The organism is Streptomyces sp. CWNU-52B (assembly GCF_047444975.1).
Classification (GTDB): Bacteria; Actinomycetota; Actinomycetes; order Streptomycetales; family Streptomycetaceae; genus Streptomyces.
Genome location: NZ_JBLFJV010000019.1, coordinates 513,195 through 560,334 on the forward strand (window position 1 = coordinate 513,195; position 47,140 = coordinate 560,334).

Annotated in this window: 43 protein-coding genes and 1 pseudogene (1 of these 44 running past the window's edge); 32 read left to right on the top strand and 12 right to left on the bottom strand. The window is 70.6% G+C overall.

Going from position 1 to position 47,140, the window contains the following annotated elements; all coding sequences use genetic code 11:
- A protein-coding gene (locus ACLVWQ_RS20120; protein ID WP_414110298.1) for a thioredoxin domain-containing protein crosses the window boundary here: on the top strand, window positions 1-1,342 show its 3' portion. Its footprint begins 692 nt before the window's first position; 1,342 of the gene's 2,034 nt are visible here — the last part of the coding sequence; its start codon lies beyond the left edge, outside the window; its stop codon occupies window positions 1,340-1,342.
- Window positions 1,343-1,387: 45 nt separating this feature from the next.
- On the opposite strand, the gene ACLVWQ_RS20125 is transcribed toward ACLVWQ_RS20120, so the two are convergent.
- Window positions 1,388-2,014 (bottom strand): TetR/AcrR family transcriptional regulator, encoded by a 627-nt coding sequence (locus ACLVWQ_RS20125; RefSeq protein ID WP_414110300.1) that lies wholly within the window; start codon window positions 2,012-2,014, stop codon window positions 1,388-1,390.
- Between the two features lie 199 nt (window positions 2,015-2,213).
- Complete coding sequence (gene trhA, locus ACLVWQ_RS20130; protein ID WP_414110301.1) at window positions 2,214-2,927, bottom strand: PAQR family membrane homeostasis protein TrhA; 714 nt, start codon at window positions 2,925-2,927, stop codon at window positions 2,214-2,216.
- 279 nt (window positions 2,928-3,206) lie between these two features.
- Here trhA and ACLVWQ_RS20135 point away from each other — a divergent pair, with 279 nt between their 5' ends.
- Window positions 3,207-5,078 carry a phosphoenolpyruvate carboxykinase (GTP) gene (locus ACLVWQ_RS20135; protein ID WP_414110302.1) on the top strand — a complete coding sequence of 624 codons (1,872 nt, stop codon included), beginning with the start codon at window positions 3,207-3,209 and terminating at the stop codon, window positions 5,076-5,078.
- A gap of 58 nt (window positions 5,079-5,136) precedes the next feature.
- Here the strand turns inward: ACLVWQ_RS20135 and ACLVWQ_RS20140 are convergent.
- The 3 genes and pseudogenes from ACLVWQ_RS20140 to ACLVWQ_RS20150 all read right to left on the bottom strand — a co-directional run.
- Window positions 5,137-5,627: pseudogene (locus ACLVWQ_RS20140) on the bottom strand (vWA domain-containing protein); the annotation flags it as partial.
- 144 nt (window positions 5,628-5,771) lie between these two features.
- Entirely contained in the window at window positions 5,772-6,188 is a 417-nt protein-coding gene (locus ACLVWQ_RS20145) for a hypothetical protein (protein ID WP_414110303.1), read from the bottom strand.
- Window positions 6,189-6,326: 138 nt separating this feature from the next.
- A complete protein-coding gene (locus ACLVWQ_RS20150; RefSeq protein WP_414110304.1) occupies window positions 6,327-7,538 on the bottom strand; it encodes a pyridoxal phosphate-dependent aminotransferase in 1,212 nt (403 codons plus the stop codon).
- A gap of 247 nt (window positions 7,539-7,785) precedes the next feature.
- Here ACLVWQ_RS20150 and ACLVWQ_RS20155 point away from each other — a divergent pair, with 247 nt between their 5' ends.
- Complete coding sequence (locus ACLVWQ_RS20155; RefSeq protein WP_414110306.1) at window positions 7,786-8,637, top strand: S1 family peptidase; 852 nt, start codon at window positions 7,786-7,788, stop codon at window positions 8,635-8,637.
- 18 nt (window positions 8,638-8,655) lie between these two features.
- Here the strand turns inward: ACLVWQ_RS20155 and ACLVWQ_RS20160 are convergent, their stop codons facing one another.
- Window positions 8,656-10,284, bottom strand: coding sequence for an N-acyl-D-amino-acid deacylase family protein (locus ACLVWQ_RS20160; protein WP_414110307.1), 1,629 nt, complete (start codon window positions 10,282-10,284; stop codon window positions 8,656-8,658).
- Between the two features lie 9 nt (window positions 10,285-10,293).
- Window positions 10,294-11,574 (bottom strand): amino acid deaminase, encoded by a 1,281-nt coding sequence (locus ACLVWQ_RS20165; RefSeq protein WP_414110308.1) that lies wholly within the window; start codon window positions 11,572-11,574, stop codon window positions 10,294-10,296.
- Between the two features lie 135 nt (window positions 11,575-11,709).
- Between ACLVWQ_RS20165 and ACLVWQ_RS20170 the strand changes: the two genes are divergently transcribed.
- From ACLVWQ_RS20170 to ACLVWQ_RS20195, 6 genes are all read left to right on the top strand, one after another.
- Window positions 11,710-12,993, top strand: coding sequence for a sugar kinase (locus ACLVWQ_RS20170; RefSeq protein WP_414110310.1), 1,284 nt, complete (start codon window positions 11,710-11,712; stop codon window positions 12,991-12,993).
- Window positions 12,990-13,754: an IclR family transcriptional regulator gene (locus ACLVWQ_RS20175; protein WP_414110312.1), complete on the top strand. Its 765-nt coding sequence runs from the start codon at window positions 12,990-12,992 to the stop codon at window positions 13,752-13,754. The genes ACLVWQ_RS20170 and ACLVWQ_RS20175 overlap by 4 nt, the downstream gene beginning before the upstream one ends.
- A complete protein-coding gene (locus ACLVWQ_RS20180) occupies window positions 13,751-14,161 on the top strand; it encodes a RidA family protein (protein WP_414110313.1) in 411 nt (136 codons plus the stop codon). Before ACLVWQ_RS20175 ends, ACLVWQ_RS20180 begins: the two co-directional genes overlap by 4 nt.
- A gap of 157 nt (window positions 14,162-14,318) precedes the next feature.
- Window positions 14,319-15,911, top strand: a complete 1,593-nt coding sequence (locus ACLVWQ_RS20185; RefSeq protein WP_414110314.1) for a GntP family permease — start codon at window positions 14,319-14,321, stop codon at window positions 15,909-15,911.
- A gap of 69 nt (window positions 15,912-15,980) precedes the next feature.
- Entirely contained in the window at window positions 15,981-16,691 is a 711-nt protein-coding gene (locus tag ACLVWQ_RS20190; RefSeq protein ID WP_414110315.1) for a hypothetical protein, read from the top strand.
- 215 nt (window positions 16,692-16,906) lie between these two features.
- Window positions 16,907-18,274, top strand: coding sequence for an Nramp family divalent metal transporter (locus ACLVWQ_RS20195; RefSeq protein WP_414110317.1), 1,368 nt, complete (start codon window positions 16,907-16,909; stop codon window positions 18,272-18,274).
- A gap of 101 nt (window positions 18,275-18,375) precedes the next feature.
- Here ACLVWQ_RS20195 and ACLVWQ_RS20200 read toward each other — a convergent pair whose 3' ends face one another.
- Window positions 18,376-20,064 (bottom strand): chitinase, encoded by a 1,689-nt coding sequence (locus ACLVWQ_RS20200; protein ID WP_414110318.1) that lies wholly within the window; start codon window positions 20,062-20,064, stop codon window positions 18,376-18,378.
- A 364-nt stretch (window positions 20,065-20,428) separates the two neighbouring features.
- Between ACLVWQ_RS20200 and ACLVWQ_RS20205 the strand changes: the two genes are divergently transcribed.
- The 14 genes from ACLVWQ_RS20205 to ACLVWQ_RS20270 all read left to right on the top strand — a co-directional run bounded on the left by ACLVWQ_RS20205 (window position 20,429) and on the right by ACLVWQ_RS20270 (window position 32,939).
- Window positions 20,429-21,322 carry a hypothetical protein gene (locus ACLVWQ_RS20205; RefSeq protein WP_414110411.1) on the top strand — a complete coding sequence of 298 codons (894 nt, stop codon included), beginning with the start codon at window positions 20,429-20,431 and terminating at the stop codon, window positions 21,320-21,322.
- A gap of 158 nt (window positions 21,323-21,480) precedes the next feature.
- Complete coding sequence (gene cpaB, locus ACLVWQ_RS20210; protein ID WP_414110320.1) at window positions 21,481-22,194, top strand: Flp pilus assembly protein CpaB; 714 nt, start codon at window positions 21,481-21,483, stop codon at window positions 22,192-22,194.
- A 71-nt stretch (window positions 22,195-22,265) separates the two neighbouring features.
- The gene (locus ACLVWQ_RS20215; RefSeq protein ID WP_414110322.1) at window positions 22,266-23,888 is read left to right on the top strand and encodes an AAA family ATPase; all 1,623 of its coding nucleotides are present in this window, start codon (window positions 22,266-22,268) and stop codon (window positions 23,886-23,888) included.
- An 83-nt stretch (window positions 23,889-23,971) separates the two neighbouring features.
- A complete protein-coding gene (locus ACLVWQ_RS20220) occupies window positions 23,972-24,286 on the top strand; it encodes a TadE/TadG family type IV pilus assembly protein (RefSeq protein WP_414110324.1) in 315 nt (104 codons plus the stop codon).
- A 38-nt stretch (window positions 24,287-24,324) separates the two neighbouring features.
- Window positions 24,325-25,665 (top strand): CpaF family protein, encoded by a 1,341-nt coding sequence (locus tag ACLVWQ_RS20225; RefSeq protein WP_414110326.1) that lies wholly within the window; start codon window positions 24,325-24,327, stop codon window positions 25,663-25,665.
- A 52-nt stretch (window positions 25,666-25,717) separates the two neighbouring features.
- The gene (locus tag ACLVWQ_RS20230) at window positions 25,718-26,659 is read left to right on the top strand and encodes a type II secretion system F family protein (protein WP_414110328.1); all 942 of its coding nucleotides are present in this window, start codon (window positions 25,718-25,720) and stop codon (window positions 26,657-26,659) included.
- A 76-nt stretch (window positions 26,660-26,735) separates the two neighbouring features.
- Window positions 26,736-27,626: a DUF5936 domain-containing protein gene (locus tag ACLVWQ_RS20235; RefSeq protein ID WP_414110329.1), complete on the top strand. Its 891-nt coding sequence runs from the start codon at window positions 26,736-26,738 to the stop codon at window positions 27,624-27,626.
- A 1-nt stretch (window position 27,627) separates the two neighbouring features.
- Complete coding sequence (locus tag ACLVWQ_RS20240; protein ID WP_414110330.1) at window positions 27,628-29,082, top strand: sensor histidine kinase; 1,455 nt, start codon at window positions 27,628-27,630, stop codon at window positions 29,080-29,082.
- Window positions 29,075-29,827, top strand: a complete 753-nt coding sequence (locus tag ACLVWQ_RS20245; RefSeq protein WP_414110331.1) for a response regulator — start codon at window positions 29,075-29,077, stop codon at window positions 29,825-29,827. The genes ACLVWQ_RS20240 and ACLVWQ_RS20245 overlap by 8 nt, the downstream gene beginning before the upstream one ends.
- Before the next feature lie 102 nt (window positions 29,828-29,929).
- The gene (locus ACLVWQ_RS20250; RefSeq protein WP_414110332.1) at window positions 29,930-30,172 is read left to right on the top strand and encodes a hypothetical protein; all 243 of its coding nucleotides are present in this window, start codon (window positions 29,930-29,932) and stop codon (window positions 30,170-30,172) included.
- Entirely contained in the window at window positions 30,169-30,786 is a 618-nt protein-coding gene (locus tag ACLVWQ_RS20255) for a pilus assembly protein TadG-related protein (RefSeq protein WP_414110412.1), read from the top strand. Before ACLVWQ_RS20250 ends, ACLVWQ_RS20255 begins: the two co-directional genes overlap by 4 nt.
- 15 nt (window positions 30,787-30,801) lie before the next feature.
- Window positions 30,802-31,395 carry a hypothetical protein gene (locus ACLVWQ_RS20260; RefSeq protein ID WP_414110333.1) on the top strand — a complete coding sequence of 198 codons (594 nt, stop codon included), beginning with the start codon at window positions 30,802-30,804 and terminating at the stop codon, window positions 31,393-31,395.
- Window positions 31,396-31,397: 2 nt separating this feature from the next.
- Window positions 31,398-32,045 (top strand): OmpA family protein, encoded by a 648-nt coding sequence (locus ACLVWQ_RS20265; RefSeq protein ID WP_414110334.1) that lies wholly within the window; start codon window positions 31,398-31,400, stop codon window positions 32,043-32,045.
- Window positions 32,046-32,237: 192 nt separating this feature from the next.
- The gene (locus ACLVWQ_RS20270; RefSeq protein WP_414110335.1) at window positions 32,238-32,939 is read left to right on the top strand and encodes a hypothetical protein; all 702 of its coding nucleotides are present in this window, start codon (window positions 32,238-32,240) and stop codon (window positions 32,937-32,939) included.
- Window positions 32,940-33,138: 199 nt separating this feature from the next.
- Here ACLVWQ_RS20270 and ACLVWQ_RS20275 read toward each other — a convergent pair whose 3' ends face one another.
- A complete protein-coding gene (locus ACLVWQ_RS20275) occupies window positions 33,139-33,423 on the bottom strand; it encodes a hypothetical protein (RefSeq protein ID WP_414110336.1) in 285 nt (94 codons plus the stop codon).
- Window positions 33,424-33,781: 358 nt separating this feature from the next.
- Between ACLVWQ_RS20275 and ACLVWQ_RS20280 the strand changes: the two genes are divergently transcribed.
- The 4 genes from ACLVWQ_RS20280 to ACLVWQ_RS20295 all read left to right on the top strand — a co-directional run bounded on the left by ACLVWQ_RS20280 (window position 33,782) and on the right by ACLVWQ_RS20295 (window position 36,465).
- Window positions 33,782-34,066 carry a GntR family transcriptional regulator gene (locus tag ACLVWQ_RS20280; protein WP_414110337.1) on the top strand — a complete coding sequence of 95 codons (285 nt, stop codon included), beginning with the start codon at window positions 33,782-33,784 and terminating at the stop codon, window positions 34,064-34,066.
- 59 nt (window positions 34,067-34,125) lie between these two features.
- On the top strand, window positions 34,126-35,001 hold the full coding sequence (locus ACLVWQ_RS20285; RefSeq protein WP_414110338.1) for an LLM class flavin-dependent oxidoreductase: 876 nt from the start codon (window positions 34,126-34,128) through the stop codon (window positions 34,999-35,001).
- Between the two features lie 76 nt (window positions 35,002-35,077).
- Entirely contained in the window at window positions 35,078-35,662 is a 585-nt protein-coding gene (locus ACLVWQ_RS20290; RefSeq protein ID WP_414110339.1) for a GNAT family N-acetyltransferase, read from the top strand.
- A 23-nt stretch (window positions 35,663-35,685) separates the two neighbouring features.
- On the top strand, window positions 35,686-36,465 hold the full coding sequence (locus tag ACLVWQ_RS20295) for a class I SAM-dependent methyltransferase (RefSeq protein ID WP_414110341.1): 780 nt from the start codon (window positions 35,686-35,688) through the stop codon (window positions 36,463-36,465).
- A gap of 63 nt (window positions 36,466-36,528) precedes the next feature.
- On the opposite strand, the gene ACLVWQ_RS20300 is transcribed toward ACLVWQ_RS20295, so the two are convergent.
- Window positions 36,529-36,879 carry an ArsR/SmtB family transcription factor gene (locus ACLVWQ_RS20300; RefSeq protein ID WP_414110342.1) on the bottom strand — a complete coding sequence of 117 codons (351 nt, stop codon included), beginning with the start codon at window positions 36,877-36,879 and terminating at the stop codon, window positions 36,529-36,531.
- An 80-nt stretch (window positions 36,880-36,959) separates the two neighbouring features.
- Between ACLVWQ_RS20300 and ACLVWQ_RS20305 the strand changes: the two genes are divergently transcribed.
- Window positions 36,960-38,939 (top strand): heavy metal translocating P-type ATPase, encoded by a 1,980-nt coding sequence (locus tag ACLVWQ_RS20305; RefSeq protein ID WP_414110343.1) that lies wholly within the window; start codon window positions 36,960-36,962, stop codon window positions 38,937-38,939.
- 100 nt (window positions 38,940-39,039) lie between these two features.
- Here ACLVWQ_RS20305 and ACLVWQ_RS20310 read toward each other — a convergent pair whose 3' ends face one another.
- Entirely contained in the window at window positions 39,040-40,188 is a 1,149-nt protein-coding gene (locus ACLVWQ_RS20310; RefSeq protein WP_414110345.1) for a winged helix DNA-binding domain-containing protein, read from the bottom strand.
- An 836-nt stretch (window positions 40,189-41,024) separates the two neighbouring features.
- On the opposite strand from ACLVWQ_RS20310, the gene ACLVWQ_RS20315 reads away from it, so the two are divergent.
- The 4 genes from ACLVWQ_RS20315 (at window position 41,025) to ACLVWQ_RS20330 (ending at window position 46,176) form a co-directional block, all read left to right on the top strand.
- Entirely contained in the window at window positions 41,025-41,798 is a 774-nt protein-coding gene (locus ACLVWQ_RS20315; protein ID WP_414110346.1) for an isoprenyl transferase, read from the top strand.
- Window positions 41,799-42,176: 378 nt separating this feature from the next.
- On the top strand, window positions 42,177-43,502 hold the full coding sequence (locus ACLVWQ_RS20320; RefSeq protein WP_414110347.1) for a PhoH family protein: 1,326 nt from the start codon (window positions 42,177-42,179) through the stop codon (window positions 43,500-43,502).
- Between the two features lie 455 nt (window positions 43,503-43,957).
- Entirely contained in the window at window positions 43,958-44,683 is a 726-nt protein-coding gene (locus ACLVWQ_RS20325) for a transglycosylase SLT domain-containing protein (protein ID WP_414110348.1), read from the top strand.
- 134 nt (window positions 44,684-44,817) lie between these two features.
- Window positions 44,818-46,176 (top strand): AI-2E family transporter, encoded by a 1,359-nt coding sequence (locus ACLVWQ_RS20330; protein WP_414110349.1) that lies wholly within the window; start codon window positions 44,818-44,820, stop codon window positions 46,174-46,176.
- Window positions 46,177-46,574: 398 nt separating this feature from the next.
- On the opposite strand, the gene ACLVWQ_RS20335 is transcribed toward ACLVWQ_RS20330, so the two are convergent.
- Window positions 46,575-47,108, bottom strand: coding sequence for an alkyl hydroperoxide reductase (locus ACLVWQ_RS20335; protein WP_414110413.1), 534 nt, complete (start codon window positions 47,106-47,108; stop codon window positions 46,575-46,577).
- Window positions 47,109-47,140 lie beyond the last annotated feature (32 nt).

Consider the following 47,140-nt stretch of genomic DNA (forward strand, 5'->3'; position numbering starts at 1 on the left):
CGACACCTGTGAGCGGATGGCCCGCGGCGGTATCTACGACCAGCTCGGCGGCGGTTTCGCCCGCTACTCCGTCGACCGCGAGTGGGTCGTGCCGCACTTCGAGAAGATGCTCTACGACAACGCGCTGCTGTGCCGGGTGTACGCGCACCTGTGGCGCTCCACCGGCTCCGATCTGGCCCGCCGGGTCGCCCTGGAGACCGCCGACTTCATGGTCCGCGAACTGCGCACGAACGAGGGCGGGTTCGCCTCCGCGCTCGACGCGGACAGCGACGACGGTACGGGCAAGCACGTCGAGGGCGCCTACTACGTGTGGACGCCGCAGGAGCTGCGCGAGGTGCTCGGCGAGCAGGACGCCGAACTCGCCGCCGACTACTTCGGTGTGACCGAGGAGGGCACGTTCGAGGAGGGCGCCTCCGTGCTGCAACTGCCGCAGCGCGAGGGCGTGTTCGACGCCGCGCGGATCGAGTCCGTGAAGGCCCGGCTGAAGGAGGCCCGCGACGGGCGCCCCGCCCCGGGCCGCGACGACAAGATCGTCGCCGCCTGGAACGGGCTGGCCGTCGCCGCGCTGGCCGAGACCGGCGCGTACTTCGACCGGCCCGACCTGATCGACGCGGCGCTCGGCGCGGCCGACCTCCTCGTCCGGCTCCATCTGGACGAGCACGCGCGGCTGGCCCGTACGAGCATGGACGGCCGGGCCGGCGCCCACGCGGGGGTGCTGGAGGACTACGCGGACGTCGCCGAGGGGTTCCTCGCGCTCGCCTCGGTCACCGGTGAAGGAGTCTGGCTGGAGTTCGCCGGCTTCCTGCTCGACCACGTCCTCGTGCAGTTCACCGACGAGGAGTCAGGGGGGCTGTACGACACGGCCGCCGACGCCGAGAAGCTCATCAGGCGCCCGCAGGACCCGACCGACAACGCCACGCCCTCGGGCTGGAGCGCCGCCGCCGGAGCCCTGCTGAGCTACGCCGCCCAGACCGGCTCGGAGCCCCATCGCCGTACCGCGGAACGGGCGCTGGGCGTGGTGAAGGCGCTCGGCCCGCGCGCCCCGCGCTTCATCGGCTGGGGCCTGGCCACCGCCGAGGCCCTGCTCGACGGGCCGCGCGAGGTGGCCGTGGTCGGACCGCTCGACGCCCCGGCCACCAAGGACCTCCACCGCGTCGCGCTCCTCGCCACCGCACCCGGCGCGGTCGTCGCCGTGGGGACTCCGGACAGTGACGAACTGCCCCTGCTCGCACACCGGTCACTCATCGACGGCGAACCGACCGCGTATGTCTGCCGCAACTTCACCTGTGACGCCCCGACGACCGACCTCGACCGCCTCCGCACGGCACTGGAGCACGGCTGAGCGAACGGCGGTCGGGCAGCCGGTGTGCGACGACGACGGGGTCGGTCACGCTCCGAGGCCGTGGCCCAGGACGTCCAGGGCCCGGTCGACCAGGGTGGCGAGGTCGTCCTCGTGCTGGTGCTCGGCCCAGTACAGGGACACCTCGATCAGTCCGCCGACGAGGGACATCGCGAAGACACGCACCTCGAAGCTGTCGGGTGCCCGGCCGGTGCGCTCGGCGAGGACCCGGCAGAGCAGACGGCCGGTGACGGACATGCTCTCCAGCATCCGGGAGCGCACGGCCGGCACCTCGACCATGAGCCGGGTCCGTAGCCGGGTCACCTCGGGGTCCTCGGCGGCCTCGACGCCGACGGCCCGCCGCAGCACGTACCGCAGGGACTCCAGCCACGGCTCGTCCGCCGGGCGGGCGCGCAGCTCCGCCGCCAGGAGCGCCTCGTACTCGTCCGTGAGGACGATGTCCTCCTTGGCCGGGAAGTAGCGGAAGACCGTGGACGGCGACACCTCGGCGAGTTCGGCGATCTGCTCGATCGTCGTCGCGTCGTAGCCCTGCTCCTGGATCAGCCGGTACGTCGCGTCGCGGATCGCCGTCCGTGTCTTGGTCTTCTTCCGCTCGCGGAGCCCCGGCCGGGGGCGGTCGGGGGCGGTGGCGGGTGAGGTACGTGCGGCCGTCATGCGGTCATTGTCGGCCATCGGCCGGGGCGGGGGCCATCGCCGGGTCGGTGACGCCTTGCTCGCCGGTGCTCGCGCCGATCTTCGGAGGCGGGTACGCGAAAGGGCCCCACCGTGCGATGCGGTGGGGCCCTTTCGTCGAAGGGCTGTTGCCGGGTTGTCGGGTTGCTGGTTCCTGGCGTCGGTGCCGGTGCCGGTGGGGCTATCCGTACTGGTAGGCCACCATCGAGATGCCGATGTAGTGCGCGATGAACGCCGCGAGGGTGAACGAGTGGAAGACCTCGTGGAAGCCGAACCAGCGTGGTGACGGGTTGGGGCGCTTGAGCGCGTAGATCACGCCGCCGGCGCTGTAGAGGAGTCCGCCCACGATCACCAGGACCAGTACGGCGATGCCGCCGGCCCGCATGAAGTCGGGGAGGAAGAAGACGGCCGCCCAGCCCATCGCGATGTAGCAGGGGGTGTACAGCCAGCGCGGGGCGCCGATCCAGAAGACCCGGAAGGCGATGCCCGCGATCGCCGCTCCCCAGATGCCCCACAGGAGCCACTGACCCTTGCTCTCCGGGAGCAGCAGCATCGTCAGCGGGGTGTAGGAGCCCGCGATGATCAGGAAGATGTTCGCGTGGTCGAGGCGGCGCAGCACGCCGTCCATGCGCGGGCTCCAGGTGCCGCGGTGGTAGATCGCACTGACCCCGAACAGCAGGCAGGCCGTGAGGACGAAGATCGCGCAGGCCGCACGCGCGCGGGTCGAACCGGCGAGCGCGGTCAGCGCCAGACCGGAGACGAGGACCGCGGGGAACATCCCGGCGTGCAGCCAGCCACGCAGTCTCGGTTTGACGGGGTGCGGCAGGGAGAGCGCTTCGGCGACGCGGTCGACGACCGGGGTGTCCGCTGAGGCGTCGGGGCGGGGCGCAGTCATGGGATCCATCGTACCTACGGAACCGTAGGTTACGTGTCAGTCCATCCGTAAGAAGGAGCGGAGCGGCCGGCGAGTGGCGATGCTCACGCTGCTCACGTGTGAGGCCCTCTGGACATATGGGCGGACGCATCGGATGATCAAATGAGTGCGGTCGGCACCGGATGAGCGCCAGGAAGATCGATTTGGGCCGGAAAGATCGGTAAGGGTCGGTTCCATGAAGCATCCGGGTCGCAGCCCCCACGGGGCACAACAACAAAAACCCCTCATCTAGGAGCGATCGTGGCGCGCGACATCGCGGCTCCCTCTTCCCTCACCGTCCCCAGCACAGCCGTCCCCACCACCGCAGTCCCCGGCACAGCCCCCACCGACCACCGGGGACTGATCGCGTGGGTCGACGAGATCGCCGAACTCACCCAGCCGGACCGTGTGGTCTGGTGCGACGGCTCGGAAGCCGAGTACGAGCGACTGAGCGAAGAGCTCGTCGCCAAGGGCACCTTCAGGAAGCTCGACCCGATCAAGCGCCCCAACTCCTACTACGCGGCCTCCGACCCGACCGATGTCGCGCGGGTCGAGGACCGTACGTTCATCTGCTCCGAGAAGGAGCAGGACGCGGGCCCCACCAACCACTGGAAGGCCCCCGCCGAGATGCGGGAGATCTTCAGCGGAGAGCAGGGCGTCTTCCGCGGCTCGATGAAGGGCCGGACGATGTACGTCGTCCCGTTCTGCATGGGCCCGCTCGGCTCCGACCTCTCCGCGATCGGCGTGGAGATCACCGACTCCGCGTACGTCGCCGTGTCCATGCGCACCATGACCCGCATGGGCCGCGCGGTCCTGGACGAGCTCGGCTCCGACGGCTTCTTCGTGCGTGCCGTGCACACGCTCGGGGCGCCGCTGGCCGCCGGCGAGGCGGACGTGCCGTGGCCCTGCAACTCCACGAAGTACATCTCCCACTTCCCCGAGACGCGCGAGATCTGGTCGTACGGCTCCGGCTACGGCGGCAACGCGCTGCTCGGCAAGAAGTGCTACGCCCTGCGCATCGCCTCCGTGATGGCCCGCGACGAGGGCTGGCTGGCCGAGCACATGCTGATCCTCAAACTCACACCCCCGCAGGGTGAGTCGAAGTACGTGGCGGCGGCCTTCCCCTCGGCCTGCGGCAAGACGAACCTCGCGATGCTGGAGCCGACGGTCCGCGGCTGGACCGTCGAGACCATCGGCGACGACATCGCCTGGATGCGCTTCGGCGAGGACGGTCGGCTGTACGCCATCAACCCCGAGGCCGGTTTCTTCGGCGTCGCGCCCGGCACCGGCGAACACACCAACGCCAACGCCATGAAGACGCTGTGGGGCAACTCCGTCTTCACCAACGTCGCCCTGACCGACGACAACGACGTCTGGTGGGAGGGCATGACGGAGGAGACCCCGGCCCACCTCACGGACTGGAAGGGCAACGACTGGACCCCGGAGTCCACCACGCCCGCCGCGCACCCCAACGCCCGCTTCACCGTGCCCGCCTCGCAGTGCCCGATCATCGCGCCCGAGTGGGAGGACCCCCGGGGCGTGCCGATCTCGGCGATCCTCTTCGGCGGCCGGCGCGCCACGGCCGTACCGCTGGTGACGGAGTCCTTCGACTGGAACCACGGCGTGTTCCTCGGCGCGAACGTCGCCTCCGAGAAGACCGCCGCCGCCGAGGGCAAGGTCGGTGAGCTGCGCCGCGACCCGTTCGCCATGCTGCCGTTCTGCGGCTACAACATGGGCGACTACATGGGTCACTGGGTCGACGTCGCCAAGGGCAAGGACCAGTCCAAGCTCCCGAAGATCTACTACGTCAACTGGTTCCGCAAGAACGACGCGGGCAAGTTCGTCTGGCCCGGCTTCGGTGAGAACAGCCGCGTCCTGAAGTGGATCGTGGACCGGCTGGACGGCAGGGCGGAGGGCGTGGAGACGCCGATCGGCGTGCTGCCGGCGAAGGGCGCGCTCGACACGGAGGGTCTGGGACTCTCCGAGTCCGACCTCGACTTCCTCCTCACGGTCGACCCGGAGGTGTGGCGGGAGGAGGCGGCGCTGGTCCCGGACCACCTGAACACGTTCGGCGACCACACACCGGTGGAACTGTGGGACGAGTACCGGGCCCTGGTGAAGCGCCTGGGCTAGAAAAGACTGCGCAGTTCCCCGCGCCCCCACATGGGGGCGCGGGGAACTGCGCAGTCTTTCAGCGGGGTCCGGGGCGGCAGCCCCAGGGACGGGACGGGAAGATCTCCTTGAAGGCGCCGTCCAGCGAGCCCTGCCGGGCGTCGAACAGACGGCCGCCGGTCAGGTCGGCGATGTGGGCCGGCTCGTCGCGGTCGGAGTCGCCGAAGAGGATCGGGAAGACGGGGATCCGCCGTTCGTCTCGGGCAGCCGCCCGTAGAAGCCGTCGAACCGCGCGGGGCTCTCACCCGCGGTGTTCTCGCCGTCCGTCATCAGCACGATCGACGTGAACGTGTCGTCGTCGGCGCCCAGCCGCTCGTACGCCTTCCCCAGCGACGTGTAGATCGCCGTGTCGCCGTCGGCGGTGAGCGCCCCGGTGTCACGGCGGATCTCGGCGAGCCCCGAGGACGGATCCTCGGGCCGCACCACATGCGTGCGCACGCTCTTGACCGCTGAGCCGAACGGCATCAGCGTCACCTCCTCGCGTTCGCGGAAGTCGCCGGTGAGGTCGGAACGGGTGCGTCCCGCATCGGCGTACGCGCACGCACGAAGGCAGGAAGGGCCGCACCCGTACGGGTGCGGCCCTTCCTGCCTTCGGGGCACCCGGCCCGCGTGTCGCTGCGGATGTGCGCGGACCGGGGCCGATCGGGGTGGGACTCAGCGGGCGGTGAGCGCGGGCGCCTCGGCGGACGCCACATGCGCGTCCATCCGCTCGGCGGCCAGGATCGCCGCCGCCGTGTCCGCACGGGACGCCGCGACGACGAGGGCCCGGCCGGCGAGGGCGTGCGCCCGCTGGTGGAGCCCGGCGGGCAGTACTTCACGGCCGGCGGCGGAGCCCGCCGCGCGGACCGGCAGACGGCCCCCGCGCAGGCGGGTCACCTGCGTGGCCAGCCGTTCCGCGGCGACATCGAGCGCGGCCGACGGTTCGAGCTCGCGGAGCTCGTCCGTGACCGCGAGCAGGGCCGCCAGATGACCGGCGAGCTGGATGTCCAGCTCCTCCTCGCGCGACCGGTGGGGAAAGTCGGCGGTGCCGGCCATCGTGTGGACCGACTTGGTGCGGATCGGTTCGTACATGGGAGATGGCCTCCTGTGCTCTGACAGGAAACCATCCTAGCTTGGATTTCGTCTAAAGTTGAGCAGGTTCAGAAAGCGGAGGCGTCCGGCCACTCCCTGTGACCGAGCCCGGACGCGGGCGGGAAAGGCGGCCGGACGTCAGCTCTGGCCGTACCCGTCCAGGAAGTTCCCGATCCGGGTCACCGCGTCCGTCAGATCCTGGGTGTTGGGCAGGGTGACGACCCGGAAATGGTCTGGTTCCGGCCAGTTGAAGCCCGTTCCCTGCACCACCATGATCTTCTCGGACCGCAGCAGGTCCAGCACCATCCGCCGGTCGTCCTTGATCTTGAAGACCTTCGGATCGAGGCGCGGGAAGAGATAGAGCGCCCCCTTCGGCTTCACGCACGTCACGCCCGGGATCTGCGTCAGCAGCCCGTGCGCCACGTCCCGCTGCTCCACCAGCCGCCCGCCGGGGAGGACCAGCTCGTTGATGGTCTGGCGGCCGCTGAGGGCGGCGACCACACCGTGCTGGCCCGGCATGTTCGCGCACAGCCGCATGTTCGCGAGGATCGTCAGCCCCTCGATGTACGAGTCGGCGTGCGCCCGCGGCCCGGAGATCGCCATCCAGCCGACCCGGTAGCCGGCCACGCGGTACGCCTTCGACATCCCGTTGAAGGTGAGCGTCAGCAGGTCGGGGGCGATCTTGGCGGTCGGGGTGTGCACGGCGTCGTCGTAGAGGATCTTGTCGTAGATCTCGTCCGAGCAGACCAGCAGGTTGTGGCGGCGGGCGATGTCGGTGAGGCCGCGCACCATGGCCTCGTCGTAGACCGCGCCCGTCGGGTTGTTCGGGTTGATGATCACGAGCGCCTTGGTGCGGTCGGTGACCTTCCGCTCCACGTCGGCGAGGTCGGGCATCCAGTCGGACTGCTCGTCGCAGCGGTAGTGCACGGCCGTGCCGCCGGACAGGGAGACGGCCGCGGTCCACAGCGGGTAGTCCGGCGCGGGTACGAGCACCTCGTCGCCGTCGTCCAGCAGGCCCTGCATGGCCATCACGATCAGCTCGGACACGCCGTTGCCGATGAAGACGTGCTCGACGTCTGTCTCTATGCCCAGCGTCTGGTTGTGCATGACCACGGCGCGGCGGGCGGCGAGGAGGCCCTTCGCGTCGCCGTAGCCGTGCGCCGAGGACACGTTGCGGAGGATGTCCTCCAGGATCTCCGGCGGGCACTCGAAGCCGAACGCGGCGGGGTTTCCGGTGTTGAGCTTGAGGATCCGATGGCCGGCTGCTTCCAGCCGCATCGCCTCCTCGAGGACCGGGCCGCGGATCTCGTAACAGACGTTGGCGAGCTTGGTCGACTGGATCACCTGCATGTCGGTGAGCTTACGACCGAGTAACGCTTCTCGCGTCGTGTTTTCCACCACGTGAGACGGCGTGGCGCTGTGGAGCCTTGTCCGTTGCGGCTGACGCCACCCGGAGGCGGCGGGTCTGTCTGCGTCCGGGCCGGTGGCTGGAATTCGCTCCTTGTTCGGTGGGGGTCCTCGCTTAAGGATGTGCATGACAAAAACGGGAAGCGGTCGGAAGATCTTCGGCCGCTCACGTCACACGAGGGGACCCCACATGAAGAAGCCTCTCCTTGCCGCGCTCGGCGCCCTGATGATCGCGGGGGCGGGCCTGGCGGCACCGGCGGCAGCCGCCACGGAGACGTCGGACGGGACCAGGGCGCCCGCCGCCGTACAGGCCGTCACCTTCGCCGGCACCGTGTCGCTCAGCAACTGTTCCGGCTCCGTCGTGCGCTTCCCCGACTCGCAGGACGACGACCCGGCGCTGGTCATGTCGAACGGCCACTGCCTGGAGACCGGCTTCCCCGCGGCCGGCGAGGTCATCGTCGACCAGGCCTCCAGCCGCACCTTCGGCCTGCTGAACTCCGCCGGCACCCGCGTCGCCACCCTGCGGGCCAGCAAGATCGCGTACGCCACGATGACCGACACGGACGTCTCGCTCTACCAGCTCACCACCACGTACGGGCAGATCGTGAGCTCGTACGGGATCAGCCCGCTGACGCTCGACGACACCCACCCGGTGGCCGGCACCGCCATCACGGTCGTCTCCGGCTACTGGAAGCGGACGTACGCCTGCGACGTCGACGGCTTCGCCTACCGCCTCAAGGAAGGCGCCTGGACCTGGAAGGACTCGGTCCGCTACACCTCCGCCTGCCAGACCATCGGCGGCACGTCGGGCTCACCCGTCGTCGACAACGCCACCGGCCACGTCGTCGCCGTCAACAACACCGGCAACGAGGACGGCGGGCGCTGCACCGACAACAACCCCTGCGAGGTCGACGAGGCCGGCAACGTCACCGTCCGCGAGGGCATCAACTACGGCCAGGAGACCTACCAGATACCGGCCTGCTTCGGGCTCGACAGCAAGCTGGACCTGGACGCGAGCGGCTGCGTCCTGCCCAAGCCGTGATCCGGTGGGGCGCGGTGGTCAGCCGGTGGCGCTCCGGCGAACCGCCCGCCCCGCCAGCACATCGGTCCGGCGGCCGTCCTCGATGACGAGACGGCCGTCGACGACGACGTACGGGATGCCGGTCGGGAGCCTACGCGGCGCGTCGAAGGTCGACCCCGCGGCGACGGTCTCCGGGTCGAAGAGGACCAGGTCGGCCCGGTACCCCTCACGCACCAGACCGCGATCCGGCAGCCGCAGCCGCGCCGCGGGCCGTGACGTCAGATGGGCGACACACTCCTCAAGACCGAGAACGCCCAACTCCCGCACATACCGCCCGAGATACTGCGGGAAGGTGCCGTAGGCGCGCGGATGAGGCTTGTCACCGCGCAGGATGCCGTCGGATCCACCCGTATGGATACGGTGCCGCATGATCTCCTGCACGTTCTCCTCGTGCCCCACGTGCTGCAGGATCGTGGACCCGAGCCCGTCGTCGAGCAGCAGCCGGCGAGCGGTGACCCAGGGCGCCTCGCCCCGGTCCTCGGCGGACTGCTGAACCGTCCGCCCCACATGGGACGCGAGCGCGGGGTCGTTCACCCCCGAGATCTCGATGGTGTCCCACTCGATGGGCACACCGTGGCACCCGTCCGCGCCCACCACCTCCATGTGATGGCGGATCCGCTCGGCGATCTCGTCGTCCTTCAGCCGGGCGAGGATCGACTCGGGCCCGCCCTCGCTCGCCCAACTCGGCAGCATCGCCACCAGAGTCGTACAGCCCGGGGTGTAGGGGTACGTGTCCAGGCTGATGTCCGCCCCGCCGGCGAGGGCCTCGTCGAGGAGGGCCAGCAGATCGGGCCCCTTCCCCTTGTTCACCCCGAAGTTCATGGTGGCGTGGGCCAGATGGAGCGGGCACCCCGCCTCCCGCGTCAGATCCACCATCTCCCGGTACGCGTCCAGGGCACCGGCTCCGTACGAACGGTGGTGCGGACAGTAGTAACCGCCGTACTCCGCCACCACCCGGCACAGCTCGGTCAGCTCGGCGTCCTTGGCGTACATGCCGGGCGTGTACGTCAGCCCGGACGACATGCCGACGGCACCCTCACGCATCCCCTGGGCGACCAGCTCCCGCATCCGGTCGAGCTCCCGGGGCGTGGCCTCCCGGTCGTCCCAGCCGACGGCGAGCATCCGCACGGAACCCTGCGGGATCAGATAGGCGGCGTTGACGGCGATGCCCTCACCGCCGAAACCGTGATCCAGCCGGTCCAGGTATTCACCCACGGTGCGCCAGCTGAAGTCGATGTCGTCCCCGTCACCGTTCCACCCGGTGATCGCCTTGCGGACCTCGCCCAGTGTCCGCTCGTCCACGGGGGCGTACGACAGCCCGTCCTGCCCGATGACCTCCAGGGTGACGCCCTGCGCGGCCTTCGCGGTGTGTTCGGGGTCCCGCAGCAGGGCGAGGTCGCTGTGGGCGTGCATGTCGATGAAGCCGGGCGACAGGACGAGCCCCTCGGCGTCCAGCACCTGCCGGGCGACGGGCCGCAGACATCCGGCGGCGGCCGCCTCCTGGACGATCGTCGTGATCCGCCCGCCCTCGATGCCCACGTCGGCGCGGTAGGAGGGGCCTCCGCTGCCGTCGACGACGTCCACGTCTCGGATGACCAGATCCATCATGGCGGGCTCCTAGAAGTAGGTGCGGATGTAGTCGACGACCGTGCCGTCGTGCTCGACCACGGGGATCAGCTGCCACTTGTCGAAGGAGGTGCAGGGGTGCGAGAGCCCCATGCCCACCCAGTCCCCGACCTCCAGTTCACTGCCCTCACCGGTCCTGATCCAGGCGTGCTGATCGGAGAGCCCGGTGACGGTGACACCGTCCGCGGGCCGCTCCCCGCCGTTCCCCCGCACCACCTGGACCAGGGGCAGATCCAGGTCGTACGCGGCGTCGCGCTTGCCGGCGTTGGCGAAGGCCTGCTCGGCCGAGGGCCGGGAGACGACCTGGGCCCAGAGCCGGAAGGCGGGGTGCAGGGACCCCTCCTCGGGAATCCGGACGAAGGGCGTCACCTCACGATAGTGACCGTCGTCGTGCGAGACATAGGCACCGGAGCGCAGCAGCTTCACCACGGGCAGCGAGAGTTCGGGAAGCTCGGCGAAGACATCGGCGACGGCGTCGAACCACGCACTGCCCCCGGCGCTCACCACGATCTCCCCGAGCCCCGAGAAGCGCCCGCCCTTGTCGAACTCCAGGGCCAGGGCGGTCAACCGCCGCAACCAGGCCCGCACCCGCTCAGGATCGGCGTCCGGCACCTCACCCTCGTACCCCGCGACGCCCACCAGCCGCAGTGTGCCCGCACCGGCGACCGCGTCGGCGACGACCCCGCACTCGGCCTCGGTCCGCACACCGGTCCGGGCACCCTCACCGGCGGCGAGCTCGACCACCACATCCACCGGCCGTGCGGCGCCGGCCTTCCGCAGAGCGGCGTCCATCAGCTCGACCCCGCGCACGGAGTCGACGTAACAGACAAAACGAAAGTCGGGGTCGGCGTCGAGCTGAGCGGAGACCCAGGCGAGCGCGGCGGGATCCACCAGCTCGTTGGCCAGGAAGACCCGCTGGACACCGAAGGCACGGGCCACCCGCACCTGGTGCGGCACGGCGAGGGTGATGCCCCAGGCGCCGTGCTCGATCTGCCGCTGGAAGAGCTGGGGGGCCATCGAGGTCTTGCCGTGCGGCGCGAAGACCAGACCGTGCCGGGCGGCGTACGTCTCCATGAGCCGCAGATTGTGCTCCAGCCGCTCGGCGTCGAGGGCCAGTACCGGCGTGGTGAAGCCCCCGCTGAACAGATTGCGTCGCTGGGCGGCCAGCTCGCCGACCGTCAGCCCCTCGGCGTCGGGCGGGAGGCCCTTGAAGCGGTGATCGACGCGCTCGTCCGCGAGCGCGGCAAGACGGTCCGCAGAGTCGGCGGCCATGGAGCCTCCCAGATCAGGACCGTTGCGTTCTCTGCAACAGTCATTGCGTATAACGCTTACTGCTGTCTAACATCTCGGCCAACGCCGGGTCAACGGAGCCGCCCGGACCCGGGACAGCAAGGAGCCTCAGCCATCGTGACCCCCACAGGACCGCCCGTCGGCCCCCACCACGGCGCCACGCACTCCCCGGCCGCCGTGGAGGTCGTCACGCTCGGCGAGTCCATGGTCACGTTCCTGCCCTCCCGCCCGGGTCCCCTGGCCGACGTACCGTCGTTCGAACGGGCGATCGGCGGCGCGGAATCCAATGTGGCCTGCGTACTGGCGGCGGCCGGCCACACCACGAGATGGGTCAGCCGGGTGGGCGCGGACGGCTTCGGCGACCACCTGACCGAGACGATCGCGTCGTACGGCGTGGACACCTCGGCGGTCCGCCGCGACCCCTCCCGCCCCACGGGCATCTACTTCCGCACGGCGAGCGACAGATCCACCGAAGCCCACGAGGTGGCGTACTACCGAACGAACTCCGCGGCCTCGGCGATGGCGCCGGCCACCACAGACATGGACGCCCTCCGCGCGGCCCACGTCCTGCACCTCTCCGGCATCACGGCGGCCCTCTCCACCACCTGCCTGGCCCTCCTGAAGACCCTGACGGCCCCCAGCCCCACCCGCCCCCTGATCTCGTTCGACGTCAACTACCGAGAGGGCCTCTGGCCCGACCGGGCAACGGCGGGCGCCACCCTCCTCACCCTGGCCCGAGGCGCCGACCTGGTCTTCGTGGGCGAGGACGAGGCCGAGGCGGCCTGGGGCGTCACAGGCGGCCCCCGAGCCATCCGCGCGGCCCTGCCGGAGCCACACGTACTGGTGGTCAAGAGCGGCAGCACAGGCGCCACGATCTTCGAGGCGGCGCACCCGCAGCCGCGTACGGACGCGAGGGGGCGTGCCGGGGGGTGTCCGCCCGCAGCGGACGGCGCGTCGACGGCCGCCACTTCTCAGGCACCCGATTCCGCGCCGGACCGAGGACGGACACCCCCCGGCGCGCACCCGCCCCACACGCACCCGGACAACGCGACGCAGCGGGACAACGCAACGCACCCGGACAACGCAACCCAACAGGACAGCACGACCTACGCCCAGGCCCTGAACGTGGACGTGGTCGCCCCGGTAGGCGCGGGCGACGCCTTCGCCGCAGGCTTCCTGTCGGCGACCCTCCGCGGCCTCTCTCCCACCCACCGCCTCCGCCACGGCCACCTCATGGCAGCCGCCGCCCTCACCACCCCCGGAGACCTGGCCGCACCCCCTTCCCGCGCCCACGCCGACCGCCTCGCCGCCCTCGACGACGACGCGTGGGGGAGACTTCGACTCGGCCCCGGCTGGACGCACCCCGCAGACCGGGCCGAGGAGGAGGTACGCACCCCATGAGCCAGACCGTCGACCGAGCGCTGAGCATCCTGCCGCTGCTCGCGGAGGGCCCCGCGGACCTGGGCCAGGTCGCCGACCGCCTGGGCGTCCACAAGTCCACCGCCCTGCGCCTCCTGCGCACGCTGCACGAACACGGCCTGGTCTACCGCCAGTCCGACCAGCGCTACCGCCTCGGCGCCCGCCTCTTCGCGCTCGCCCAGGAAGCCGTGGAGAACCTCGACGTCCGCGAGATCGCCCACCCCCACCTCGTACGCCTCAACGAGAGCTGCGGCCACACGGTCCACCTCGCCGTGCACGAGGAGGGCGAGGTGCTCTACATCGACAAGGTCGAGAGCCGCTACCCGGTGCGCATGTACTCGCGGATCGGCAAGCCCGTCGCCATCACGGTCGCCGCCGTCGCCAAGCTGCTCCTCGCCGACCTGCCCGACCCCGAGCGCCGCGCCTTCGCCGAGAAGCTCGACTACCCCATGTACACGGCCCGTTCGACCCCCAGCGCGCCCGCCTTCCTGCGGGAACTGGACAAGGTCCACGAACAGGGCTGGGCCACCGACCTCGGCGGCCACGAGGAGTCCATCAACTGCGTCGCCGCGCCCATCCGGGGCACCGACGGACGGGTCGTCGCGGCCATGTCCGTCTCCGCCCCGAACGTGGTCGTCACGGAGAACGAACTCCTCACCCTGCTCCCGCTGGTCCGCAGCACCGCGGAGGCCATCAGCGCGGAGTACTCAGGCAAGACCCCGACGAAGGAAGCAAGCCCATGACCGACAAGACCGCCCTCACCCCGAAGACCCACACCACCCCGCCCGCCAAGTTCTCGCACGGCGTCAGGAAGGGGAACATCCTCCAGGTCGCGGGCCAGGTCGGCTTCCTGCCCGCGGTGGAGGGTCAGCCGCCCACACCCGCGGGCCCCACGCTGCGCGAGCAGACCCTCCAGACGCTCGCCAACGTCAAGGCGATCCTCGAAGAGGGCGGCTCCTCCTGGGACGACGCGGTGATGATCCGCGTCTACCTCACGGACGTCGACCACTTCGCCGAGATGAACGCGATCTACAACGCGTACTTCGAGGAGCAGGGCCTCACCGCGCCCCCGGCCGCCCGCACCACGGTCTACGTCGGCCTGCCGGCGGGCCTCCTGATCGAGATCGACGCGCTGGCGGTACTGGGCTGACCCGCACCCCGCGCCCAGCAGCGCGGGGACTCCGGCCTCCACCCCTCAAGCCCCACCCCCCCCAAGCCCCACTCTCAGTACCCCCCACAAACCCCGCACCAAGTACGGCGATACCCCCTGCCCAAATTCACCATGCCCCGAAGAAGAGGCCCTCCCCATGTCATCCCTCCTCGCAGCCACCCCACCCGCCCCAGAGATCCCACCCCACACAGGAGGCCTGCTCCTCCTCCTGGACGGCACGGCAGGACTCCTGACCGTCGCCGCGCTCGGCATCGTTCTGCTGCTCGTCCTGATCATCAAGGTCAGGCTCCAGCCGTTCGTCGCGCTGCTCGCCGTCTCCATAGCCGTCGGCCTGTCGGCAGGCCTCTCCGTCACCGAACTCTTCGGCACCGTCCAGCGGTCGGCCTCGGTCTCGATGATCGAGTCGGGCATGGGCGGCATCCTCGGCCATGTCGCGATCATCATCGGGCTCGGCACGATGCTCGGGGCGATCCTGGAGGTGTCGGGCGGCGCGGAAGCGCTCTCCGCCCGCCTGCTCAGCCTCTTCGGTGAGAAGCGCGCCCCGCTCGCCATGGGCCTCACCGGTCTGATCTTCGGCGTCCCGGTCTTCTTCGACGTCGGCATCTTCGTCCTCGCGCCGATCGTCTACGCCGCCGCCAAGCGCTCGGGCAAGTCGATCCTGCTGTACTGCATGCCGCTGCTGGCGGGCCTGTCGATGACCCACGCGTTCCTGCCGCCGCACCCCGGCCCGGTGGCCGCCGCGGGGCTGTTCAAGGTGGACCTCGGCTGGGTCATCCTGATGGGCGTCGTCGTGGGCATCCCGGCCGTGCTCGCGGCCTGGGTGTACGCCGCCTGGATCGGCAAGCGCATCTTCGTCCCCGTACCGCAGGACATGGTCGAGGCGGCGGAAGAGGCGAAGGCGGCGGTGGCGGCGGAGCGCGCCGCGCGCCGCGCGGCAACCCTGGAAGCCTCCGGGGGCGGTTCCGGCACGACCGGCACCGACGTCACCACCACCGACGTCAAGGGCACGGGCGCCAAGGGCACGGACAGGACCACCCCGGGCGACGACTACGCGGAGCAGCCGGTCCCGCTGGCAACGGTCTTCCTCATCATCGGTACGCCCCTGCTGCTGATCCTCGCCGCGACCTTCTCCTCGATCGCGCTGGACCCCTCGACCCTGCGCTCGGTCATCGAGTTCTTCGGGCACCCCTTCGTCGCGCTGACGATCGCGCTGCTGATGGCCTACTACCTGCTCGGCATCCGGCGGGGCTGGTCCCGCCAGTCGCTGGAGACGGTGTCCACGTCGTCCCTCAAGCCGGTCGGCAACATCCTGCTGGTGGTCGGCGCGGGCGGGGTGTTCGGCGCCGTGCTGAAGGGCTCGGGCATCGCCGACGCGCTCGCCGACACCTTCAACGACGTCGGACTGCCGGTCATCCTGCTGTCCTACCTGATCTCGGTCGTGCTGCGCGTCGCCCAGGGCTCGGCGACGGTCGCCATCGTCACCACCGCCGGCATCGTCGTGCCGCTCGTCGAGGGGCAGGATCTCTCCCAGGCCCATCTGGCGCTGATCATCATGGCGATCTCGGCAGGATCGATCTTCGCGTCGCACGTCAACGACGGAGGGTTCTGGATGGTCGCCAAGTACTTCGGCATCTCCGAGCGCGACACTCTCAAGTCGTGGACGGTTCTGGAGACGGTGCTGTCGGTGGCCGGCTTCGCCGTGGCGGCGGTGCTGAGCGTCTTCATATAGCGGCCGAATAGCGGGACGAAGCGGGGTCCGACTGTTCCTGGCACAGGATCGTCGACCATACTGCCCGCTGTGGAGCAGCGCATAGGACCCAACACCCAGCCCCTGCAAGGCGCCGCGGCCGACCCGGCGTTCGTGCCCGGCATCACGGGCCCGCGCCCCGCCGAGCCGGACGCCGCGAAGCCGAAGGACGCCGAGCCCGAGGAGACCGCCGAGAAGCGGCCGGTCTCCAAGGGCTCGGCGTCGAAGGCCGAAGCCCCGGAGGAGGAACCCGAGGACAAGACGTCCGCACCGGCGGACGACGAGTCCGCAGCCGAACCGACGGCCGAGGCCGACGCCGAGCCGGACGACCGGCCGGAGTCCGAGACCGACGCCAAGCCGGAGGACGAGCCGGAGGGCAAGCCGGACGACGCGACCGAGGCCGGCTCCGAGTCCGGCTCCGAGGACGAGGCCCCCGACGGCGGCCCGGTCTTCGAGGCCTCCGACCGCCGAGCGAAGATCGTCGCCGACCACACGGGCGTCCGGCTGACCCTGGACGACCAGGAGGCCGAGTTCCGCTGGGACGAGATCGGCGCCGTCGAGACGGAGTCCCCGCGCTTCGGGAAGCGGTTCACCATCACGGTGCACACGCCCGACCGCCGCTGGTACCCGCTGGAGATCGAGGCGACGGCCAGGTCACGCTTCAAGGAGTGGGAGACGAGCCTGGACGAGGTCCTGGACACCTACTTCGAGGACGACGAGGACGGCGAGGCAGCCGAGGCAGCCGAGGCAAGCGCCCCGTAAGGGCCGCGGGGAACCGCGCGACAAGCCACCACGGCCCCGCGGTTCCCCACACACCTCGCACCACGCGGCCCCGGAGCCGGCAACAGACCGAGAACAAGCCGAAACCGCGCCCACCCACGCCCGCGCGCATGTGCCGACCCACGCCTGTGCACATCGAGTGGCGATCGACGCGCGCCCTCTTGTGCCCGGGTTCTCTTTACGCTTTCTTGATCGGCATGGCGGACACCTCGGCAGACACGGGCAGCAAGGGCGGCGCGGGCGACTCATCGACCGGGCCGGCCGCGAGCCCCCGTAAATCCAGCTGGAAGTACATCGGACCCGGCATCGTGGTCGCCGCGACCGGCGTCGGCGCGGGCGACCTCGTCGCCACCCTGATCGCGGGCTCGAACTTCGGCTACACCCTCCTGTGGGCCGCCGTCATCGGCTGCCTCGTCAAGATCTCGCTGGCCGAGGCGGCGGGCCGCTGGCACCTGTCCACCGGCCGTACCCTCTTCGACGGCTGGGCGAGCCTGGGCCGCTGGACGTCGTGGTTCTTCGTCGTGTACGTCGTCATCTGGGGCTTCGTCTACGGCGCGGCGGCCATGTCCTCGTCGGGCCTGCCCCTGCAGGCGCTGTTCCCGGACGTCATGGACCTCAAGTGGTGGGCCGTGCTGACCGGCCTGGTCGGTCTGGTCTTCGTCTGGTTCAACAAGTACGCGGTCTTCGAGAAGGTCATGACCGTCCTGGTGGGCGTCATGTTCGTCGTCACGGTCTACCTGGCGATCCGCGTCACCCCCAACCTGGGCGACGCGTTCGCGGGCCTGCTCCCGGTGCTCCCGGACGAGAAGGACTCGATCCTCAACACGCTCGGCCTGATCGGCGGCGTGGGCGGCACGATCACGCTCGCCGCGTACGGCTACTGGGTCAACGCGAAGGGCTGGACGAACACCGGCTGGATGAAGGTGATGCGGCTGGACAACCGCGTCGCGTACATCACCACCGGCATCTTCGTCGTCGCGATGCTCTTCGTCGGCGCGGAACTCCTGCACTCCTCCGGCATCGCCATCGCGAGCGGCGACAAGGGCCTGATCCAGCTCGGCGACATCCTGGCGGACGAGTACGGCACGGCGACCGCCAAGTTCTTCCTCATCGGCTTCTTCGCCACGTCGTTCACCTCGCTCATCGGTGTCTGGCACGGCGTGAGCCTGATGTTCGCGGACTTCGTGGAGCGCTACCGCAGGGACAGGACCGCCGCGGCGTCGGGCCCGGGTGACGCGGACCCGGCCTCGGGCGAGACGGTGGCGTCGGGCACCCACGAGAAGTCCTGGCCCTTCCGCGCCTACCTCCTGTGGCTGACCTTCCCGCCCATCGTCCTGCTCTTCCAGGGCGAGCCCTTCCGCCTGATCATCCTGTACGGGGTCCTGGGCGCGGCCTTCCTGCCCTTCCTCGCCCTCACCCTGGTCTGGCTCCTCAACTCCTCCCGCACCCCGCGGGAGTGGCGCAACGGCTATCTGAGCAACGGCATGCTGACGGTCGCGGGCCTGCTCTTCATCGTCCTGTGCGTGAAGCAGATCTGGGACCAGCCCTGGTCGGAGTTCTTCTGACCCACCCTCCACCGCGACCGGGGCCGGCCCAGTTTCCTGGGCCGGCCCCGACGTCGTACGACGACCCGTGTCCGTGTCCTACGACAGCGACAGTCCGTGTCTCAGGACAGCCCGTGCACGTGCGGTCCCACCGCGTTCGACCACGCGTTGCCCGCCGTGGCGTCCCAGTTCGTCGACCAGGTCATCGCGCCGCGCAGGTCCGGGTAGGTCCTGGACGGCTTGAAGGAGCCGCAGTTCGTGCCCTTGGCCAGGCAGTCCAGGGCGTTGTTCACGACCGTCGGGGAGACGTACCCGCTGCCCGCGCCCCGCGTCGACGCCGGGACGCCGATGCCCACCTGGGACGGGGCCAGGCCGCCCTCCAGCTGGATGCAGGCCAGGGCCGTCAGGAAGTCCACCGAGCCCTGCGAGTACACCTTGCCGTCGCAGCCGAGCATCGAACCACTGTTGTAGTACTGCATGTTGACGACCGTGAGGATGTCCTTGATGTTCAGGGCCGTCTGGAAGTACCCGTTCGACGTGGACTGCATGTCGATGGTCTGCGGTGCCATCGTGATGACCAGCGAGGAGCCCGCAAGCGAGGACAGCGACCGCAGGGCCTGCGTCATGTAGGTGGCGTTGAGGCCGTTCTCCAGGTCGATGTCGACGCCGTCGAACCCGTACGTCTGCATCAGCGAGTGGACGGAGTTCGCGAAGTTCGACGCCGAGGCGGCGTCGTTCACCGCCACCGTGCCGCGCTCGCCGCCGATGGAGACGATCACCTTCTTGCCCGCCGCCTGCTTGGCCCGGACGTCCGCCTTGAACTGGTCGACGGTGTAGCCGCCCAGACCCGCCGAGTCGAGGTTGAAGGTCACCGCGCCGGGCGTCGTCGTGGCGTCCGCGAAGGCCACCGCGATGATGTCGTACTGGGACTGGACGTCGGAGATCTTCTGGACGGCCGCGCCGTTGTCGAAGTTCTGCCAGTAGCCGGTCACCGCGTGCTTGGGCAGGGCGCTGCCGCTGTCGGAGGACTCCGTGGTCGTCCCGGTGACCGCCGTCGACTTCGCCGACTCACCGGCCGTGTTCGTCGCGGTGACCTGGAAGGAGTACGAGGTGGACGCGGCCAGGCCGGTGACGGTCGCCGAGGTGCCGGTCACCGCCAGGACCTTCGTACCGCCGCGGTAGATGGTGTAGCCGCTCGCGCCCGACACCGGGCTCCAGGCGAGGGAGACGGCGGAGGACGTCGTGGAGGCCACGTTCAGTCCCGCGGGCGTCGAGGGGACCACCGGGTCGGGGTCGCCGCCCCCGCCCCCGTCGGGCCCGAACACGGACACGTCGTCGGCGAAGTAGGCCGCCTGCCCGTACCAGCCGTGGGTGTAGACGGTGACGGACGTGGTGTTCGCGCCCGTGGTGAAGGACGTCGTCAGCTGCTTCCAGGAGGACGAGTCGGGGGTCCAGGTCGACACGTCCGTCGTCCCCGTGCCGCTCGCGCCGAGGTACGCGTAACCGCCCTGCACCCACGCGCTCAGCGTGTAGGTGGAGTTGGCCTTCACCGCCACGGTCTGGCTGCACCGGGCGTTGTCCTGCCCGGCGGGCGTGGCCTTCAGGGCGGACGTGCCGCCGTGCACGGGGGAGGAGACGGCGGAGCCGCTGCCCGCCGAACAGGTCCAGTCGGAGATCCCCGACTCGTAGCCGGCGTTCTTGGTGTTGTTGACGTCGGCGGCCGCGGCCTGGCCGGCGCCGGCCAGGGAGAGGGCGGACGCGGCGAGCACGGCGGCGAGGGCGCCTGCCCAGGTCCGTCTGCGCCTGGGCATGCCTGGTACACGGTCCACTGGGGCCTCCGGTGGGGGTGTGGGGGCGGAGTTGTGGGGGAGCGAGCACGGTGGCCACCGTTGACTACCCAAGCTGGTCCAGACCAATCCGGTTGTCAAGACCTCTGAAGGGCTCAACACCCCTGCCGGGCCCCGGATTTGCCGGACACGCGGCTCACTCTGTGTGGATCACGTCGTACGTTGGGTGAGTTGATCTCAGGGATCCGGTGTTGAGTGGGGCATGCCGTGGATAAGGTGCAGGTGCGGAAGGACGCCACAGTGGCAATCTGTGTCCGACCGTGTGCAATTCATGGCGACTCAGGGGCGATCTGGGACGGTGGTCGACCACCCCGTCCCGGTGAACGGGGTGGTGTGCAGCGTGCCGACCGCGATAGCCGTCACCAGTTCCGACCTGGTGCTCCCGCCGCTCGACCGGCAGACCCCGCCCGCCGTCGTCCAGCCCCTCGAAAGCCTCGAAGGCTCCATCGCGGGGATGTACGCGCTCATCGAGCAGCACGGTTATGTGATCGTGCTGTACCCGACCTCCACCTCGGACGCCGTCACCCGGCGGCTGCACGCCGTGCGCTCCGTCCTGGAGAGCGACCGCATCGCGCTGCTCGGTCTCGACCTGCCGCCGCTGGGGCTCGCCCTGCTCGCCCAGCAGCTGCGCCAGCTCTCCGTCTGCGACTTCAGCCCCGGGGTGCTCGCCTCCTCCGCGCGGCTGCTCGCCCACTACATCTACTCGGGCGCCCTGCTGAACTCGGTCGCCAAGCTCGACCGGGTTCCGGTGTCGCTCACCTCGCACGCCAAGTCCTGGGTGCCGAGCGCGCAGTTCGCCGTACTGGCCACGCCGCGGCCCCAGTTGGTGCGCGTCGGCCAGGAGGAGCTGACCGGGCCCGAGTTCGGGACGCGGATGCTCGTCGCGCCCGGTCAACTGCCCGCCGACTGGCTCACCGGCACGCTCGCGCCGGCCTGGCGGGTCCAGGGCGCCGTGACCGTGCCGCTGCCCGCCGAGTCGGCCCGCTGGTGGGGCACGGGCAAGGTCGCCGAGTTCGCCGCGGGCCTGTACGACGTGTCCGTGCTGTACCAACTGGTGTCGTCCGTACGGCGCGACGAGTGTCACTGGTGCGGACTGGAACTCATCGGCGACCGCTGCGGTTTCTGCGCGGCGCCGCTGCCGCCACCCTCGTCGAGGGAGCTTCCGAAGGCCGCCGTGAGGGCAGTCTCTTCGGTACGCGCCCTGCCCCGAGGGGCCATGTGAGTCACGCGGGTCAGGCACGTACACATGAATAACGGTGAATACAGGCCGGTATCGCACACCCGGTACGGCACAGCACGCGCAGCACACCCGGCACACGCGCACACTCAGCACGGCAGGCCAGCTCAAGTACCCGGTAAGTCCCCACGAGGTGAGATGTAGTGAACTCGCGCCAGCGCCGCGGCGTCATCCTGCTGGTCCTCTCGGTCCTGTGCGCCGTGGGCGCCTTCGCCGGAGTGCTGTCGGTGATCCGTGACGTGAACTCGAAGGTCGGGCCCGAGGTCGCGGCGTACCGCCTGAAGGACGACATCGCCCCCTACAAGGCGCTGTCGGCCGACCAGTTCGAGAAGGTCTCGATGCCCGAGCGATGGCTCTCGTCCACCGCGGTCACCAGCCTCTCCCAGCTCCGCGGCAAGATCGCCGTCACCCAGCTGCGGAAGGGCTCGCTCCTCCAGACGGACATGATCGTCGACCGGCCCGCGCTGCGGGCGGGCCAGCAGGAGATCGCGATCATGATCGACGCGGCGACCGGTGTGGCCGGCAAGATCAACCCTGGTTCGCGGGTCAACATCTACGCCACGTTCAAGGACGACACCGACAACGGCAAGGACCAGTCGAAGGTCATCGTGCAGAACGCCCGCGTCATCGACGTCGGCAAGCTGACAGCGCTCGACCCCGGCCAGGACAGCAACGACCGCCGCCGTACCGCGAACGAGGCCGTCCCCATCACGTTCGCCCTCGACACCGCCGACGCCCAGCGCGTCGCGTACGCCGAGTCGTTCGCGGAGCACGTCCGCCTCGCCCTGGTCGCGGGCGGCGCCGACGCCGCCGTCGCCCCCGGCGACCGCACGTACACCCTCGACGAGGACAAGTAGGAGGCCGTGATGCGCTCAGCCCCCGCGAAGTCGTCCCAGTGGTCCCCGTCGACCCGTGCGAGGTCGGGCCGATGACCATCCGCATCCTGCCCGCCGTCGGCGACATCGACTCGGCCCGCGCGCTCGGCACCCTCCTGAGCCAGCTCGCCGACACCGACCCCGCCCCGCCGGTCGCCGACACCACGGCCCTCCTGGACACCCTGGCCCGGCTGGCCGCGGAGTCCCTGGACGAACTGCCCGAAGTCGTCCTGGTCCACGAGCGGATCGGCCCGGTCCCCGCCCTCGACGTCATCCGCGACCTCGTGCTGCGCTTCCCGGCCGTCGGCGTCGTCCTCATCACCGCCGACACCAGCACGGGCGTACTGACCGCCGCGATGGACAGCGGCGCCCGCGGCATCGTCGGCCTGCCGCTGGGCTACGACGCCCTCGCCGAACGCGTGACCGCGGCCGCGGCCTGGTCCACCGGCATGCGCCGCCACCTGGGCAACGGCACCCCCGAGCTGTACGCGGGCCCCGGCGGCACGATCGTCACGGTGACCGGCGCGAAGGGCGGCGTCGGCGCGACGGTCACGGCCGTCCAGCTCGCCCTGGCCGCACAGGCCTCCGGCCGCTCCGTGGCCCTGCTCGACCTGGACCTCCAGTCCGGCGACGTCGCCTCCTACCTGGACGTGCAGTTCCGCCGCTCCATCGCCGACCTCGCCGCGATCAGCGACATCAGCCCGCGGGTGCTCCAGGACGCGGTCTACGCCCACGACACCGGCCTCGGCCTGCTCCTCGCCCCCGCCGAGGGGGAGCGCGGCGAGGAGATCACCGACCGGGTGGCCCGGCAGGTGCTGGCCGCCCTGCGCTCCCGCTACGACCTCGTGGTCGTCGACTGCGGCGCCCAGCTCAACGCCGCGAACGCCGCCGCCGTCGAACTCGCCGACCAGGCACTGCTCCTGGTCACCCCCGACGTCGTCGCCGTGCGCGCGGCCAAGCGCATGGTCCGCATGTGGGACCGCCTCCAGATCCGCAAGGCCGAGGAGACCCGCACGGTCGTCAACCGCTTCGCCCGCGGTACGGAGATCCAGCCCTCCCTGGTCGAACGCGTCACCGGCACCAAGGTCACCCGCTCCACGATCCCGGCGGCCTTCAAGGAACTCCAGTCCGTCGTGGACGCGGGCCGTATGCAGGACCTGGACGCCCGCTCCACGGTCAAGCAGGCGCTGTGGGCCCTCGCCGGCGAACTGGGCCTGGTGGCCGAACAGCCCACCGGCGGCGGTGGCGGCGGACGGCGCCGCAGGGCCGCCTCGGACAAGGGAGCCCTCTCGCTGCGCCGCAAGGGCGGCGACCGGGGCGCGGTCACCCTCGAATTCGCCGGGATGTTCCCGATCCTGCTGGTCGTGATGACGATCCTGTGGCAGTGCGTGCTGTACGGCTACACCTACTCCGTCGCCGGGAACGCGGCGGACGAGGCGGCGCGGGCGGCGACGGCGGCGTACGCGGTCGACGGGGACGTCCAGGGCGCCTGCGCCACCGCCGGCGGCAAGAACCTCCCGGGTGCCTGGGACGGCGCGCAGATCTCCTGCGCGTCGGACGGTTCGGTCATGAAGGCCACCGTCAAGGCGGAGGTGCCTCTCTTCTTCCCGGGCTTCGACGCGGGCTGGAAGGTCCAGGGCGAGGCGGGAGCGGCACTGGAGGGGGACGACGGATGAAGCACGGCCTGCGGCTCTCACGCCGCCGACACCACTTACGGCGTCTGTTCTTACGTCGTCTGCGGGACGACCGGGGTGTCTCCATGCTGGAGTTCGCCGGATTCCTGCCCATCCTCCTCGTCATCGGGATGGCCGCCATCCAGCTCGGCCTGATCGGCTACGGCATCAACCAGGCCGGTTCGGCGGCGCGGGCCGCGGCACGGGCCGCCTCGCAGGGCGACGACGGCACGGCGGCGGGGGTGGCCTCGGTGAGCGGGTGGCTCCATCCGTCGGTGTCGGCCCCCGAGGGCACCGGTGACCTCACCACCGCGACGGTCACGCTCAAGGTGCCCGCCGTGATCCCCCTCCTGCCGACCGTGACCGTGGAACGCCACGCCACGATGCCCACCGACGACTGACTCACCGAGACACCGAGAGACCGAGAGGAGGCGACCCCATGAGCCTGCGAGCCCGTATCGCCACACCCGAGGAGGGCGGAGCCGGTCGCGAGGACGGACACCTCGTCGCCGTCTACCGCGCCAAGCTCCTCGAGGAGATCGACCTCGCGGAGATGTCGAGCCTCGCGGCGGCCGAGCGGCGCCTGCGCCTGGAGCGTGTGCTCGGGCACATCATCAGCCGCGAGGGCCCCGTCCTCTCGACCACCGAGCGCGCCCAGCTGATCCGCCGGGTCGTCGACGAGGCCCTGGGCCTCGGCGTCCTGGAGCCCCTCCTCGCCGACGCGTCGATCACCGAGATCATGGTCAACGGCCCGGACTCCATCTTCGTGGAGCGCGCCGGACGCGTGGAGCAGCTCCCCCTGCGCTTCGCCTCGAACGAACAGCTGATGCAGACCATCGAGCGCATCGTCTCCACCGTCAACCGCCGCGTGGACGAGTCGAACCCGATGGTCGACGCCCGCCTCCCCACCGGGGAGCGCGTCAACGTCATCATCCCGCCGCTCGCCCTCACCGGGCCCACCCTCACGATCCGCCGCTTCCCCCGCGCGTACACCCTCCCCGAACTCATCGGGCTGGGCTCGCTGGACGAGCAGATGCTGATGCTGCTCGCCGCGTTCGTGCGCGCCCGCTTCAACGTCATCGTCAGCGGCGGTACGGGCTCAGGGAAGACGACCCTCCTCAACGCGCTCTCCGGGCTCGTCCCGTCCCACGAGCGCATCATCACCATCGAGGACTCCGCGGAGCTCCAGCTCCAGCAGGAGCACGTGATCCGCCTGGAGTCCCGCCCGCCGAACGTGGAGGGCAAGGGCCAGATCACCATCCGCGACCTGGTCCGCAACTCCCTGCGCATGCGCCCCGACCGCATCATCGTCGGTGAGGTCCGCGGCGGCGAGACCCTCGACATGCTCCAGGCCATGTCGACGGGCCACGACGGCTCACTCGCGACCGTCCACTCGAACTCCGCCGAGGACGCCCTGATGCGGCTCCAGACCCTCGGCTCGATGTCCGAGGTGCAGATCCCCTTCGAGGCGCTCAAGGACCAGATCAACTCCGCGGTGGACGTGGTCGTCCAGTTGACCCGGCACGCGGACGGCTCCCGCAAGGTCACCGAGATCGCGCTCCTGGTCTCGCACGGCCGCGAACAGTTCCGCATCGTGCCCGCCACCCGGTTCGTCGCCCGCCCGGCCGGCCCCGACCGGGTCGTCCACGGCCACTTCGAACACCTCCCGCTGCCCCGCTCGGTCGTGGAGAAGCTGTACGTGGCGGGCGAGCCGCTGCCGCCCGCCTTCGGCGTGGTGGAGGCCATCGACGTCCGCAACACCCGGCAGGCCATCGGATGACCCCCACGCGAGAAGAGACGACCCCCACGCGAGAAGAAGAGAGGAGCGAGCCGTGAACGACCCGGCCCTGCTCGCCCTCGGCGCCACGATCCTGTGCGGCACGCTCGCCGTCGCGGGCGTCCACACGTACGCGTCCGGCCGCGCCCAGCGCCAGGCCCTCGTCGACCGGCTCTCCGGCGGCGGCCCCCTGCGCACCGCCGCGGGCCGCGCCCGCCGCTTCGCCGCCGTCGACCGCCGCCTGCGCCGCACCCGCCTGGGCCGCACCATCCAACTGCGCCTGTCGGCAACGGGACTCGACGTGACCGCGGGTGAGTTCTTCACGTACGTGGCCGCCGTGGTCGTCGCGCTCTGGCTGATCGCGGCCTCCGTGCTGGCTCCGTTCTTCGGCCCCATCGCGGGCGTGGTCGGCGTCTGGAGCGCCGCGGTCTTCCTCAACTGGCAACGTCAGAAACGCATCGAGGGCTTCATCAACCAGCTCCCCGACGTGGCACGCCTGCTGGCCAACGCGGCGGCGGCCGGACTCGCCCTGCGGACGGCCCTGGCGATGGCGGCGGAGGAGCTGGAGGCCCCGGCGGGTGAGGAACTGGCCCGGGTGGCGGACCAGCTGACCCTGGGCCGCTCGGTCGACGACGCGCTCGGCGAACTGGCCGAACGCCTCCCGTCCCGGGAACTGGTCGTCCTCGTCACCACGCTGGTCCTCGCCAACAAGGCGGGCGGCTCGGTCGTCAACTCCCTGCGGAACCTCACCCAGACCCTGGAGGACCGCAAGGAGACCCGCCGTGAGGTGCGCACGATGCTCTCCGAGGTGAACGCGACGGCCTTCACGGTCCCGCTCCTCGGCCTGGGCTCGCTCCTGCTCATCAACTCCTCGAACGAGGGCGCCCTGGCCAAGGTGACCGGCTCCCCGCTGGGCCAGACCCTGGTACTCATCTCCATGGGGCTCTACACGGTCGGGTTCTTCGCCATCCGCCGCCTGGGCAAGATCGAAGTATGAGCGCATCCGGACACGAGGCATGAAGACACGAGGGCCTGAGGACATGAGGACATGAGGACATGAGGAGGGGATCACGATGCTCGCTCTGCTGCTCGCCGCGCTGATGGGCCTCGCCGTCGGAGGCATCCTCCTCGGCGTCCGCATGTACCGCGCGGAGGCCAAGCTCCCCGGCGACCTGGCCCTGGCGCTGGAGGTCGGCGGGACCCGCGTCTCGAAGGCGGACTCGGCGGTCGACCGCCTCGGCATGCGCTTCGCCCCGCTCGTGCTGCGCATGATGGGCCCCCGCCGCGTGGACGCCAAGCGCCGCCGCATAGACATGGCGGGCAACCCCGGCGGCCTGACCCTGAACCGCTACGCGGCCCGCAGGGCGGTGTACGGCGTCTTCGGCGTGCTGCTCTTCCTGATCTTCCTCACGAACGGGCAGCTCCTCTTCGCCCTGATGGCCCTCGCGTTCGGCCTGCTGGCCGCCGACGCCCTCATCTGGCAGGCGATCCGCGACCGCAAGGACGTCATCGACCGCACCCTCCCCGACTTCCTGGACGTCCTGGCGGTCGTGGTGTCGGCGGGTCTCGGCTTCCGCCAGGCCCTGGAACGCGTCGCCGACCACTACGAGGGCCCGTGGGCGGACGAACTGCGCATCACGCTGCGCCAGATGGACATGGGCGTCAGCCGCCGTCAGGCCTTCGACGAACTGCGCAGGCGCAACTCCTCCGAGCAGGTCGCGCAGTTCGTCTCGGCGCTCCAGCAGGGCGAGGAGCTGGGCTCCCCGATCGCCGAGACGCTCATCCAGCTCGCCACGGACATGCGGCGCACCGACGCCCAGAACTCCCGCCGCCGGGCCGCGAAGACGATCCCCAAGGCGACGCTGGTCACCCTGGTCTTCATGCTCCCGGCCACGATGATCCTCATCGCCACCGGAATGTTCCTGGGCTCGGGCACGAACTTCGGCTCGATCCTGGGACGCTGAGATGACGCCCGGCTGGCACCGGCGGTGGGCGACGCGCCCCCTTGGAGGGCCCCGTCAGGAGCCCCGTCAGGAGCCCCGTCAGGAACTCCTTCAGGCGCTACGGACCCGCAGGTTCAGAACCCGCGCCCGCGCCGGCGGCCATCCCACCGGGCCCACCGGCTACTTCGCGGACGACGCGGCAGCGCCCAGCGTCCGCCTCCAGCTCAACGCCCTCCAGGCCCTCTGCCGCCAGGCCTTCGCGGTCAGGCTCACCCTGATCGCGATCGGCGCCCCCTTCGCGACGGCCAACGCGGCGGACGGCCTGCCCCGCTACGGCGTCCTCGCCGCCGCGGTCCTGGGCGTGATGGGCTCGTACGCCATGCTCAGGGACTGGGACAGATGCGCGCCGAAGCTCCTGGCGCACCCCACGCTCCTGGCGGTGGACCTGGTCTTCGGCGCGATACTGCTGCTGACGGCGTCCCCCGTCTCCCCGCTCGCGTACGCCGCGGTCTGCACCCCCCTCCTGGCGGGCCTGCTGTACGGCTGGCGCGGCTCCGGGGTCTTCACGGGACTCCAACTGGTGGTCCTGCTGACGGTGTTCAGGGCGTGGGAACAGCGCCCCGGCGCCGGCGCGAGCACCCTCCTGGTCGCGGGCTTCTGCGTCGCGGCGGGCATCATCGGCGTCACCCTGCGCAATCTGATGTTCCACTTCGGCGCGGCCGGCCTGGCGCTCGCGGAGGCGAACTCCCGCCTGGCCGTCGCGGAGGCCGTCGAGTCGGAACGGGCCCGGCTGGCCCGGGAGATGCACGACTCGGTGGCCAAGACCCTGCACGGCCTCGCGCTCTCCGCCGAGGCCCTGGCGGTGGCGGCCGACCACGACCCCGACCCGCGTGCCCTCAGGTCCCAGGCGACGGCGGTGGCGGGCGCGGCGCGGCGGGCGGCGGCGGAGTCCCGGGAACTGCTGACGGACCTGCGGGCCCACACCGCCCTGGCGAGCCCGCCCATGGACCTGGTGACGGAACTGGCCTCCAGAGTGGCCGACTTCGAGTCCCGTACGGGGCTGAGGGCGACGTTCGCCCACGAGGGCGCCGCGGATCCGGTGCTCCCCGGCGACGCGCCCCGCCAGCTCCTGGCGATCGTCTCGGAGGCCCTGGAGAACGCCCACCGGCACGCGGGCGCGACCCGGGTGGACGTGACTCTGGACGCCTCGCACTCGCTGCTGCGCCTGACGGTGCGGGACGACGGCACCGGTGCGGCCGTGTCCCTCGACGACGTACATGTCCTGGCGAGAACCGGCCACTTCGGTCTGCTGGGAATGCTGGAGCGCGCGGCGTCCATGGGCGCGGTGCTCCACCTGCGAGGAGCCGAGCACGGGGGCACGGAGGTCACGACGACGCTCCCGCTCCGCTCCCTGCCCTCCTCCTCGCTGTCCGCACGCCCCTCACACACTCCCCAAGAGGAGGCCGCACATGCCTGAACGGGCACTTCCCGGCCGGCCCCTGCGTGTGCTCGTGGCCGACGACAACCCGGTCGTCCGGGCCGGTCTCGCGGCCCTGCTGAACGCCCACCCGGGCATCCGGGTCACGGCCCAGGCGTCCGACGGAGCGGAGGCGATTGCGATAGCGACCTGTCACCGCCCTGACGTGATCCTGCTCGACGTACGCATGCCGGGCACGGACGGCCTGACCGCGCTTCCGGCTCTCGCCCGGCTGGCTCCGGTGATGATGCTGACGTACAGCCGTGAGCGCGAGGTGGTGGCACGGGCGTTGCACCTGGGTGCCGTGGGTTATCTGGTGCACGGTGAGTTCACCGCGGACGAACTGGTCACCGCGGTGCGGGACTTGAGCGACGGGCGGGCCGTCTTCACTTCCTCGGCCGTCGGTGTCTCGGATTCGCTCGGTGTTTCGTACGAACCGAACCAAAACTCTTCGCAGCTGCAATCAGTTGTGGCACAGTCGTCAAAGGCTCGCCCCGCCTACGCGGCACGGCTCCACCGCCGCGCTCACGATCGTCCCGAATTCGGGCTGAGTTCACGGGAGGTGGAGGTCATGGATCTCATCGCGGCCGGCATGAGCAACCAGCAGATCGCCGCCACGTGCTTCATCAGCGAGAAGACGGTCAAGAATCACATCAACCGCATCTTCGCGAAGCTGCACAGTTCTTCCCGCAGCGAAGCGATCGCCCACTGGCTGGGCACGGCCCACGGGGGGTGGAACAGGTGACTCCGACCACGGGAAGTTGGGCCCCTGGACCCACACGCCGTAGGCGGATTCTCACGTACGGTGCGCGGGAAGGTAGTGGTTTTGGGTGGGAGAGGAGGGGCCATGGTGGCGAAGGACTGGACGCTGAGGGCAACGGTGGGCGTGGAGCGGGCCTTCGGGGCGTGGGCCCGGACCGTGTCCGGCCGCATGCGGGGCCGGGACCGGGATCAGGGGGCGGGCTTCGTGGAGTATGCGGGGCTGATGATTTTGATCGCCGGGATCTTCACGCTGATCGACGGCCTCGGCCTCGACGGACTGATCTCCGGCGCGATCCTGAACGCGGTCAATCAGGTCATCGGCGGCTGACCCACGTACGCAGGCACGCGGACCGTGGATCGACGCTTCCGATCTACATCTGGCTGACGGCGATCCTGCTCTTCGCCGCGTTCGCGTTCTTCGCGTTCGCCCAGGCGGCGTCCGCCCGTAACGGAGCTCAGTCCGCGGCGGACGCCGCCGCGTTGGCGGCCGCGCAGGACGCCAGGGACGAGCTGGTGGAGGGCCTGGGTGGCGCCATCGGCGGGGACGACTGGCTGGACTGGCTCGACGGCGACACCTTCGGCGACCTGATCACCGGCGCCGGAGCCACGGCCGCGGCTCAGCAACTGGCCGCCGAGAACGACTCGACCGTGCAGGGCGGGGCCCAGCCGACCGCTGTCGGCCCCCTGCCCGGATTCAAGGTGGCCGTCAGGACCAACTTCACGGTGGGCGACTCGATCATTCCGGGCACGGAGACGAAACATGCCACGGCGGACGCCACCGCCGTCATCGCACCGCGGTGCGACTTCGACCTCGACGCCGATCCCGGGGACCCCGTCACACTGGACTGTGACGGTGAACCCGTGGACATCGACCCCGAAGATTTCGATTTGGACGACCTTCCCGACGCGTCCGTGCTGTTCTCTGTGCATCTGGCCGAGTGAAAGGAAGCTGTTCCAATGGACATTCGGCACACCATGTGGGGCCGCAGGGCACTGACCGCGGTGGCGATCACGACGGGGCTGGTCCTCACGGTGGCCGGCTGCGGGGGCGGTGGAGACGACGAGGGTTCGGACAAGAACACGTCGTCCTCCGCACCGGGGAAGAGCGATGGGGGCGACGACAAGCAGGACTCCCAGTCGCCCTCCGCCCAGGAGATCCTCGCCGAAGTGAAGAGCGACGGACTGACGTTGGCCATCACGTCGGCCCACCGGGACGAGGGCGGTTTCGTCACCGTCGAGGGGACGGTGACCAACGGCAGCGGCCAGGCCTGGGTGGCCGCGGACTGGCGAGGTGACGAGCGGGAGCTGGCCGGGAACGGCGGGTCCATCGCGGGTGCCAGCCTGGTCGATCAGACCGGCAAGAAGAAATACCTCGTGCTGCGTGACACGGAGGGGCGCTGCCTCTGCACCAGGTTCACCGGTGGCGTCAGTTCGGGCGCGACCAAGGAGTGGTTCGCCCAGTTCCCCGCCCCACCCGAGGACACCACCAAGGTCTCCTTCCAGGTCGGCTCGATGCCCCCCGCCTCCGTAGAGATCTCAGAGGGCGAGTGACCATGCCCCCCACCCTGCGCACCGTGTCCATCACCCTCACCGCCCTCACCACGCTCGTCTTCATGACGCCGCTGACCGCGGCCCACGCGGACGACGAGGACCCGAGCGCCCCGCCGGGCAGCGTCAGTACGTCACCGCCCCCCGAGGTCGACGCGAACAGCCCGGGGCTCAAGCTCGCCGACGGGGCGACGCTCGCGGGTGCGCGGGTGCTCGACATCAAGTCGGTCGTCGAGGACCTCGGCGGTGAGGAACGCCGCGAGGACACGAACGAGGACGTGACGTTCGCCCTCCAGGCGGAGGTCCTCTTCCCGAAGAACAGTTCCAGGCTCAACCCGGAGGCCCGCGCCCGCATCGCGACGATCGCCGCCGAGATCAAGTCGCAGAAGGCCACGACCGTCCGCGTCTTCGGCTTCACGGACAACCTCGGCTCGTACGCCCACGGCGTCACCCTCTCCAAGGGGCGCGCGGAAGCCGTCCACGAGCAACTCGCCGCGGGCCTCGGCGGGACGGAGGTCACCTTCGAGGTGCGTGGCTACAGCGAGGACTACCCGATCGCCGACAACACCTCGGAACAGGGCCGCCGCAAGAACCGCCGCGTGGAGGTGACGTTCCCGAAGGGGGTGGCGGAGGCGAGCCCCAGCCAGAGCTGAAGCGCGCCAGAGCTGAATCGGGCCGGAGCGGTGGGCCCGGTTCCGTTGTTACCAAGTGCGGACAGGACCTCGGTGAACAACTTCTGCCCGGGTGCCCTCTCACAGGGTGTAACGAACAGCGGATCCGATCGGTCGCCCTGCGGAAGCAGGCGCGGACGCCGGTCATCCTCACACCCCACGGAGGACCCCACCATGACCACTCGCCGTACCGCCCGTAACGCTCGTACCGCCCGTTCCGCCGTTCTGGTGGCCGTCGCCGCCGCTGCGGCTCTCTCGCTGACCGCCTGCCAGAGCGGAGGCAGCGACGACACCGGCTCCGAGAAGAAGAACTCCAGCTCCTCCTCCGGCTCCACCGGCAACGGCGGTTCGCACAACGGCACCAAGACCAGCGCGGACAAGAGCGAGGCGGACAAGACCGAGACCGATTCGCCCGCAGCGAAGAGCGCCACCGAGCCGGCCGGCGGAAGCAATTCGGCGGTCCCGGACCGGACCGAGGACCTGGCGGACGGCGTCAGCAAGGCCGAGATCTACGAGCTCGGCGAGCAGCACTACCGCGTCGACATCGTCGCCCGCGGTTCGGTCCTGGCCACGCTGGAGACGGACGAGCACGACGCCGGCCTCGACGCCAACGACATGTTCGTGGTGGTCACGCTGGGCGGCGAGGTCCGTTCCTGGATGGGCGGCGGCCACCAGGGGCCGGGCACCTTCAAGCTCGAGGGCGGCTGGACGGCCAAGGTCACCAAGCTCGGCGAGCTCCGGTACCGCGCGGAGATCCTCGGCAACGAGGGCGACGTGGAGGCCACACTGGAGACGGACCAGCAGGACGTCGGCCTCGACGCCAACGGCAGCTCCATCGTGCTCAGCGCCGGCGGCGTGATCAGCTCCAACCTGTAAATGCGGCCTCTGCGGCGGGCTCGCCCTCCACGAGGCTCTCGGCTTCGCGGAAGGCTTCCATGACCCACTCCTGGATTTCGGTGGAGTTAGGGTCCGATCTCCGCTTCCTTCGCCCACGGCACGCCTGACAGATCAGGCAGCGTGCCCTTCGAACCGGAACTCAGGAGTGGTGCCCGGATCGATCCGGGCACCCCATTCGCTACCGCGTTCGACAGCGCGGACACCTGCACGGTGGGTACGCCGAGGTGAGCGGCAGCGCGGCGCCTCGGCCGCCCGTCAGGACCTCGACGCGGCCCCGGTCCTCGGTCACGGCACCCGCCGCGTCCACCCTGTAGACGCGCAGGGTGAGCCGGGAACGGCGGCGGGGGGTGGCTTCGAGGAGCTCGTACGCGTCCGGGAAGGGCGGGTAGTGGCCGGCGCACTCCTGGCACGCGTAGACGTTGAACCCGGGTCCCGTCGCGGCGTGCACTTCGTGAACCAACACAGGCTCTGTGGTGGTGCGCTCGCAGCGGGCGCACATCCGCACGGCCGCCCGCGTCATCGGGAGGCCACCCGTACGCCGCGCGCGAAACGGGGCGGAGGAACCGGGGTGAACCGAAGGGGCGGCGCCTCGCCGAGGCGGTGACGGCCTCGGGGTTGCGGGGTGCAACAGGTCAGCACCCATGCCAGGAATCGAACGATAGGGTCGAGCACGTCGGCGCTCCTTTGACAGCGTCGGCCACGCCCCGGGACGGCTGGTATCCGTCGCCGGGGTCTCTTGCGCCTCGACGGTACAAGCTCAGTGGAGCTATGTATAGCTCACTGATGGTTACTGCAGGTCAAGCATGCTTACGGTGGCTCTTATGAGTGACCAGAACAAGATTCCGGACTTTGACCCGCAAGGGCCGCAACTTGTGTACGTCGCCATCGCGGACCACATTGCCGCGCGTATTGCGGCGGGCGAGTTGCAGCCGGGCGCTCGCCTGCCTCCCGAGCGGGACCTCGCAACCGAATACGGGGTCGCGTACCTGACGGTGCGCCGCGCCGCCCAGGTGCTGCGTGAGCGCGAACTCATCGTCACCGTGCACGGCAAGGGCACGTTCGTCGCCGATCCGCTGCCGGGGCCGGAGGCTCCCCATCCGGCTTGACCACGTTCGCCCCGCCGAAACAGGTTGAGCCCCGCCCGCCCTCCGGGTAGGAAGATCGCATGACCACACTCGGTGCCGTGTTCCGGCCTCAACTGCCCCCAGAACGTCTACGAGCCGTCGCCCGCGCCGCGGAGGACGCCGGGCTGGAGGAGCTCTGGCTGTGGGAGGACTGCTTCCTCGAAGGAGGCGTCTCCGCGGCGGCCGCGGCCCTCGCCTGGACCGAACGCCTGCGCGTCGGCGTCGGCCTTCTCCCCGTGCCGCTGCGCAACGTGGCCGTGACCGCGATGGAGGCGGCCACCCTGCACCGCCTCTTCCCGGGCCGGCCCGTCCTGGGCGTCGGCCACGGCGTGCAGGACTGGATGGGGCAGGTCGGCGCGCGGGCCGAGTCGCCCGTGACGCTGCTGCGCGAGTACCTCACAGCCCTGCGCGCCCTGCTGGGCGGCGAGCGCGTCACGACCGACGGCCGGTACGTGAAGCTGGACGGCGTCGCCCTCGACTGGCCCCCGCAGGCGCCCGTGGAGATCCTCGCCGGAGCCACCGGACCCCGCTCGCTCAAGCTCTCCGGAGAGGCCGCGGACGGGACGATCCTCACCGCCGGTACTCCGCCCGAGGGCGTCCGGCAGGCCCGCCGGCTCATCGACGAGGGGCGGGCGGCAGCTTCCCGTACCGGCGACCCGCACACCGTCGTCGTCTACCTCCTCACCGCCACCGGCCCCGGCGCCACCGCCCGCCTCCAGGCAGAGCTGGTGGCCGAAGGCGTGGCGTCGGTCCCCGACCTCGGGGTCGCCGGGGACGCCGACACCGTCGCCAAGGCCGTACAGCGACTCACGGACGCCGGCGCCGACACCGTGATCCTCCAGCCCACCGCCGACGAACCGGACCCCGAGGGATTCGTCCGCTTCACCGCCGAAGAGGTACGCCCCCTCGTGCCCTGAGCCCCACAGGACCCCGAGTCCCCGAGTCGTCGTCGACCGTGCCGACTGTCAGTGCCCGGTGGCAGACTCCCTCGGTATGAGCGACGACGCCCACGGACAGCCGCCGCGCGCAGCGTCACGCGTGCGGCTCAGGAGCGTGACGGAAGCCGACCTGGCGGTGTTCTTCGAGCAGGAGCACGACTCCGAGGCGGTCCGGCGGTCGAGGTTCACCCCTCGCCCCCGTGACCGCTTCATGACGCACTGGCGCACCCGCATCCTCGGGGACGACACCGTCTTCGTACGGACGGTCGAGGTGGACGGCGCCCCGGCCGGCAGCATCGTCGCCTGGTGGGAGGACGACGGGGACGGGGAGGAGCCCCGGCGCTTCATCGGCTACTGGCTCGGCCGTGCCTACTGGCGCAGAGGCATCGGCACCGAGGCCCTGGGCCTCTTCCTGCGCGAGGAGAGCAACCGCCCCCTCCACGCCGACCCGTTCGCCGGGAACACCGCCTCGGTCCGGCTCCTGGAGAGGCACGGCTTCCGTCGGGCGGGCACGGTCCAGCACGGCGACGACGTCCACACCTTCCTCGTACTCGAAGCCGGATCCGTACTTGGACCCGTACCCGATGCCGATGCCGATGCCGATGCCGATGCCGAAGGAAAACCCGGTCGCGACGACTGACCACCGCCTGCCACCATCGCCCGATGGACCCGACCAGCCGCACCTTCCAGGAGCTCGTCGCCGAGGCCGAGGCCGCCCCCACCGACGGGTGGGACTTCTCGTGGTTCGAGGGGCGCGCCACCGAGGAACGTCCCTCCTGGGGGTACGCACGCGCCATGGGGGAGCGGCTGGCCGGGGCGGAAGCCGCGCTCGACATCCAGACCGGCGGCGGCGAAGTGCTCGCGTCCGCGCGGAAGCTGCCGCCCCTCGTCGTCGCCACCGAGGGCTGGCCCCCGAACGTCGCCAGGGCCACCGCCCTGCTTCACCCGCGGGGCGCGGTCGTCGTGGCCTCCCCGGACGACGTCCCGCTGCCGTTCGGCGACGAGGCCTTCGACCTCGTCGTGAGCCGGCATCCGGTGCGGCTGCACTGGTCGGAGATCGCCCGTGTCCTCAGGCCCGGCGGCACGTACTTCGCCCAGCACGTCGGCCCCGGCAGCGTCTTCGAGGTCATCGAGTACTTCCTCGGCCCGCAGCCGGCAGCCGGGCACAACGACCGCCACCCCGACCGTGAGCGGGCCGGTGCCGAGGCGGCGGGGCTGGAGATCGTCGACCTGCGCGCGGAGCGGCTGCGGATGGAGTTCCACGACATCGGAGCCGTCGTGTACTTCCTGCGGAAGGTGGTGTGGATGGTGCCGGGCTTCACCGTCGAGCGGTACCGGCCGCGACTGCTGAGCCTGCACGAACGGATCGTGGCCGAGGGCCCGTTCGTGGCCCACAGCTCACGCCACCTCTTCGAAGCCCGCAAGCCCAAGCCGCAGCTGTAGCTGTAGTTGCACCCGTACTCGTACCTGTACCCGTACCCCAGCCGAAGCCGAAAGCCCGACCCCTCAGGCCTCGTCCCGCAGGCCCAGCCTCAGATGCTCCACGTGATGCAGCGCCTGCTCCAGCAGCTCCGCGACGTGGTGGTCGTAGAGCGCGTACACGATCGACCGGCCGCGTCGCTCTCCCGTGACGAGCCCCAGGTTCCGCAGCAGCCGCAGCTGGTGCGAGCACGCCGACTGCTCCAGGTCCGCAGCCTCGGCGAGTTCGCCGACCGCGCACGGCCCCTCCCGCAGGCGCGCCAAGATGCGCAGCCGGGAGGGCGTGGCCAGGGCCTGGAGCGTCGCGGCGACGTCCGCGGCGCCGACGGCGTCCAGACGGTCGCGGGTGCTGCTCTTCGCATCGACTCCATGACCCATGCCGTCATCGTAGCGAGGCGGCCACGCCATCCATCGGAATGAATGAAGACCTATTCATGTGTTCCTGTATGGTGGCGCGCATGTCCACCCCGACATCCGCCTCCACGCCCACCGCCATCCCCACCCCCACCCCCACCCCGACTCCCATCCCCGGGTCCATCCCCGGGCCCGTCCCGGCTGCGACGCGCGTCCAGCCCGCCCGTACCCGGCTGCTCGCCCTCCCCGAAGCCCGCTGGGCCGCCGTCTCCACGGTCGCTTTCCTGCTCGCGCTGCCGCTCCAACTGCTCGGCGGGACCGCCTGGCTGTGGGGCCCGCTGTACGCCGTCGCCTACCTGGCCGGCGGCTGGGAACCGGCCCTCGAAGGGCTCAGGGCGCTGCGCGGCAAGACCCTCGACGTCGACCTGCTGATGATCGTCGCGGCGCTCGGCGCGGCCTCGATCGGCCAGGTCATGGACGGCGCGCTGCTCATCGTCATCTTCGCCACTTCGGGCGCGGTGGAGGCCCTGGCCACCGCCCGCACCGAGGACAGCGTGCGCGGCCTGCTGGGTCTGGCACCTCCGACGGCCACCCGCCTGCACCCCGTGACCGGTATGGAGGAGACGGTCGAGGCCGGTCGGCTCACCGTCGGGGACCTGGTCCTGGTACGCCCGGGAGAGCGGGTCGGAGCCGACGGGCGCGTCCTCGACGGCGCGAGCGACATCGACCAGGCGACCATCACCGGCGAACCCCTCCCCGTTCCGAAGGCGGCCGGCGACGAGGTCTTCGCGGGCACCCTGAACGGGACCGGCGCCCTGCGCGTCCGCGTCGAGCGCGACCCCTCCGACACGGTCATCGCCCGCGTCGTCGCGCTCGTCGAGGAGGCGTCCCGCACGAAGGCCCCGACACAGCTCTTCGTCGAGCGGATCGAACACCGCTACGCGCTCGGCATGGTCGCGGCGACCGTCCTCGTTTTCGTCGTCCCGCTCGCCTTCGGCGCCGAGCTCACCGGGGCGCTCCTGCGGGCCATGACCTTCATGATCGTCGCCTCCCCGTGCGCGGTGGTCCTGGCGACGATGCCGCCGCTCCTGTCGGCCATCGCCAACGCGGGCCGCCACGGCGTGCTCATCAAGTCCGCCGTCGTGATGGAACGCCTCGGCCAGGCCGACCGGATCGCCTTCGACAAGACCGGCACCCTCACCGAAGGCACCCCGCAGCTCACCGACGTCCTCCCCGAACCCGGTTTCTCCGCACGCGAACTGCTCTCCCTCGCGGCCGCCGCCGAGCATCGCAGCGAGCACCCCCTGGCCCGCGCGATCGTGGCCGCAGCCGGCCGGCAGCTCCCGGGTGAGGAGGCGTACGACTTCCGGTCCGCGCCGGGGTGCGGAGTGACTGCGACCGTGGCCGGGCGGGTGGTGGAGGTCGGTTCCCCCGACCGCCTCGGCGAGCCAGCGACGATCCCCGGCACCAGTGGCACCAGCGGCACCGTGGTCGTCGTGCGTGTGGACGGCGTACGCGCCGGCTGGCTGCTCCTCGCCGACCGGCTCCGCCCCGGCGCCCAGGACGCGGTCTCGGCCCTGAACCGCCTCACCACCGCCCCGCCCGCCCTCCTCACCGGAGACAACCACCGGGCCGCCCGTGCCGTGGCCGAGCGGACCGGCATCCCCTCCGACGCCGTGCGCGCGGCCCTGCTCCCGCACGAGAAGGCCGAGGCGGTACGGGACCTGGGCGGCCGGGTCCTCTTCGTGGGCGACGGGGTGAACGACGCGCCCGCCCTGGCCGCCGCCCACACCGGGATCGCGATGGGCAGGGCCGGTTCGGACCTCGCCCTGGAGACCGCGGACGCCGTCCTCGTCCACGACGACCTCACGGCCGTACCGAAGGCGGTCGCCCTCTCGCGGCGAGCCCGGCGGCTGGTCGTGCAGAACCTGTGCCTCGCGGGGGCGTTCATCACCGCCCTCGTCGTCTGGGACCTGGCGGGTCACCTCCCGCTGCCCCTCGGCGTCGCGGGCCACGAGGGCTCCACGATCCTGGTCGGCCTCAACGGCCTGCGTCTGCTGAGGGAGAGCGCATGGCGCGAGTAGTCCCGGGGAGCCACCCCCTGAGCAGGAGCGCGTGACACGCAGGCGCGCCACGCGCTCCTGCTCACGCGCTCTGCTCAGGCGCTCCTGTCGGGCGCTTTTGTCAGGCGTGCGCCCCCGTCGTCACCTTCCCCACCACCAGCTCCGGCTTCGCCTCCAGGACCTCGCCGACCCGCTCGACCTGTTCGCCCAGCTCCTTCTCCTGCGTGCCCGTCAGCCGCCCCAGCGGTTCCACCGTCACCGTCGTCCGCTTCCCCTGCCGCCGCTGGTGCCAGACGCCCGCGACCACCCCGTCGACGAGCAGCACGGGAAAGTTCCCGGCCTGCCCGCCCGCCAGGGCCCGCTCGTAGGCGGCGCCGGGGAACATCCGCTCGCGCGGCTGGGCGGCGACGGCGTACGCGTCGAAGTAGGGGAGCAGCCGCACGCCCCGTACCGCCTCGGCGGGGAAGTCCGTGTCGCCCGACACCACCCAGGCGGGCGCCCCCTCGAAGGCGACCTCCTCGATCCCGCCGGAGGAGGCCAGCGAGGCGAACAGGGCCGCGGCCCAGCCCCGGGGTGCGGCGGCCCACCTGGCGAAGTGCTGCGGCGTCGCGGGGCCGTACGCGTACAGATAGTGGCGTACGAGTGCGGCGAGGGCCTCGTCCGCCGGGAGCGGGTCGAAGCGCGGCGGGCGGGTGTAGGCGGCCTTGCGGCCCCGGTCGGGCGCGAAGCACAGCGCGCCGGACTGGCCGGCGCGGTGCATCACCTGGCGCCAGCGCGGCCACTTGCCCTGGAAGGCCTCCAGGACGAGGTCCCCGGCCCAGGGGCCGGTGCGGGACACGACCTCCTCGGACAGCTCGTCGATGGTCAGCTCCCGTCCGTCGAGGGCGTCACCGACCGCCGCGACGACCTGTTCCTCCTGCTCGGCCGTCATACGCACCGCCGCGTGCTGGGACGTGACGCCGGGCACGGCGGTCAACGCGGCGCTCCAGAAAGGGAGTTCACCGGCGGCGAGGAGGTGGATCGTGCCGCGCGGGCCGTACGTCTTCACCAGGCTCCGGTCGTCCCACAGCGCCGAGCGCACGTCCTGCCGGGTCGAGCCGTCGAGCCGCAGCGCCACGGAGAGCTCGGCCGCCGACAGGACCTGCGCGTGCACGGCGAGCAGCGTCGAGACGACCTCGGCGACGGATGTCCCGGACTGCGCGGGCGTACGCAGCAGTTGGCGTCCGTAGCGCCGCGCGCTCGCCTCGTCCCATGTGATCGTCGGTGTCATGGTGGCGACGCTAGACGCGAACTAGGTCAGATCCTGTCCTCTCCCGCCCTCTCCCGCCCACTCCCGTTCTCTGGACCCGTCCTCCGGCTCTCTGGACCCCGTCCTCCGGCCCCTGACTCCTGTGCCCGGTCCCGGCCCCGGTCTCGACCCCTGACCCGCGCCCCTGGCCCGCGGAAACCCGGAAGCGATCACGGGATTTCCCCTTCCTTATGCGGATTGGCTCATTTTGGTCGTTGTTGGGGCGGTAAGTTCAGACCAAGGTGATGTGCGCCGGTGGCGTTGCGCGGGGGTCGGGAAGTCAAGCGAGTGGCGCCCGGGGCGTCACCCTTCGGAGGGACGTCCGAGGCGAATGGACCCATGCCTCATATCCTCACGTGAACCCCCTGGTTCTCTTCGGATCCTCCGCGATCACCTTTGAATCTGCTGTGATTCGGCCATGATCTGCCTCCGAACCAACGCTTCCGCACTCGTCCGGGGGTTGTCGGGCGACTCCGGAGAGTAGTTGTGGCACGCCGATGCGCGCAGCATCACTTACGAAGGGTTATGGTGGAACCCCCCCCTCGGGCCGGTCCGTCTCCCCCCCACGGACCGGCCCGTTTTTTGTGCGCGGTCGCGCGCCCGGCGTACGCCCCGGAGCCGCCGTCGCCCGCCCGCCGTCCGGCGCCGCCCCTCCAGGCTCCCCTCGCGTCCCTCGCCCCGCCTTTCCTCCCGCCCTGCTTCCGTCCATCGGCCGTAGGGCCCTGTACCCCAAGGGGGAGACGGGTCCCGGCGGGGGTAGGGTGTCGCCCTCGGGACTGCCATCTGCACACCATCTGCACGAAAGGGCTGAGGGAAACGTGAACCTGCGCGACAACCTGCGCCGCTTGCTGGTCAGGTTCTATGTACGCAGGGTGGAAGGCCACCTTGACCACGACCAGGTGCCCAAGCACATCGGGGTCATCGTGGACGGCAACCGGCGCTGGGCGAAGGCAGCCGGCAGCACGGCCGCCCAGGGACACCGGGCCGGAGCGGACAAGATCGAGGAATTCCTCGGCTGGTGCTCCGAGACCGATGTCGAGGTCGTCACCCTCTGGATGTTGTCCACGGACAACTTCGACCGCCCTGACGAAGAACTCGTACCGCTGCTCGGCATCATCGAGAACGTCGTGACCACCCTCGCCGCCGACGGCCGCTGGCGCGTCCACCACGTGGGCACGCCGGACCTGCTGCCCCCGCAGATGCAGACCGTCCTGAAGGAAGCCGAGGAGTCCACCGCGCACGTCGACGGGATACTGGTCAACGTCGCCATCGGATACGGCGGCCGGCAGGAGATCGCCGACGCCGTGCGCTCGATGCTCCTCGACCACGCCGACAAGGGCACCTCGATGGAACAGCTCGCCGAGAACGTCGACGTCGACATGATCGGCAAGCACCTCTACACCAGCGACCAGCCCGACCCCGACCTCGTGATCCGGACGAGCGGCGAACAGCGGCTGTCCGGATTCATGCTCTGGCAGACGGCGCACTCCGAGTACTACTTCTGCGAGGTCTACTGGCCGGCCTTCCGCAAGGTCGACTTCCTGCGCGCCCTGCGCGACTACGCGGCCCGCCACCGGCGTTTCGGAGGGTAGGGCGAAACGCCCCACGGCCTGTCGGGGGCCGGGGAGCCGACGTGACCCCGGGGGAGGAGTCCCCGGGGCGGCCGTGAGGGCGACGGTTGGTCCTTTGGGGTGGAAGTAATGAGGAGTTCACCAGGGCGCCGTCATGTGTGCTGGCATGGCATTGCGTGTTGGAGGGCATAAAGCTTCCAGGTCGACACCCGAATCACGGGTGTCGTATCTCAGCGGACGGCACGGGGCCGTCCGCCCGGGAGGCCCTTTGCAAAGCGCGACCGTGCGGTCAGTACGGACGAGGCGAAGGGCCGGTTCTCGGCCCGTGCATCGGTGCCGGAAACCGGTCCAGCTCTCCTCCGTCGCTCCCCGACCTCATCCGAGGGGGTACGTCCTTCCGTGGTGACCAGCACAAAGCGCCGTAGTCCAGACCGGCGCACCTATGTTCTCGACACCAGCGTCCTGCTGGCCGACCCGCACGCCATGAACCGCTTCGACGAGCACGAAGTAGTGCTGCCGATCGTCGTGGTCACGGAATTGGAGGCCAAGCGGCACCATCCAGAACTCGGCTACTTCGCCCGGCAGGCCCTGCGCCTGCTCGACGACTACCGAGTGAAGTACGGCCGTCTCGACGCCCCCATCCCCACCGGGGAACTGGGCGGGACGATCCGTGTCGAGCTCAATCACTCGGACCCCAGCGTGCTGCCGAGCGGCTACCGCCTGGGGGACAACGACTCCCGCATCCTCGCGGTCGCCCGCAATCTCCAGGCGGAGGGGTTCGACGTCACGGTCGTGTCGAAGGACCTGCCCCTGCGGATCAAGGCATCCTCGGTCGGGCTCCTCGCCGAGGAGTACCGCGCGGAACTCGCCATCACGGGCTCCTCCGGCTGGAACGGTATGTCCGAACTGACGCTCTCGGGCGAGCAGGTGGACCTCCTCTTCGACCAGGAGAGCCTGTACGTCCCCGAGGCGTCGGACTTCCCGGTCCACACGGGGCTGATGATCCAGTCCGAGCGCGGCAAGGCGCTGGGACGCGTGACGCCGGAGGGCGACGTCCGGCTCGTGCGGGGTGATCGGGAGGCCTTCGGCATCAAGGGCCGCAGCGCGGAACAGCGCATCGCGCTGGACCTGCTCCTCGACCCGGACATCGGGATCGTGTCCATGGGCGGCCGGGCCGGCACCGGAAAGTCGGCGCTCGCCCTGTGTGCGGGCCTGGAGGCCGTGCTCGAACGGCGCCAGCACAAGAAGGTGATGGTCTTCCGCCCGCTGTACGCGGTCGGCGGCCAGGAGCTCGGCTATCTGCCCGGTTCCGAGTCCGAGAAGATGGGCCCCTGGGCGCAGGCGGTCTTCGACACGCTCTCCGCGGTCACCAGCCGCGAGGTCATCGAGGAGATCACCGCGCGCGGGATGCTGGAGGTCCTGCCGCTCACCCACATCCGCGGCCGTTCCCTCCACGACGCGTTCGTGATCGTGGACGAGGCCCAATCCCTGGAACGGAACGTTCTGTTGACCGTTCTGTCCCGCATCGGATCGAACTCACGGGTGATTCTGACCCATGACGTGGCCCAGCGGGACAACTTGAGGGTCGGCCGGTACGACGGCGTGGTGGCCGTCGTGGAGAAGCTGAAGGGGCATCCGCTCTTCGCGCACGTGACGCTCACCAGGTCGGAGCGGTCCCAGATCGCCGCTCTCGTGACCGAGATGCTGGAGGACGGACACATCTGATCCCGCTCGCCCTACCTGCGAGGACTGTCCTGCCCGTCCTGTCCGTCCAGTTCGGTCCGGTTCGGTCCAGTGGGTGGTGGCCACACGTCAGTTGGCGCCGTCCGGTGAAGGCGAAAACCTTAGCCGGGCGGCGTCGTGGTGCGCGCTCGTTTCCGAAAAACTCCCGGGCCAAACGAGGTGTGAGCTTTCACACCCGGCACGGAATTGCCTTCCGGCGCCGAGGTACGGCTAGAGTCTCGTTCCTGTCAGGCCCCGCATACGACACACCTGTACCCCCAGCGGCACAGCACAGCAGAAACACCAGAACTCAATAACGCCGTCGTATGCCGCCCGCGCACCACGTGGCGCTCTCCGCAGGAGAGTTGCCCGTCGGGCCCGTGTCTCCCGTGACCCCGCAGTTGGGAGGCCAGTGCCAGGGGCACGATTGCGTCCGCGAGGGTCACCTGTAGCGGTCGATGCTGGAAGGAAACCGTGTGAGCCGGATCTCGGTCCGTGGGCTCGCAGTGGCCTCGGCCACCGCAGTCACCGCTGTTGGCGCCGTTACCGGTGTTGCCTCGGGCAGCACCGCACCCTCAAGCGACGACGCTGAGGCGACGGCGAGCGGCACGACGCTCCTCGCCGACATACCCGCTGGCACACAGGCGCAGGTTCAGACCGCCTCCCTGGCCCAGCAGGCCGACTCCCAGGCCATCGCGGCGGACGCGACCGCCAAGAAGGACGCCGAGGCCTCCGCGCGCAAGCAGGCGGCCAAGGACGCGGTCGCCAAGCAGAAGGCCGCGGAGAAGGCGGCCAAGGCGGAGAAGGACGCCAAGGAACGCGCGGAGGCCCTCAAGGTCGCCAGCCGGTCCGCGACGCGCGACGCGTCCAGCTTCCCCACGCAGTCCTCGTACTCCGTCGCGGACGTCCAGGCGATGGCACGCCAGCTCGTCCCCGCGGACCAGTTCGCGTGCTTCAGCCGGATCGTCGAGCACGAGTCCAGCTGGAACTACCAGGCGGACAACCCCACCTCCGACGCCTACGGACTCGTGCAGGCGCTGCCCGGTTCGAAGATGTCCTCGGCCGGTGCGGACTGGGCGACGAACCCGGCCACCCAGATCAAGTGGGGCCTGAGCTACATGGACGGCCGCTACGGCAGCCCGTGCGGAGCCTGGGACTTCTGGCAGGCCAACAACTACTACTGAGCCACAGTCGGCTCAACCCCGCGGAGCCCTTCACCGTCCTACGGTGAGGGGCTTCTGCCATGTACGGTCGTTGCCGTCGATGCCGACGACTCCAGGGGGGAGTGGTGGGGAGCAACGGGGGAAGAGGACGGATCATGTCGCGAGTGCCAGTGTGGCTCGGCCGAATCGGCGCCGGGCTCACCGAAGTGGGAGAGCGGTTGGACGCGCGCCGCGCGGCCGCCGAAAGGGAGGACGAGGACGACGAGGCGGGCAGGACCCGGGCGGACGGTGTGCACGACGCCTCCGTGCCCGGCTCCGCGTCCCGGTCCTCCTCGCAGTCCTCTCCCGAGGGCACGGGCGTCGCCGTCCGCCCCGAACCGGCCACCGCCGTCCCCTGGGGGATGCGGGTCGCCGCCGAGGCCGGCTGGCGGCTCCTCGTCCTCGCGGGCACCGTCTGGGTGCTGATGCGCGTCATCAGCGCCGTACAGCTCGTCGTCCTCGCCTTCGTCGCCGCGCTGCTCATCACCGCGCTGCTCCAGCCCACGGTCGCCCGGCTGCGTAAGTACGGGGTACCGCGCGGACTCGCCACCGCACTCACCGCGATCTTCGGCTTCGTGGTCATGGGGCTGGTCGGATGGTTCGTGGTCTGGCAGGTCATGGAGAACATCGACAACCTCGCCGACCAGGTCCAGGACGGTATCGACGAGCTTCAACGGTGGCTGCTGAACAGCCCGTTCCATGTCACCGAGGACCAGATCAAGGACATCGCCAAGAGCCTGCGCGAGGCCGTCGGAGCGAACACCGACGAGATCACCTCCGCGGGGCTCGAAGGCGTCACCGTCATCGTCGAGGCGCTCACCGGCATCTTCCTCGCGATGTTCTCCACACTCTTCCTCCTCTACGACGGCAAGCGCATCTGGGAGTGGACGCTCAAACTGGTCCCCGCCGCGGCGCGCCCGGGGGTCGCGGGGGCGGGGCCGAGGGCGTGGCGCACGCTGACCGCCTACGTCCGCGGCACGGTGATAGTCGCTCTGATCGACGCCATCTTCATCGGGCTCGGCATCTTCTTCCTCGACGTCCCGATGGCCGTGCCGCTCGCCGTCTTCATCTTCCTGGGCGCGTTCATCCCGCTGGTCGGCGCGGTCATCTCCGGGGCGCTGGCGGTGGTGGTGGCGCTCGTGACGCAGGGCGTCTTCACAGCGGTCATGACCCTGGCGGTGGTCCTCGCCGTCCAGCAGATCGAGGGACACATCCTCCAGCCGTTCATCCTCGGCCGGGCGGTACGGGTCCATCCGCTGGCCGTCGTCCTGTCCGTAGCGGCGGGAGGCATGGTCGCGGGGATCGGGGGAGCGGTGGTCGCGGTCCCGCTGGTCGCGGTCACCAACACGGTGGTCGGCTACCTGCGTTCGTACTCCCAGGAGCCGGCCCCGCGTTCGTCACCGGCGCCGCGGGGGGCGACGGCGATCGAGGCGGCACCGATGGACCGGCCACCCTCGGACCTGCCACCGTCCTGAACGGGTTCGCGTCCGTGGACCGCGCCACTTCCCGCCGTCAGCTCGGAGAAGTACAGCTCCGGCGCCCGGAACAGCTGGCAGGCTCCTCCCCATGGTGGCAACGGACACGTCCGGCGACCTCTCCATCGGCCTCGTGCTTTTCCTGAGCGCGGCCGGGGTCGTCGTCACACCGGCGCTCGCCGTCCGCGGAGTGCGGTTGCCGCGCCGCAGGGGCGGAGCAGGTCAAGTCCGTGGTGGGCCACGAATACACCTTCGTTCCCCTGCGTTTCAGGTGTCGTGTCACGAGGGGGCAGACGTACGAAGCCGTCGTGCCCGGATACGTGCATCCCGTGGCCGGGCCTGTCCAGCCGGTCACGGCGAGGACGCGAGGGTGGCACGCGGCGTGGCGCCGGGCGCGGCTACCCCGCCAGCACTTCCTCCGCGTCCAACGTGACCCCCACCGCCTGCACCACCGCCGCGATCTTGAACGCCTCCTGCACCGTCTCCCGGTCCACCCCCAGCCCGCGCAACGCCCGCTCGTGGGAGTCCAGACACGCCCCGCACCCGTTGATCGCGGAGACGGCCAGCGACCACATCTCGAAGTCGGCCTTCGCCACCCCCGGGTTCCCGAGCACGTTCATCCGCAGGCCGGCCCGCAGCGTCCCGTACGCCGGGTCGGAGAGCAGATGCCGGGTGCGGTGGAAGACGTTGCTCATCGCCATGACCGCCGCGGCGGTCTTCGCCGCCGTGTAGGCCTCGGGCGAGAGCTTCGCGTTCGCGTCCTCCTCCAGCTCACGCAGGACCCGCGGCGACCGCGAGGCGATGGCGCAGACCAGCACCGTGCCCCACAACTGCTGCCGCGGAAGCCGGGAGTCGCCGATCACCGAACCGAGGTTCAGCCGAAGGTCCCTGGCGTAGTCCGGGATCGCGGACTTCAGCGCGTCGAGCGACATGGCACTCCGTAGGTCGTCGGGCGGCGGGGAGG

What these genes read in the sequence shown, in the direction of transcription:
- ACLVWQ_RS20125 (WP_414110300.1), bottom strand. Translation starts at nt 2,014, where the DNA reads ATGACGGCCGCACGTACCTCACCCGCCACCGCCCCCGACCGCCCCCGG.
- trhA (WP_414110301.1), bottom strand. Translation starts at nt 2,927, where the DNA reads ATGACTGCGCCCCGCCCCGACGCCTCAGCGGACACCCCGGTCGTCGAC.
- ACLVWQ_RS20145 (WP_414110303.1), bottom strand. Translation starts at nt 6,188, where the DNA reads ATGTACGAACCGATCCGCACCAAGTCGGTCCACACGATGGCCGGCACC.
- ACLVWQ_RS20150 (WP_414110304.1), bottom strand. Translation starts at nt 7,538, where the DNA reads ATGCAGGTGATCCAGTCGACCAAGCTCGCCAACGTCTGTTACGAGATC.
- ACLVWQ_RS20155 (WP_414110306.1), top strand. Translation starts at nt 7,786, where the DNA reads ATGAAGAAGCCTCTCCTTGCCGCGCTCGGCGCCCTGATGATCGCGGGG.
- ACLVWQ_RS20160 (WP_414110307.1), bottom strand. Translation starts at nt 10,284, where the DNA reads ATGATGGATCTGGTCATCCGAGACGTGGACGTCGTCGACGGCAGCGGA.
- ACLVWQ_RS20165 (WP_414110308.1), bottom strand. Translation starts at nt 11,574, where the DNA reads ATGGCCGCCGACTCTGCGGACCGTCTTGCCGCGCTCGCGGACGAGCGC.
- ACLVWQ_RS20175 (WP_414110312.1), top strand. Translation starts at nt 12,990, where the DNA reads ATGAGCCAGACCGTCGACCGAGCGCTGAGCATCCTGCCGCTGCTCGCG.
- ACLVWQ_RS20180 (WP_414110313.1), top strand. Translation starts at nt 13,751, where the DNA reads ATGACCGACAAGACCGCCCTCACCCCGAAGACCCACACCACCCCGCCC.
- ACLVWQ_RS20185 (WP_414110314.1), top strand. Translation starts at nt 14,319, where the DNA reads ATGTCATCCCTCCTCGCAGCCACCCCACCCGCCCCAGAGATCCCACCC.
- ACLVWQ_RS20195 (WP_414110317.1), top strand. Translation starts at nt 16,907, where the DNA reads ATGGCGGACACCTCGGCAGACACGGGCAGCAAGGGCGGCGCGGGCGAC.
- ACLVWQ_RS20200 (WP_414110318.1), bottom strand. Translation starts at nt 20,064, where the DNA reads ATGCCCAGGCGCAGACGGACCTGGGCAGGCGCCCTCGCCGCCGTGCTC.
- ACLVWQ_RS20215 (WP_414110322.1), top strand. Translation starts at nt 22,266, where the DNA reads ATGACCATCCGCATCCTGCCCGCCGTCGGCGACATCGACTCGGCCCGC.
- ACLVWQ_RS20220 (WP_414110324.1), top strand. Translation starts at nt 23,972, where the DNA reads ATGCTGGAGTTCGCCGGATTCCTGCCCATCCTCCTCGTCATCGGGATG.
- ACLVWQ_RS20225 (WP_414110326.1), top strand. Translation starts at nt 24,325, where the DNA reads ATGAGCCTGCGAGCCCGTATCGCCACACCCGAGGAGGGCGGAGCCGGT.
- ACLVWQ_RS20235 (WP_414110329.1), top strand. Translation starts at nt 26,736, where the DNA reads ATGCTCGCTCTGCTGCTCGCCGCGCTGATGGGCCTCGCCGTCGGAGGC.
- ACLVWQ_RS20240 (WP_414110330.1), top strand. Translation starts at nt 27,628, where the DNA reads ATGACGCCCGGCTGGCACCGGCGGTGGGCGACGCGCCCCCTTGGAGGG.
- ACLVWQ_RS20245 (WP_414110331.1), top strand. Translation starts at nt 29,075, where the DNA reads ATGCCTGAACGGGCACTTCCCGGCCGGCCCCTGCGTGTGCTCGTGGCC.
- ACLVWQ_RS20250 (WP_414110332.1), top strand. Translation starts at nt 29,930, where the DNA reads ATGGTGGCGAAGGACTGGACGCTGAGGGCAACGGTGGGCGTGGAGCGG.
- ACLVWQ_RS20260 (WP_414110333.1), top strand. Translation starts at nt 30,802, where the DNA reads ATGGACATTCGGCACACCATGTGGGGCCGCAGGGCACTGACCGCGGTG.
- ACLVWQ_RS20265 (WP_414110334.1), top strand. Translation starts at nt 31,398, where the DNA reads ATGCCCCCCACCCTGCGCACCGTGTCCATCACCCTCACCGCCCTCACC.
- ACLVWQ_RS20270 (WP_414110335.1), top strand. Translation starts at nt 32,238, where the DNA reads ATGACCACTCGCCGTACCGCCCGTAACGCTCGTACCGCCCGTTCCGCC.
- ACLVWQ_RS20280 (WP_414110337.1), top strand. Translation starts at nt 33,782, where the DNA reads ATGAGTGACCAGAACAAGATTCCGGACTTTGACCCGCAAGGGCCGCAA.
- ACLVWQ_RS20285 (WP_414110338.1), top strand. Translation starts at nt 34,126, where the DNA reads ATGACCACACTCGGTGCCGTGTTCCGGCCTCAACTGCCCCCAGAACGT.
- ACLVWQ_RS20290 (WP_414110339.1), top strand. Translation starts at nt 35,078, where the DNA reads ATGAGCGACGACGCCCACGGACAGCCGCCGCGCGCAGCGTCACGCGTG.
- ACLVWQ_RS20295 (WP_414110341.1), top strand. Translation starts at nt 35,686, where the DNA reads ATGGACCCGACCAGCCGCACCTTCCAGGAGCTCGTCGCCGAGGCCGAG.
- ACLVWQ_RS20300 (WP_414110342.1), bottom strand. Translation starts at nt 36,879, where the DNA reads ATGGGTCATGGAGTCGATGCGAAGAGCAGCACCCGCGACCGTCTGGAC.
- ACLVWQ_RS20305 (WP_414110343.1), top strand. Translation starts at nt 36,960, where the DNA reads ATGTCCACCCCGACATCCGCCTCCACGCCCACCGCCATCCCCACCCCC.
- ACLVWQ_RS20310 (WP_414110345.1), bottom strand. Translation starts at nt 40,188, where the DNA reads ATGACACCGACGATCACATGGGACGAGGCGAGCGCGCGGCGCTACGGA.
- ACLVWQ_RS20325 (WP_414110348.1), top strand. Translation starts at nt 43,958, where the DNA reads ATGCTGGAAGGAAACCGTGTGAGCCGGATCTCGGTCCGTGGGCTCGCA.
- ACLVWQ_RS20330 (WP_414110349.1), top strand. Translation starts at nt 44,818, where the DNA reads ATGTCGCGAGTGCCAGTGTGGCTCGGCCGAATCGGCGCCGGGCTCACC.
- ACLVWQ_RS20335 (WP_414110413.1), bottom strand. Translation starts at nt 47,108, where the DNA reads ATGTCGCTCGACGCGCTGAAGTCCGCGATCCCGGACTACGCCAGGGAC.